Consider the following 56,382-nt stretch of genomic DNA (forward strand, 5'->3'; position numbering starts at 1 on the left):
CCTTGCCGCGATCCAGGACAACAACCGGCTGACAGCCGAGGCCCTGTCGCATATCGCCGGGCTTTCCCCCGATGCCTGCCGCAAGCGACTGACCCGGCTGCGCGCGCAGGGCTATGTCGATGCCGATATCACGATGCTCAATCCTGAAAAACTGGGCCGTGGGCTGATGCTGATCGTCGAGGTCACCCTACACAGCGAGCGCGCCGAGGATATCGATCGCTTCCGCCGCCGCATGGTCGAGGCGCCCGAGGTCATGCAGTGCTATTATGTGACCGGCAATGCCGATTTCATCGTCATCCTGACCGCCCGCGACATGCCCGATTTCGAAGCCTTCACCCGGCGGCATTTCTTTGACGAAGAAAATATCACCCGGTTCCGTACCTCCGTGGTGATGAACCGGGTGAAAACAGGCTTCTCGCTGCCGATCCTGCCGGACGCGGACACAGAGGGCGACGGCGCCTAACCCTCGTGGCCGCCGATCTGCCGCTCCATCAGCCGCTGGTAAAGGCGCGGCGCCAGGCTGTTCACCCACCAGGCCAGCCGCGCCACCCGTCCCACCGGGATCATCGGCTGCCGTCGGCCAAGCCCGCGCAGGATCTCCTCGGCCGCAGCCTCGGGCGTCATGTAATCCATCCCGTCTGTGGCTGAGCCGGGCCGCGCGATGCCGTCGATCTGGCGCTGGTCGTTGCCGATATTGGTGGCCACGAAAGACGGCGCCGCGATCAGCACATCGACACCATAGGGCCGCTCTTCCGAGCGCAGGGATTTGAAGAACCCCTCCAGCGCGTGTTTTGACGCCGCATAAGAGGTACGATGATAAAGCGGCGCAAACCCCGCCACCGAAGACACCGCGATATGCGTCCCCGATGCCCGCCGGACCGCCGCCAGAAAATGCCCGGCCATGGCGACGGCGGCAAAATAGTTGATGTCGAACACCCGCCGGTGACTGGCCTCGTCGATGGTATCAAAGCCCCCGATCTGGGTGATACCGGCGTTGTAGATGACCAAATCAATCACCGGATACTGCTGCTCGATTTGCTCGGCCTTGCTGCGCAACTGGGTCGCATCGGTCAGATCGCAGCGGATCGGGATCTGGGTCTCGCTACTGTCCAGCCCCGAGATATCCAGATCCAGCAGGATCACCCGCCAGCCCCGCGCCTGCAGCGCCGTGGACAAGGCCCGGCCAAGCCCACCGGCGCCGCCGGAAATGACTGCTGTTTTCTTCTTCGTCATAGGCCTGCCTGCTGCCTCCACAGATCGAACACCTCGGCGCTGGTCAGCTCGGGCGTATAGCCGAAGTCCCGTTTCAGGGCGCTGTTGTCCAGCACCGGCCGATATTGCAGGAACCGCACCTGTTCCGGCCCGTATTGGCTGAAACCAAGGGGTTTCGCGAGCGCCAGCGCCGCCTTCAGCGCCCAAGCAGGCAGGCGCAGAACCGGTTTACCCAGCGCCTGCGCCAGATCGGTGACGCCCATGGCCCCATCCCCGGCGACGTTGAAGACTCCCTCTGGCCCATCGGTTGCCGCGCGGGCCAGAATGCGGGCCAGATCGCGGGTCCAGATAAAGACAAAGGGGCTTTCGCTGCCCGTCACCGCCAGCAGGCGCGGACGGCGGAACAGGGCGGTGATCTGGTTTTCCGTGCCCGCCCCCAGCACCGTGCCGACGCGCAGGATCACCTGCTGCAGCTGCGGCGCCGAACGGCGGTATTCGGCCAGCATTTCCTCGACCTGACGCTTGTGGTCGGAATAGGCGAACTCCGGATTGCCGCGCAGGCTGTCGTTCTCGCGCAGCGGCTGCGGGTTGTCCGCGTGATAGCCATAGGCCGCGCCAGAGGAGGTCACGACGATACGTTCCACCCCATGCGCCACGGCGGCCTCCAACACCTTGCGCGTGCCCGCGACATCGACGGCATAAGCGAAATCGCGGCTGCTGCCCTTGGGCGGGGTCACGATGGAGGCCAGATGCACAATCACGTCGGGCTTATATTCGCCGATGACCCGGGCGGGATCATCGGTTGTGACATCCATGCGGCAGAACTCTCCGCCCCTGGGCAGATCCGCAGGCGGCGCCAGATCCGAGGCGATCACCCGGCAGGCGGGCAGTTCCCACAGCAGGGCACGGCCCACCATGCCAGCAGCGCCGGTGATCAGAACGGTTTTGGTCTTTGCATCCTCGGTCATTGCGCCGCCTCCGTCCGGGACATCAGAGCGGCCAGTGCCAACCCCGATATGGCATGCCAGATCCCCCAGAAGGCTGCCGCGACGGCCATGCCGCCCAAGCCCCCGAAGAAGGCAAAGATCAGCACCAGACCGAGACCCGAGTTCTGGATGCCGGTCTCTATCGTCACCGCGCGCCGGTCATAAGGCGACAGCCGCGCCAGCGTCGCGGTGATCCAGCCCCCGCCAAGCGCCACCGTATTGTGCAGGATCACCAGCCCGGCGACCGCGCCTGCGAATTGCAGGAAGAAGCCCCAGTTGGCCGCCAGCGCCAGCACGATAAAGGCAACGAAGATCCCCATCGACAGCCATTGCAGTGGCCGCCGGATGCGTGCCGTCAGATCGGGCGCCCGCATATTGAGCTGCACCCCCAACACAAGGGGCAGGATCAGCATCAGACCGACGGTGATGGCGATCTGCACCGGGTCGATCTCGGTCTGCTGCAGGATCGCCCGCGTCGGTGGGTAAAGCCCACCCCAGAGTCCAATATTGACCGGTGTCAACAGGATCGCCCCCACGGTGGCAAACCCCGTCATCGACACAGACAGGGCGGAATTGCCGCCCGCGCGATGGGTGATGAAGTTGGAGATATTACCGCCCGGGCAGGCCGCCACCAGAATGAGCCCGAGCGCAATCGAGGGACGCGGCGCGGTCAGCCAGACCAGCGCAAAGGTCAGCACCGGCAGCACGATGAACTGCGACAGCAGCCCAACGATCAGCGGTTTGGGCGCCCGTCGCAACTGGTGAAAATCAGAAGGTTTCAGATCGATGGCGATGGAGAACATCACCACCGCGAGGATCCCGTTCAGAAGCGTCAGTGAGGCGGGGCTGAAATTCAGCGTGATCTCGTCAATCCCGCTCATGCGCCCGCCCCGGAGAGCCGCTTGATCCAGCCCGTGACCGCCTTGCGATAGGTCGCCTTGTCCACGTAGTAGGCCATCCGCGCCAGTTTCAGATAGGCCATACCGCCGGTTGCGCGTTCAAACCCCGCGGCCTTTTCCGCCTTCAGGGCCTTGGCCCCGGCATTGCCGGTCTCAAGCCCCTTGATATAGCGCGCGACCATCTCGGCCTGCTCGTGCCGTCCCTGCCAGCCAAGACCGCTGGCCTCAACCATGCCGAGGACGAACAGATCGTCGCGACCAGGGTGCATCGCGTTGAGATACAGGTGCGGCGCATCGCCCTGCCAGTTCAACAATTCCTTGTCGATAAAGGGATAGTGCAGCTTGTAGCCCGTCGCAGCGAGAATCATGTCATAGTCGCTGCTGCTGCCATCGGTGAAATGCACCGTCTTGCCGTCTATCCGGTCAATATCGGGGCGGATCTTCAAATCGCCATGGCCCGCGTGATAGAGCACCAGCGAATTCACCACAGGATGGCTTTCGTAAAGCTGGTAATCGGGTTTCGGAAACCCGTACTTCTGCGGATCACCCACGAACCATTTCAGGATCAGGCCATCTATACGCCGCTTCAGCCACATCGGCAGCTGGATCAGCCCGCCCATGGTGTCTGCCGGTTTGCCAAAGACGTATTTCGGTACGAAGTAGTAGCCGCGCCGCATCGACAGATCGCAGCTGTTGCCATGGTGGATCGCATCCACCGCGATGTCGCAGCCCGAATTGCCCGCGCCCACCACCAGCACGCGCTTGCCGCCGAACTGCTCGGCCTTGCGGTATTGGCTGGAATGGATCAGCTCGCCCGTGAAGTCGCCTGGGAATGTCGGCATGTTCGGCTCGGACAGGGTGCCATTGGCGATCAGCACACCGGCAAATTCGGCGCTGTGCTCGCCCTCCTGATCGCGCCAGGTGACGCGCCAGCCCTCGCCCGGACCGCCCAATGGTTCGGTCTTCAGGACCTCGGCGTTGAAGCGATACCGCTCCCGCAGGCCGAAATGCTCTGCAAAATCGTGAAAATAGTTTTTCAGCTCCCGATGCGAGGGGTATTCGGCCACCTCGTCCTTCATCGGAAAATCCGCAAATTCCGTCATCCGCTTGGATGAGATCAAATGGGCGCTTTCGTACATCGTGGAGTTCGGTCCCTCGATGTCCCACAAACCGCCCACATCCGAATGCAATTCAAACCCCTGAAAGGGAATGCCCTGTTCGACCAATACCTTGGCCATGGCCAGCCCCATCGGCCCGGCGCCGATGAGGGCATACTGCCCGCGCGTTTCCGTCATAATTCCTCCCTGTCCTCCGAGATTAGATTGAACAAACGTTCAAAATAAGGCAAGATATTTTCACCAACGGGAGTTTTTCGTGGAAAAACAACGCAAACGCGCCCCTTCGGCGCGGTCACTGCAGACCAAGGCGCGGATCCTGGACGCCGCCGAAGCGCTTTTTGCCGAGCGCGGATTCGAAGGCGCCTCGCTGCGCGATATCGCAGCGCTGGCCGGAGTACAGGTCGGGCTGGTGCACCATCACGGTGGCGGCAAGGAAGAGCTGTTTCACCAGACCGTCACCCGCCGTGCCGATGAACTGGCCGACGTGCGTCTGGCAGGGCTGGAACGCCTCAGGGCCGAGGATGCCCTGTCGCTGCGCGGCCTGTTGGATGTCTTCATGCGGGCCTATGTGACGCTGGCACGCACCGGCGGCCCCCATTGGCAGCACTATGGCCGCTTGGTGGCGCATGTGTCCGCCGATCCGCGTTGGCGGCCGCTGGCGGCGCAGTGTTTCGACCCCACGGCCAACCGGTTCATCGAGGAGATTCTGGCGCTTTATCCGCAGGCTGAACGTCAGGCCGCCGCCACCGGTCAGGTTTATTCCGTGGCTGCGATGCTCGCCTTTCTCAACACCGGCTGGCGGATCGAGGCGCTGAGCCCCGGCGCCGCCGAAGCGCAGGTCGACCAGCTGATCGCCTTTTGCACCGCAGGAATGGAGGCGATCCTGACAGCGGACCCCGGCCAGTCCCAAGGCTGATAGGCAGAGCTAGAGCGACCGCCCCAGGCTGATGGTCGGGCTCAACTGCACGCAAACGGGCGGCGTTGGCTGATCCGCCTCCCGCGTCTCAAGCACGATGCGCGCAGCGCGCTCACCGATCTCGCGGCGGCAGGCATCAGTGGTGGCCAGTTCCTGCGGCAGCCCCTGCAGGATCTGCAGGTTATTGAACCCCGCCAGCGCCACGTCGCCGGGCACCGACAGCCCCTCGGCCTGGCAATGCATCAGACCGCCGACGCTCATCACGTCGCTGGAATAATAGATACACTCCAGTTCCGGCGTGCGCTCCAGCATCTGCGCGGTCAGCTGGCGCCCGGTCTGGATCGAGCTTTCGCCAGCATAATGTTCCCGGTCCATCAGCGTGACACCCTGCTCTGCCAATCCTTCGACAAAGCCGTCAAAACGTTTACGGGCGCGGAAATCCTGCGGCATCTTGGTGCCGATAAAACCGATCTGCCGATAACCCTGCGACAGGATCTGCGCCGCCATGTCGCGTCCCGCCTGCAGATGGGAAATGCCGACGCAGTGGCGCACCGGGGTGCCATCCACATCCATCACCTCCACCACCGGGCAATCCGCCTGCTCCAGCATGCGCCGGGTGGCTTCGGTATGTTCCAGCCCCGCCACGATCAGCCCCGAGGGCCGCCAGCTGAGCATCTCGCGAATCACGGCCTCTTCTTCATCGAGTTCATAGCCCGAGACGCCAACCACCGGTTTCAGCGGCGTTTCCTTCAGCACGTGGGAAATCCCCGACAGCACCTCGGGAAAGACGAAACTGTTCAGCGATGGCACCACCACCGCAACCAGATTGACCGATTGCGAGGACAGCGATCCCGCGATGCGATTGGGCACATAGCCGTGGGCGCGGGCGATTTCCTCGACCCGCGCGCGGGTTGCCTTGGACACATCCGTAGTCCCGCGCAACGCGCGGGAGGCGGTCATTTCACTGACCCCGGCCAGACGGGCGACGTCCTTGAGCAGCAGCTTCTTTGTCATGCGCGCATGGTCCAGCACTTCGCGCCCAGCCGCAAGAGGCAGCGGGCCGGGATTGGCCGATGTTTTCAGGCAGGGTTGATTTACTTGATCGTTATCGATAACGAATACACAAATGTTAGCGCCACCGCTATCGCTACCGCAACTAAAGGGCGATTCTGAACACGCCCACTGCACGGAGACAGATGCCATGACCCTCAAGATCGCAATCAACGGATTTGGCCGCATCGGCCGTGGCGTCCTGCGCGCCCTGCTGGAACGCGGCGACACCGACATCGACGTGGTGGCGATCAACGATCTGGCACCCGCCGAAACCCTGCTGCATCTGCTGAAATACGATTCCGTGCATGGTCGCCTGCGCGCACCTGTCTCTCTCGCGGACGGAGTCCTGCGAGTGGGTCGCCACACCATCCGGCTCAGCGCCGAGCGCAACCCGGCGGATCTGCCTTGGGAAGGCGTCGACATCGCCTATGAATGCACCGGCCTGTTCACCAGCCGCGATGCGGCGGCGGCGCATTTGGGCAATGGTTCGAAACGCGTCCTGATCTCCGCCCCCGGCAAGGAGGTCGACCGCACCGTAGTCTATGGCGTCAACCACATGGATCTGACCGCGGACGATCTGGTGGTCTCCAACGCCTCCTGCACCACCAACTGCCTGGCGCCGGTAGCGCAGGTGCTGGATCAGGCTTTTGGCATCAAGACCGGCTACATGACCACCATTCACGCCTATACCGGCGACCAGCCGACCCACGACAGCCCGCACAAGGACCCCTACCGTGCCCGCGCCGCGGCCCTGTCGATGATCCCGACCTCCACCGGCGCCGCCCGCGCCATCGCAGAGGTGCTGCCGCATCTGAAAGGACGGCTGGAAGGCTCCGCCATCCGGGTGCCGACGCCGAACGTCTCGGTTGTCGATCTCAGCTTTGTGCCCGAGCGCGCTGCCACGGTCGAAGAGGTCAATGACGCCCTGCGCGCAGCCTCGGAGAACGGGCTGGCGGGCATTCTGGCCTATGAAGAGGATCCGATGGTCTCGGTCGATTTCAACCACGACCCGCATTCCTCCTGTTTTGCCGCTGCGCAGACCGCTGTCACCAGCGAAGGGCTGGTGCGGGTGGTCAGCTGGTATGACAACGAATGGGGCTTTTCCAACCGCATGCTGGACACCGGCCGCCACATGGGCCGCCTGATGAAGCCAGAAGAGATGGCGCTCGCCAGCTGAGCGCATAAGACCAAGCAATCACTGACCCACGCGGCAGATCATGGCGGGTGGGATTGCACGGGGGCCGCACGCAGCGGCCCCTTTTTCGTGCCGTATAGACCGCAGATCACCCAGCCTTGCGGGCCTCGTCGGCGGCGCCTGTGATCGTGGCCAGCGCCGCCTCCACGCTGACCGCGTCATGGATCAGCGGGTGGCTCAGCCCATGGGTGGCAAAGACGCGCCGGATATCCAGCCCCGCCCCTGTCAGCCACAGGGCGACGCCTTGCTTTTCAGCCTTATGCGCCAGTCCTTCGATCATATTGGCGCCGGTTGAATCCAGAAACGGCACCGCCGAGAAATCAACGATCAGCGCCTTGTGGCTATCCTGAATGCGGTCCAGCACCGACCCGATCGAGGCGGTGGCACCAAAGAACAGTGCCCCGGTGATGCGGTAGACCACGACATCCGGGTTCGCCGCCTGCTCTTCGTGGTATTCGCCGCGCCCATCCGCGCTATCGGCCTCGTCCCGCCCGACCAATGGCGTATGCCGCGACACCGCCGTTGCCCGGCTCATCCGCTGGATGAACAGCACCGACCCCAGGGCAAGACCGACAACGATGGCCTCGGTCAGATCGCGGAAAATGGTCAGGAAGAAGGTCGCGACCAGAACCGTCGCCTCGCCCCAGCCCGAGCGCAGCAGGATGGCGATGGCGGGCCGCTCGATCATGTTCCACGCCACCACGGCCAACACCCCGGCCAGCCCCGCCAGCGGAATGTAGGAGGCCAGCGGCGCCGCGATCAGCATGAACAGCAGCAAAAACACCGCATGCAACATCCCAGCGATGGGACCGTGCGCCCCGGCGCGCACGTTGGTCGCAGTGCGGGCAATGGTGCCGGTGACGCAAAAGCCACCAAACAGAGAGGAACCTATATTGGCCGCCCCCTGCGCGACCAGCTCGCAATTGGAGCGGTGACGGCGCCCGGTCATGCCATCGGCCACCACTGCCGACAGCAGCGATTCAATGGCCCCCAGCAGGGTAAAGGACACCGCAGAGGGCAGCACTGCCAGAATGTGAGCTAGCGATAGATCCGGCAGGCGCGGCGCAGGCAACGAGGCGGGAATGCCGCCGAATTTGGTGCCGATGGTCTGCACCGGCAGTGCCAGAAATGCCGTGGCCGTCGCCGCCAGCGCCACTGCGATCAGCATGCCGGGCCAATGCGGCCGCCAGCTTTTGAGGCCAAGGATCACCGCAACGGTTACAATCGACAGGCCCAGCGCCGCCGGGGTGATGCTGCCCCTCACCTCCCAAAGCGCCGGGAGTTTTTCCAGCAGCTCTCCCGGTTCATGAGGCAAGGTCAGCCCGAACAGCTCTTTGATCTGGCTGGCAAAGATGATCACCGCGATCCCCGCCGTGAAGCCCACTGTGACCGGAAAGGGAATGAACTTGATAAAGGTGCCCAGCCGCAGGAACCCCACCGCCAGCAACATCAACCCCGACAGGAAGGTCGCCAGCACCAGCCCCTCGATCCCGTGCTGCGCCACCGTTGCGGCGACCAGAACGATAAAGGCGCCGGCCGGGCCGCCGATCTGGAACCGCGACCCTCCGAGCAGCGAGACCAGAAAGCCGCCGACAATCGCCGTATAAAGCCCCTGCGCCGGGGTCGCCCCGGAGGCGATGGCGATGGCCATCGACAGGGGCAGCGCCACGATGGCGACCGTCAGCCCGGCAATGGCATCGCCGCGCAGCCGCGCCAGACCGTAGCCTTCGCGCAGCACGGTAATCAGTTTCGGGGTAAACAGCTCTGCAAAGCTTGGCGCTTCATGCGCACTGCTGGTCTGGTCTTTCATCTGGGCCGCACCTTTGGTTGGTGTGCGGCGGGATCGTCGGCATAACGTCGGCGGTCGCCGTCGCGGATTTGGATCTTAAGGGGTCTGGGGTGGAGATTGCAGGCGCACACCGCGCCCGCCAGCCGTGCTGGGCACGCCTTCGGCGATCAGCTCGATACCCGCCTGCTCCAGCGCAGTGACCACCTTGGTCAGGCTGTCGACCACGCCCCGGACGTTGCCCGCGCTGGCCTCCATGCGCTGGATCGTCGGCACCGAAAGCCCGGCGCGTTCCGCGAGGGTTTTCTGATCAATACCAAGAAGGGCACGCGCCGCGCGCATCTGGGGGCCGGTAATCATGAAGCATACCTGAAATTACACTATGGGGATTCCATATGAGTATAGTGATATATGAAATATCAAAATCAAAGTCCAGAGGTGTACCTTCACAACAATATGCGTCGCCCTGACTGGTACACGCAAAAAGGGCCACGCGATGCGCGGCCCTTGCCTCAATCCGCCCAACCGAGCGGAGATATCTGATCTGCCCGTCTAGATCCGGAACACCGGTTGCAGCAGACGCGGGATGAAGGAACGGAACCGCAGCGCCGCGTCAGTGGCAGCCAGGCAGATACAGGCCGCGCCCTCTTCGGCCACCGGGGTATGCTCCAGATCGCTGTCGGCAATCTCTACATCGCCGACGCCAAAACGTCCGGTTTCATCGTGGAACGCGCCCTGCAGCACCAGCGTCAGCTCCAGCCCGTTGTGACCATGGTCCGGCACCGCCTGCCCCGAGGGGATATATAGCAATCGCACGCTGCCGCCCTTGCCATGAGACAAGATCGACTGGCGCACCCCCATGCCGAGCGGTTTCCACTTCGGGGGCAGCCCGCCCAGCGCCTCCATCACCGGTCCGGGAAACACACCCGAGCGGTGATAGGCCGGGGGCGCGGGCTCAACAGGGTCATCCAGCGCATCCAGAAGCCGCGCCTTCAGATCCGCCGACACAGCCACTCCGGCCTCGGTGCCACAGGCATTTTCAAGCATGGCGCCGCCAACCGCCTCATGCGCGCCCAGCCGGGCGCGGCACTCGTCGCACATGGAGATATGCGCCGCCAGCACCAGCGAGAAAGCCTGTTCCAGGCTCCCCGAGGCATAGGCGATCAGCAGCTCATCAGGGATATGATGGGTGATGCTGCTCATGAGGTTTCAGTTCCCTTCAATTCGTGCCGCAACCGTTCCAGTCCAAGCCGGATGCGGGATTTTATCGTGCCAAGCGGCAGCCCCGTTTCAGCGCGGATGTCCGAATGGCTCAGCTCCCCGAGGTAAGCCTTTTCCACCATCTCGCGTTGTGCGGGCTTCAGCCGCTTCAATGCCTCCCTCAGGCGCGACGTCTCTTGCTCCAGGGCAACGATCTGCGCCGCGTCTTCCTGCACCTCTTCGGGTTGCTTCAGCTCTTCAGGTACGGGGCGACGTTCCTTTCGGATCACATCGATCTGACGATTTCGCGCAATCTGGTAAATCCAGGACGACACCTGCGCCCGCTGCGGGTCGAACAGGTGTGCCTTGCGCCAGACCGTCAGCATCACGTCCTGCACGATATCCTCGGCCTGACCCTGCGAAATGCCCGAGCGGCAGATCACCCCTTTGAGCCGCGGCGCAAAGTGGTCGAACAGCAAGCCAAAGGCGGCCCGGTCCCGCTGGTCCCGCACCGCAAGCATCCAGAGGGTCTGCTCAGAAAAGCTGTTGGTATCCACTTGTTTCCTTTCCCGCGCATCGGCGGTCACCTCACCTACCGTAACCGGTAGCTCGGGCGCATCAAGAGCGGGATCTGCATCAAGTTCCAACATGCCAGTGTTACGTGGCGCCGCTGCGACTGGATCAAAAGCCACCAGAATTTTTTCTGCGCGAACGCATCGCTTCGATTTCATCCCAAGAAGGCGAAAACTTTTGATCCGGCCCGGGAATGGCGGCGTACTCCCTGAAAAGAAACGGAGAACACATGTCATTTGATGTCCCACCCCTACGTCGCCAGCGCATTGCTATTGTTGGCGGTGGCATTTCTGGTCTCGCCGCCGCCTATCGTTTGGCACCCGGCCATGACGTGACCCTGTTCGAAGCCGCGCCGCGCCTTGGCGGACACGCGCGCACCGTCCAGGCGGGGATGCATGGGACCCAGCCGGTCGATACCGGCTTTATCGTGTTCAACTTTGTCAACTATCCGCATCTGACCGCGATGTTCCGCGATCTGGATGTGCCCATCATCAAAAGCGATATGACCTTTGGCGCCAGCATTGACGACGGCGCCGTCGAATACGGGCTGAAAAGCCTCACATCCCTGTTCGGCCAGCGCCGTAACGTGGCCCGCCCGGCCTTTCACGGCATGGTGCGCGACATCCTGCGCTTTAACGCCCGCGCGGTCGAAACCGCCCGCAGTGACGATGTCACCATCGGTCAGCTGATGGACGAGCTTCGCCTTGGCGACTGGTTCCAGCGCTATTACCTGATGCCGATCTGCGGCGCGATCTGGTCCACCCCGATGGAGGAAATCCGTGGCTTTCCGGCCCGGTCGCTGGTGCAGTTCTTCCGCAATCATGCCTTGCTCAGCGCCACGGGGCAGCACCAGTGGTGGACGGTAAAGGGTGGCAGCATCGAATACGTCCGCAGGCTGGAGGCGCATCTAAAGGCCAATGGCTGCACCCTGCGCCCCGGCACGCCGGTGCAGGCGGTGGACCGCACCGAGGCAGGCGTCACCATCCGCTTGCCCTATGGCGAAACGCAGGAGTTCGATCAGGTCATCATGGCCTGCCATTCCGACGATGCGCTGCGGCTGCTGTCCTCTCCCACCGCGCAGGAAGAGATGATCCTCGGCAATATGCGGTATCAGGATAACGAGGTAATCCTGCACCGCGACGCCGGGCAAATGCCGAAACGGCGCGCCTGTTGGTCCTCCTGGGTCTACAAGGCGGCGGCGCAGGACAGCCGCCCGGCGATCGGCGTGACCTACTGGATGAACCGGCTACAGAACATTCCAGAGAGTGATCCGCTGTTCATCTCGCTGAACCCAGTCAGTCCGGTGCGTGACGAGACGATCTATGACACCAACACCTTCCGCCATCCGGTGTTCGATCAGGCCGCCATCCGCGCCCAGAAACAGATCCACGACATCCAGGGCGACAACAACACCTGGTTCGCGGGCGCATATCTGCGCCACGGGTTCCACGAGGACGGATTTGCCAGCGCGGTGCGCGTCGCCCGCGGCATCGACGCCCGCAGCCTGGCGCAGGTGCTGGCATGAGCGACAGCCCCGCTCCCCTCTGGCCCGACCATATCGCGGGCCACACCAGCCACGCGCGCCGCGGCGGCATCCGCAATGCCTTCCGCTATGGTGTCGATTACGTGCTGATCGACCCGCTGTCAGAGGCGCGGCCGGGGCTGTTCTCACGCAATGGCTTCAACCTGTCTTCGGTCAATGACCGCAACCATGGCGGCGCGCCGGGCGCCGGGCGCGGCCTGCCTTGGGCGCAAGAGGTCTTTGCCGGGGCCGGTCTGGAGCTGGACGGCCTTCAGATTCTGCTGCTGACGCAACCGGGATTCCTGTGGTACACTTTCAACCCAGTCAGCTTCTGGCTGGCGATGGAGGGTGACACGCTGCGGGCGGTGATTGCCGAGGTCTCCAACACCTTTGGCGACCGTCACAGCTACCTGTGCCATCTTGACGGGTTTGCGCCGATTGCGGCCGGTGACGAAATCACCGCCAGCAAGATCTTTCACGTCTCGCCCTTCCAGCAGATCGCGGGGGACTACCGGTTCCACTACGATATCCGCCCGGACCGGATCGCCATCCGCATTGCGCTGGAACATGGCGCTGAAGGCGTGATTGCCACCCTGACCGGGCGGCGGCGACAGCTCAGCAACGGCTCGATCCTTCGGGCGGCCCTACGGCGGCCCTTTGGCGCGTTCCGCACCATCGCCCTGATCCATTGGCAGGCCCTGAAACTGAAACTCAAAGGGGCGCCATACAGATCACGCCCCCTCCCCCCAAAGCAGGAGGTCAGCTGATGCTTTTCATTACCAACCGCGTAAAACGCGATTTTCTCGACAGCTGCGCCCAGATCCGCAAGGGCAGCCTGCGCCTGACCACCCCGGAAGGCGAAGTGCATGATTTCGGCAGCGGCGCTCCGGCGGCAGACATGGTGCTGTTCGACTGGGCCGCCGTCACCGCCATGGCCGCGCGCGGTGATATCGGGCTGGGCGAAACCTACATCGAAGGCATGTGGGAGACCTCCAGCATCGAAACCTTGATCCAGGTGGCGATCCTGAACCTCGATTATTTTGGCGATTTCGCCTACCCGAGCTTCTGGAGCGGGCTGAAGTTCCGCGCCGTCGACAAGATCCTGCGCGCCAATTCGATCCGTGGTTCGGCCCGCAACATCAAGGCGCATTACGACGTCGGGAACGAGTTCTACCAACTTTGGCTCGATAGCGGCATGACCTATTCCTCGGCGCTGTTTGCCCCCGGCGACAATGATCTGGAGCGTGCGCAGAACCGCAAATACGACCGGGTGCTGAACCGGCTGACACGGGGCGAGCGGGTGCTGGAAATAGGCTGCGGCTGGGGCGGTTTCGCCGAACGCGCCGCCGATGCCGGGCGCGATGTCACTGGGCTGACCATCTCGCCCAGTCAGCACGGCTATGCCGACGCGCGGCTGGACGGGCGCGCCTCGATCGAGCTGTGCGATTACCGCAAATCCACCGGCACCTACGACAATATCGTTTCGATCGAGATGATCGAGGCCGTGGGCGAGCGCTACTGGCCCAGCTATTTCCAGACCGTCAAGGCACGTCTGGCAGAGGGCGGCAAGGCGGTCATTCAGGCGATCACCGTGCAGGACAGCTATTTCGACATCTACCGCAACTCCTCGGATTATATCCGCCAGTACACCTTTCCGGGTGGCATGCTGCTGTCGGATGCGGTGATTGCCCATCAGGCGCGGCAGGCCGGGCTGCAGGTGACGAACTCCTTCGCCTTTGGGCAAGATTATGCCCGCACCTGCCGGACATGGGCCGAGCAGCTGGCGAAACGGGCGCCCCGGATCATGGAGCTGGGCTATGACGCGGCCTTCCTGCGCAACTGGCGCTATTATCTGGAGATCTGCGCCGGCTCCTTTGCCGTGGGCCAGACCGATGTAGTGCAGGTTGAGCTGACCCATGCCTGAGCAACGGTTCCCGCCTCTGGCCGCCGCGCTGTTGATCGCGGCGCTGCTGCTGCCCGGCGCGGCAGCGGCAAACCTGCGCGGCTTTGGCCTGTCGCAGCCGGTTGAGCTGGGCACCGTCATGGTCCGCTGGCTGGGTCTGCCGATCTACCGCGCCAGCCTGCACACAGAGGGGGAGTCCCGGTTTGGCTGGCGCCAGCCGCTGGCCCTGCAGATCGAATATTTCCGCAGCATCTCGCAGGACGATCTGACCAAGTCCACCCGCGTCGAGATCCAGCGGATCGAAGGGCCGCGCGCGGATCAGGCCGCGATGATGCAAAAACTTGCCAGCTGTTTCCGCGATGTGGCGCGCGGTGATGTATTCACGGCTGTATCAACCCAGCCAGACAGTCTGGTTCTGCATCTCAACGGGCAGCAGACCTGCGCCATCCGTCACCCAGACCTGCGCAAGCGCTTCCTTGGCATCTGGCTTTCGGACAACAGCCGCTCGGCGCGTCTGTCGGCGCGGCTGCGAGGCGATTGATGCACGCAGTCCGGATCAGTCTTTTTGCGCTCATGCTGGCGGCAGCGGGGTTGCCGCTCTATATCCATTTGCCGCGCTATGCCTCGGCAGAGCTGGGGATGAGCCTTGCCACCCTTGGCGCCATTCTGGCGGTGATCCGGGTGGTGGATTTCGTGCAGGATCCAGCGCTTGGTTGGCTGATTGACCGGTATGAGCATGCGCGCGGCGCCTTTGCCGCCCTCGCCTGCCTTGGCATGGCAGCGGGGTTCCTGATGCTCTACACCCTGATACCCGCCGCGGGTGGGCTGGTCTGGCTCATCGCCGCACTGGTGCTGCTGTTCAGCGCCTACAGCCTGGGGACCATCCTGTTTTATGGCCACAGCACCAGCCTGGCGGGATCGCCTGAGGCACTGATCCGGCTGGCAGGCTGGCGCGAAGGCGGCACGCTGGCCGGGATCATCCTCGCCGCGCTGGCGCCATCGCTTTTGCAGCAGGCCGGGGCCAATGGTGGCGGCTATGCCGCCTTTGGTATCCTGCTGGCCCTGATCTGCGTTGGCGTCTGGGCATTGACCCGCCCGCTGTGGCAGATTCCCAGCAGCCCCGAGGCGCCGGTCACTTGGGCCGCCCTGCGCCGCGCCGGGGGCCTGCGCCTTCTGGTGCTTGCCCTGGTCAACAGCCTGCCTGTGGCGATGACTTCGACCCTGTTTCTGTTCTTTGTCGATGAGAAACTTGCGCTGCCGGACCTCGCCGGACCGTTCCTGATCCTGTTCTTTCTGGCGGCGGGCCTATCGGTGCCAATCTGGACCCGGGCCAGCGCTGCCTATGGCGCCCGGCAGGTACTGGTTCCGGCCATGGCGCTGGCCATCCTGTCGTTCAGCGGGGCAGCACTCCTGCCCGCAGGCGCAGCTTGGGCTTTTGCCGCGATCTGCATCGGATCGGGGGCCGCCCTTGGCGCGGATATGGTGATCCTGCCGGTGTTGTTCTCGACGGCGCTGGCGCGGGCCGGGCTACGCGGCGGGCAGGCCTTTGGCCTTTGGACATTCGCCGCCAAACTGTCCCTAGCCGCCGCGGCGGTGATCCTGCTGCCCGCGCTGCAACTGAGCGGATTTGAACCCGGCGGCCCCAATGATACCAGCGCCCTGATGGCGCTGACCCTGGCCTATGCCGTTTTGCCCTGTCTTATCAAACTGCTGGCGATCGCCCTGGTGATGCGCCTGCCGCGAGAGGTCTCCTTGTCATGAAACTGGTTCTCCTGCTTCTTGTTGCCGTGCTTGTGCTCGCCCTCTGGCGGCCCGGATTTGGCTTTCGCGCCCAGCGGCTGGCGCATTACGCAGACACCGGCCCCGCCTTTGACATTCAGGAGCGCCTTTCCGGCACACTGATCTCCGAAGGCATGATCTACGGGCCGCGCGGACGCGTTGTGTCGCGCTTTGTTGCGCGGATGAACGGGGAATGGGACGGCGCCACCGGCACGCTGAGCGAGAATTTCGCCTATGCCAATGGCAGCACCCAGGCGCGCAAATGGTATCTGACCATTGGCGAGGACGGGCATTTCACCGCCACCGCCGACGATATCATCGGCGAGGGCAAGGGCCAGCAGATGGGCGCCACCGTGCGGCTCACCTATCGCATCCGTCTGCCCGAAGATGCCGGAGGCCACGTGCTGGACGTCACCGACTGGATGTACCTGATGGACAACGGCACCATTCTGAACCGCTCGGAAATGCGCAAGTTCGGCATCAAGGTCGCCGAGCTGATCGCCACCATGCGCCCGGCGGAGGGCTGAGATGTTCGAAGGGCAGACCTGGTGGATCGTCGGCGCCAGCGAAGGGCTCGGCCGGGCCTTGGCCAAGGAGATGGGCGGCGCGGGCGCCCGGCTGATCCTGTCCGCCCGCAATGCCGGGCGGCTGCAGCACCTTTGCGACGGCCTGTCCAATGCCCGGGCGCTGCCTATGGATGTGACGGACCCGGATGATGTGATCCGCGCCATTGCAGATCTGGGGCCTGTGGACGGTGTGGTCTACTGCGCCGGGGCCTATGATCCGCTCAGCGCGCAGGACTGGCAGCCGGAGGCAGTCGAGACCATGTGCGCGGTCAATTTCACCGGCGCGTTGCGGGTACTGGGGCAGATCGTGCCGCAGTTTTGCCGCCGGGACAGTGGCCATATCGTGCTGATCGGTTCGCTGGCCGGGTTCACCGGCCTGCCGGGTGCCATCGGATATGGCGCCTCCAAGGCGGCGCTGATGCATCTGGGGGAAAACCTGCAGGCTGATCTGCGCGGCAGCAATGTGCGGGTGCAGGTGATCAACCCCGGCTTTATCCGCACCCGGCTGACGCAGAAGAACCAATTCAAGATGCCGCAGATCCTTGAGCCGGAAGACGCCGCCCGACGCTGCCTGCGCGCCATGCAGGGGCGGCGCTTCAGCACCAGTTTTCCAGCGCCGTTTTCCTGGGTCTTCACCCTTGGCCGCCTGCTGCCGCGCCGCCTGTTCCTGAAACTGATGTAGCGAGGGATTGATGCCCACACACACGCCCCCGAAACAGGTTGTGATCCTCGGCGCCAGCGGCGGTATCGGCGCGGCGCTGGTGCAGCATTACGCCGCCCAGCCCCATGTCGAAACCGTGCACGCCGTATCCCGTCGAGGGGACACACCCGCCGCCGGTCCGGTGAAGCCCCATGCGGCCGATGTCACAAATGAGGCCAGTCTGATCGCGCTGGCTGACGCGCTGGAGGCGCCCGATCTGATCATCCTGGCCACTGGAATCCTGTCGGACGGAACCGCGCTAAAGCCCGAAAAATCCCTGAAACAGCAAAGCCTGTCTGCGTTTGAACAGGTCTTTGCCGTCAATACCTTTGGTCCGGCCATGGCAGCGCGTCACCTGATCCCACGGATGCCAAGGGACCGGCGCACCATCTTTGCGGCGCTGTCGGCGCGGGTCGGCTCGATCTCGGACAACGGGCTAGGCGGCTGGCACGCCTATCGCGCCTCCAAGGCGGCGCTGAACATGCTGCTGCGCAACTACGCCATCGAAATGGCTCGGCTCAATCCCGATTTCGTCTGTGCAGGCCTGCATCCCGGCACCGTAGACACTGATCTGTCCCGCCCCTTCAGCCGCGCCGTGCCCGAAGGCAAGCTGTTCACGCCCGCCTATGCTGCGGATTGTCTGGCCGGGGTGATCGCGGGGCTGTCACCCGAGAACAGCGGCATGGTTTTTGACTGGGCGGGAAAACCCGTTCCGGCGTAAGACACAAACCGAAGAACAGGGCAGATCACCGCACCGTGAGCCACGCCACGACCCGGGCACGCCCCCTTGCCCCACTGCCCCGTGAGGTGTCACAGTGATGCGGGCGTGATCCGGACACCAATCGCCCGGCATGGGAGGGGCACAACTTGAAATCCGTTCGGCTACGCCTGTTGCTGCTGGCGCTGTTACCGCTCAGCGTGCTGATGCCGCTGATGCTTATTCTGGCAATGACCCGCTGGAATGCCGATTATGATGCCGTCCTGATTGCCAAGGTCGACAGCGACCTGCGCATCGCCGAGCAATATCTGGGCCACCTGCAGACCGGCACCGCCAACAGCATGCTGAACCTGGCGCAATCCACCGCCTTTCAGGCCGCGCTGAACGATGGCTCCGAGGCGGTGAACCGACTTCTTGAAAGTCGCAGACAACAACTGCAGCTCGATTTCCTTGAATATCTGCCGCTTGCCGAACTGGAAGGGCCACAGCAGAAATGGCCAGTGATCCGCACGGCCGCCACCGGACAGCTGGCCTCGGAGATCGACATTTTCTCCTCTGATGATCTGTCCCTTCTCTCCCCTGCCCTGCAGGAACGCGCCAATATCACCCTGATCGAAACAGAAGCCGCCGCGCCGACCACCCGCAAGGTCGAGGATCGCGGCATGGTGGTGCACACCGCCGCCCCGGTGATCATGCCCGGCCATAACGGGGTGCTGCGCGGCGGGCTCCTGCTGAACCGCAACCTCGATTTCATCGATACGCTGAACGCGCTGGTCTATCTCAGCGACGAGGACGGCGGCAACCGGCAGGGCACCGCCACCCTGTTTCTTGAGGACACGCGGGTGTCGACCAATGTGCGCCTGTTCGAAGACGTGCGCGCCCTTGGCACAAGGGTCTCGGCGGTGGTGCGCCGCGTGGTTCTGGAGGAGGGCCGCACCTGGCTGAACCGCGCCTTTGTGGTCAACGACTGGTATATCTCGGGCTATCTGCCGCTGACCGACAGTTTCGGAGAACGGGTCGGGATGCTGTATGTCGGCTTCCTCGAAGCGCCCTATATGGCGGCCAAATCCGAGGCGTACTGGACCATTGTCGGCGCCTTCCTGATGGTTCTGGCCCTGTCGGCGCCGCTGTTCCTGTGGCTGGCCAAGGGCATCTTTTCACCGCTGGAGCGGATGACCGTGACCATGAAACGGGTGGAGCGTGGCGATCTCACTGCGCGCAATGGCGATGTGGGCAGCCGCGACGAGATCGGACAGGTGGCATCGCACCTTGATACCCTGCTGGACCAGTTGCAGGACCGCGATCAGAAGCTGCGCGAATGGGCCGGAGAGCTGAACGCCCGCGTCGATCAGCGCACCGCGGAACTGCGGGCCGCGAACCAGAAACTGGAAGACACCTACAAACAGCTGGTGATGAGCGAAAAGCTGGCCTCGATCGGGGAAATCACCGCCGGGGTCGCGCATGAAATCAACAACCCGGTCGCGGTGATCCAGGGCAATGTCGACGTGATGCGGATGACGCTGGGACCGGGTGCAGCGGAGGTGAAGACCGAGCTGGATCTCATCGACAATCAAGTCATGCGGATCGGCGCCATCGTCAGCAAGCTCTTGCAATTCGCCCGGCCTTCAGAATTCGGCACCTTCAAGGAAAGCGTCGATATCGCCAATGTGGTCACCGATTGCCTGGTGCTGGTGGATCACGTGCTCAGCAAGCATAACATCGTGGTCGATGGTCATTTCGATGTCGCCCCGGCGGTACGTATTGATCCCGGTGAGTTGCAGCAGGTGATCATCAATCTGGTGATCAATGCGGCGCAGGCGATGAAGGAAACCGGCACGCTGACCCTGACACTCAAGGCAGAAGAGCGCGATGGCACGCCGGGGGCTTGCCTGACAGTGGCCGATAGCGGCCCGGGCATCAGCGAGGATCACATTTCAGAGGTGTTCAACCCGTTTTACACCACCAAACCGGGCGAAGGCACCGGGCTGGGCCTGTCGATCAGCCAGACCCTGATCCAGCATGCAGGCGGGATCATCACGGTGCGAAACCGCGAGGAGGGCGGCGCCGCCTTTGCGATCTGGCTGCCGGAGCGCCGCGACTGAAACGGCGCTTCCGGCCAGTCCTTAAACCTCTTTACACCCCCCAGGAGGCGCATTTTCGGTCGATGGTCTTGCGCGATACGCCCAGGCGACGGGCGGCTTCGGCGCGGTTGCCATCGCAGGCGTCCAGCATGTGCATGATGTGGCGCTGGGTCACCAGATCCAGCGTTTCAATTGCTGCCGGGCCGGTGACCGATCCCTTGCCAGAGAATTCTTCCGGGAACTCCCCCAGAATGACCGAGCGTTCGATCAGGTTGCGCAGCTCACGCACGTTGCCGGGCCAGTCATAGCGGGAAAACTTCAGCAAGGTTTCCTCGTTCAGCTCGAGCGCGGGCATGCCAAGCGTCGCCGAGAATTGCTCCATGAACAGCGCTGCCAGTTCGATGATATCCTCGATCCGCTCGCGCAGCGGGGGCATCTCGATCTTCACCACATTGATGCGATGATACAGATCGGCGCGGAACCGGCCCTCGGCCACGGCCTCTTCGAGATCGGCATTGGTGGCAAAAAGGAATCGCAGGTTCAGCGGGATGTCCCGTTCGGCACCGACGGGGCGCACCCGCTGGTCCTCAAGCACCCGCAACAGCGCCGCCTGCACCTGATCGGGCATCTGCGCCACCTCATCGAGGAACAGCGTGCCGCCATCCGCGTGCAGGAACAACCCGTCTCGGCGCCGGTCCTGTTCGTCCAGAACGCCGAACAGCTCATGCGCGATCCGGTCCGGGGCGATGGCGGCGCAATTGACAGCTACAAACGGCTTCTGCGCCCGATCCGACAGCGAATGCATCGTGCGCGCTGCGATTTCCTTGCCGGTGCCGCTGGCGCCGGTGAACAGCACCGGCGTTGGCAGTGGCGCCAGCCGGGTCAGCATCTCGCGTGCCTGGGTGATGGCCGCCGATTTGCCCAGCAGCCGCCCCCGCGCCGCAGACCCTTCGGCCGACAACTCGTGTTTCAGCAGGTAGTTTTCCCGGCGCAGGTATTTGCGGTCCAGCGCCCGCGCCACCGAATTGAGGATCTGATTGGCCCGGAACGGCTTCAGCACGAAATCGGCCACCCCGGCACGAAGCGCCATGATCGCGGTTTCCAGATCCGCATAGGCGGTGACCAGAATGGTATCGGCAAACAGCCCCACCCGGCGCTGCTCCTGCACCCATTCAAGCCCGGTCTTGCCCGGCATGATATTGTCGAGGATCACCAGATCGAAATGCGACTGATCGAGGATTGCGGAGGCTTCCGCCGCCGATGCCGCCTGCTCGACCCGCTTGCAACGCGGGCTGAGGATCTTGGTCATGAAATTGCGCATACCCGGTTCGTCATCGATCACCAGGATCGAAGCACCGGCAAGGTTTTCGCCGTATTCATCGCGCGGGACGGCAGAGATGACGGGCTGGTTCAATCCAGGCGCACCGCTTGGCCTGCGAATTTCTCATCCGCGGCAAATCCTGCGCGATCCAGAGCCAGATCCGCTCCTACGGCGATCACGGCAATCGCCGCAAAGCCTGCAAACATCGCTTTCATCCTGTCACTTCTCCGGTTGCGTTGCGTGTTTCAGAAAACCCACCAGGTCCTTGCGGTCCTCGGCGGCGGTGATGCGCTGCATCGGCATTTTCGACCCCGGAATGTAGTGGTCCGGTCCCAGATCGAACAGCGCATCGATCGTGTCGTCGTTCCAGATGATATCAGATCCCTGCAGCACCGGCGAATACCGGTATCCCGGCAGCGTTCCGGCGCGGCGTCCGAACAGCCCGTGCAGGCTGGGTCCGGCCTTGCGGCTCTCCCCGCCGGTCAGCGCGTGGCAGATCGAACATTTGCGCATGAACTGCCGCTCGCCGTTGGGCATGCTGTCGGCCGGACGCAGGAATGTACGCTCTTGCCCCATCGCGGGGTCGAATTCATTCATCAGCGCCACCGGCCAGCCATAGACCACATCATCAAGTCCTCCGGCCCAAATGGTGTTGCCATCCGGCGAAAAGGCAAGGGCCCAGACCGGCCCCTGCCGCGTGGCACGGAAATCGCGGGCGATGCGCCAGCCGTTCCCATCACTGCCAGTGTCGATCATCATGATGTAGCCATGACCATCCCCCACCGCCAATTGGCCGGTGGATGCGTGATAGGCCATCGCCAGGATCGGGCGACGGTCGAGGGTGAAATCGGCAATCGGGGCGCCGCTCTCCATGTCGATGATGCGGGTCACCCCGTCCACCGCGCCATAGGCCAGCCAGCCTGCCCGAGCGTCGACGATCAGCCGGTTGACACCAAACCCCTGCTGCACCAGCGGGCGCGGCGCTGTGCCCGGCTCTGCATCGAACCGCAACACCCCGCCATCCATGGTGGCGGCAAAGAGGCTGCCCTCGGGGCCAAAGGCCACGTCATTCACGCCGCTGCCGAGCTTGAGGTTGCGCCCCGCACCGCCTGCCAGCGGCCAGATCCCGACGCTGCCGTCCCAGCTGGCCGAGGCAACCGATTGCCCGTCGGGCGAAATCGCCAGACCGCGCACCTTGCCCCTGTGCGTGCCTAACAGGCGCACACCGCCATCCGGGTCCCACAGGCGGACTGTGAAATCATCGCTGCCCGTCACCAGACGCCCTGCCCCGGCAAAGGCCACCGCCGTCACTGCCGCATCATGACCTTCGAGCCACAGAGGCTGCCGGTCCTGCCACAGGGCCGCGGAATTGTCGAAACTGACACTGGCCACCTGCCCCGAGGGCGCGGTCGCCAGCCCCATCACGGGGCCGCCGTGGCCTTTGAGCGTGGTGAAGCCCTGCGCCGAAACCGCTCCGGCGCAAAGACTTGCAACAAGGCTCAAGCTGGCAAGGAAACGCATGGTGCCGCAGGTCCCCAGAGGCTATTCCGCCGGTGTGGCGCCCTTGGCGCGTCCGGCATCCTTGGCCTTTTCTTCCTCCAGCACCTCGTCCAGCCAGATCGAATGGTGCTGATGGGCCCAGGCTTCATCCACCTCACCCGATCCCATGGCATCATAGGCGCCTTCCATCCCGACCGAGCCGATGTAGATATGCGCGATGATGATCGCCATCAGCACAAAGGCCATAATCGCGTGCCAGGCTTGGGCGAACTGCATTTCCTCTTGCGGAGACAACTGCTCCGGCAGGGTGCCAAGCCCGACCCACTGCGGCAGACCGATGTCGTTCAGCACCGCAAATGTCTTGGCAAAAAGCGGCAGCTCATAGGGGAACAGCAGCGACAGACCCGAGACCGAAATCGAGGCGCCGAACAGGATCACCGACCAGAAGATCACCTTTTGGCCTGCGTTGAATTTCTTCGCGGGCGGGTGCTTGTTGCCGATGATGCCGCCGAACTGACGGATCCATACCAGATCGGTGCGGTTGGGAATATTGTGCATCACCCACATCACGAAGACCAATACCAGAGCTACCATGAAGGCCCAAGCGACCGAGTTGTGCAGCCATTTGCCATAGATCAGCAGGAAGGAGTTCAGATCCTTGCCCAGATAGGGCGCGATGAAGGCGCGGCCAAACAGGGTCAGAAGGCCGGTGATCCCCAGCAGGATGAAGGATCCGGCCAATGTCCAATGCGCCATCCGTTCGATGAATTTGAATCGCGTGACGGTGCGGCCGGTCAGCTCTCCGTCGACGGGGATACGTCCGCGCAGCATGTAGAACACCACCAGCGCCCCAAGGGTGCCCAGCAGCAGCCAGCCGCCGTATTGGCGCAGCGGCCCCTCGCGGAAAGAAAGCCAGGTCATGCCGCCATCCTGCATCAGGACGCTGGCGACCTCGCCCCCGGCAGAGACGGTAACCTCGGCCGAACCATAGCGCACCTGGCGCCAGACCTCGGGGTCGGAGACACCTCCAAGGGTGCCAAGTTGTTGGGAAATCCCTGCCGCCGCATCCGGGTCTCCGGTTGCGTCGCGGCGGAAGGAGTCATCCAGTTTCTCGCCGCGTTGCCGGGCGAGGATATCTTCAAGCGTCTGCGCACCACCTGTGGCGCTGCGGTCCGCAGGCGCTGGTACAGCCGCCTCCTGGGCCTGCACCGCGCCAACCAGCAGCGTAAGTTGCAGAACAAATGCGAAAGCCATGCGCAGCATGTGCCACACTCCTTCGGGTTTGTCGTATGTATAACAGATAGGTCAGGATGGCCCGCGCACGGCAGGCCATCCCCAGCTTTACGCTGAAAAGACGGGTTTAGCCGCCCTTTTGCTCGTAAGCCGTGCCCCAGCCCCAAGCACCCGAGCCGAACCCACGCGCCACGACGCGTTCGCGGTAGACGGCAGACACCACATCGCCATCACCGGCGAGCAGCGCCTTGGTCGAGCACATTTCGGCGCAGATGGGCAGCTTGCCCTCGGCGATCCGGTTGCGACCGTATTTGGAGAACTCCGCGTTGGAGTGGTTCTCCTCAGGGCCACCGGCGCAGAAGGTGCATTTGTCCATCTTGCCACGGCTGCCAAAGTTGCCTGCCTGCGGGTACTGCGGCGCGCCAAAGGGGCACGCGTAGAAGCAGTAGCCACAACCGATGCAGAGGTCCTTGGAGTGCAGAACCACCCCTTCCTCGTTCTGGTAGAAGCAGTCCACCGGGCAAACGGCCATACAGGGCGCGTCCGAACAATGCATACAGGCGACCGAGATCGACCGTTCGCCGGGCTTGCCATCATTGATGGTCACAACGCGGCGGCGGTTGATACCCCAGGGCACCTCATGCTCGTTCTTACAGGCGGTGACACAGGCGTTACATTCGATGCAGCGTTCGGCATCGCAGAGAAACTTCGCTCTTGCCATTACTCTATCTCCTTACGCTGGCATGATTTTGCAGAGAGTACACTTGGTCTCCTGCATCTGGGTCACACTGTCATACCCGTAGGTCTGAGCCGTGTTGGTGCTTTCGCCCAGCACATATGGATCAGCGCCGTCCGGATATTTGTGCCGCTGGTCCTCGCCCTGGAAATGACCGCCAAAGTGGAACGGCATGAAGGCAACGCCCTCGCCGACCCGTTCGGTGACCATGGCCATGACCTTGACCTTGCCGCCCTCGGGACCTTCGACCCAGCACTGTTCGCCATCCCGCACGCCAAGGTTATTGGCATCGCGCGGGTTGATTTCCACGAACATGTCCTGCTGAAGCTCGGCCAGCCAGGGGTTGGAGCGGGTCTCGTCGCCGCCACCCTCGTATTCGACCAGACGGCCGGATGTGAGGATGATCGGGAAGTCCTGCGAGACATCCTTCTTCTGGATCGAGGCATACATCGTCGGCAGACGATAGAATTTGCGATCCTCGTAGGTTGGATAATCCGCAACCAGATCCCGGCGGTTGGTATAGAGCGGTTCGCGGTGAACCGGCACCGGATCTGGGAAGGTCCACACGACGGCACGGGCCTTGGCGTTGCCGAAAGGCGCGCATTCGTGCTTGATCGCGACCCGCTGGATGCCGCCGGAAAGGTCGGTTTTCCAGTTGGTCTTGGGACCCGCCACAGCATCGATCGCGGCGCGTTCCTCGTCGGTCAGGTCGCTGTCCCAGCCTAGATCCATCAGCATCTGCATGGTGAATTCAGGATAGCCGTCCTGGATTTCAGAGCCCACGGAATAGACGCCTTCGGCCAGCAGGTTGTCACCGTCCCGCTCCACGCCGAAACGGGCGCGGAAGGTGAGACCACCTTCGGAGACCGGTTTGGACATGTCATAAAGGTTCGGCGTGCCCGGGTGGTTCATCTCGGGCGTTCCCCAGCAAGGCCATGGCAGACCGTAGTAGTCGCCATCGGCCGGGCCACCCACCGCGCGCAGCGTGGTGCGGTCAAAGGTGTGCTGGTTGGCCATGTGCTTCTTCAGCCGTTCCGGGCTTTGACCGGTATAGCCGATGGTCCACAGACCCTTGTTGAACTCGCGGGTGATGCTCTCGATGTTCGGCGTTTCCGCGTCTTCCATCTCGATATTGCGGAACAGCCGATCCGCCCAGCCGAACTTGTTGGCGAATTTCGCCATGATCACGTGATCGGGCAGGCTTTCGAACAGCGGATCCACCACCTTGTCGCGCCACTGGAACGACCGGTTCGACGCGGTCACGGAACCGCGGGTTTCGAACTGGGTACAGGCCGGCAGTAGGTAGACACCGTCTTCGCGGTCATGCAGCACGGCGGAAACGGTGGGATACGGGTCGACAACGACCAGCATGTCCAGCTTTTCCATCGCCGTCTTCATTTCCGTCATCCGGGTCTGCGAGTTGGGCGCGTGGCCCCACAGAACCATGGCCCGAACGTTGTTCGGCTGATCCATGTTTTCCTTGTCTTCAAGGATACCATCGATCCAGCGGCTGACCGGAATACCCGTCAGGTTCTGCAGGCTCTTGTCTTTGCCGTCCGCGCCTTTCAGCGTGTCGAACTGGCCTGCCAGCCATTCGGGATCTTCTTCCCAGACCCGCGCCCAATGCGCCCAGGCGCCTTTGGACAGGCCATAGTAGCCCGGCAGCGTGTGCGACAGAACACCAAGGTCGGTTGCGCCCTGCACGTTGTCATGGCCGCGGAAGATGTTGGTGCCGCCACCCGACGCACCCATGTTGCCCAGCGCCAGCTGAAGCACGCAGTATGCGCGGGTGTTGTTGTTACCGGTGGTGTGCTGGGTGCCGCCCATACACCAGATCACGGTGCCGGGACGGTTGTTGGCCATGGTGCGCGCAACCCGGCGCAGCTGGCTGCCGGGCGTGCCGGTGACGCGCTCGACCTCTTCGGGGGTCCACTTGGCCACTTCTTCGCGGATCTGGTCCATGCCCCAGACACGGGTGCGGATGAACTCTTTGTCTTCCCAGCCGTTTTCGAAGATGTGCCACAGGATGCCCCAGACCAGCGCCACATCGGTGCCGGGACGGAAGCGCACATATTCGTCGGCATGGGCCGCGGTGCGGGTGAAACGCGGATCGCAGACGATCAGCGGCGCGTTGTTCTGCTCCTTGGCCTTCAGCACGTGCAACAGCGAGACGGGGTGCGCCTCGGCCGGGTTGCCGCCGATGATGAAGATCGCCTTGGAGTTATGGATATCGTTGTAGCTGTTGGTCATGGCGCCGTAGCCCCATGTGTTCGCAACACCCGCAACGGTGGTGGAGTGACAGATCCGTGCCTGGTGATCCACGTTGTTCGTGCCCCAATAGGCGGCGAACTTGCGGAACAGGTAGGCCTGTTCATTGTTATGCTTGGCCGAGCCGAGCCAGTAGACGCTGTCAGGTCCGCTTTCCTCGCGGATCTGCATCATGCCGTCGCCGATCTCGTTGATGGCCTGATCCCAGCTGATGCGTTTCCACTCGCCGTTCTCTTTCTTCATCGGGTACTTGAGACGACGCTCGCCATGGGCGTGCTCGCGCACCGATGCCCCCTTGGCGCAATGGGCGCCGAGGTTGAACGGGCTGTCCCAGCCGGGTTCCTGCCCGACCCAGACACCGTTCTGAACTTCTGCCACGACGGTACAGCCGACCGAGCAGTGGGTGCAGACGGATTTTACGGTTTCAACAGCGCCCGCCGCAGCGGTGGCCGCATTGGCCTGGGTCACCGACCCGCCGGTGGCGCTGATGGCAGCCAGGCCGCCGATGGCCAAGCCGGAGCCGCGCAAAAAGGCGCGGCGGTCGACGGATGTTTCCGCGACGTTGGACAGGATACTGGTCCGCTGGGGGCGTCTCGCAACCCCGTTGGTCTTTTTCCTAAGCATTTAGAACCTCCCTTGCTTGCTTCCTCCTCAGAAAGCGCGCTGGGTTAACGAAAAACCTCTGGCGGTCGGGCGTCACGCAACCAGTTGCCGTCGGTCATGGGATGCATGCGGCGCGTTAGAACCGGACGCTTTCGTAATAGGCGCGGGTATGCGCGGTATCCTGCATCGTCTCCTTTGCAAGATCAGGTGCGGCGGCCTCGGCCTCGCCCCCGGTCGTCGCAACCGCCACCGCTGCCAGCGGCGCCGTGGTTGCGGCGATCTTCAGAAAGTCGCGGCGGCTCGATGCTGCCTCTGCTTTCTTGGTCATGTGAGTCTCTCCTCCTTGGTGATCGCTCACGGTTGTGGGGCAGACCTTGCCGCCCCGGCTCATGCGGATTTCTCCGCGCTCATCCGGAACCCTTCGGCCTCGATCTCCATGAACACCCGGCCGACAGCGCCGACCGAGGCATAGAGAACCGAGTTCTTTGCCTTCTCGAGATCCGAAAAGAAGTGACCGGCCCAGGGGCCGATATGGGTGTTGAAGAAGGTCTTCTGATCGGCCAGCGAGGCAGGTTCGCCAAAGCGGCCCGCGATCAGCGCCCCCATCATTTCCATCAGCGAGGCGATATTGTCTTCGGGCTCATAGACGTTCTGCGCCCGGGTCATGCCCCGCGCCGCCATGTCCCGGCGCAGCTGCGCCAGCGGTTTTTCATTCAGGAACCCGGTCAGGTAGTAGCTGGCATAGGGCAGCAGCTCACCCCGGCCGAGGCCGATGAACAGCTTGTTGAACTCACGCTCCACCGCGGGCGGCTTTGACAGTTTGGCGATCTTGGCCAGCGCGTTGATCGCCACGCCCAGATCGGTGTCATCCCCCTGCAGACCAGCGGTCTGCCCCAGCAGGAACTCATCCGGCGGCGACGCCAGGATGAGACCCAGGAAATTATACAGATCCGCGCGCAGGCGGTCCTCTTCGCTTACCAACGGCGCTGCGGCATCAGCGGTGGCTGTCATGTCTTGCTCCTTGTTCATGCCGTGCCCCGGATCTGGCTCTGGCTTCCATCAAAGGAAAAGCGCATCCGGCGCGGCATCATGTTCCCGGGGGCAGTATCACCGGAATCCCCGCTCGGGTCAGCCTCGGTCTGCTGCTCTTGCCGAGTGGCGTTCCAGTCGTCGGCGGTCTGTGCAGGCCCGGCAGCGACGACCTCAGAGGTCTCCGCAGCGATGTCTGTGCCCTGCTCTTCGCTTTCTGCGCCCTCTTCGGGTGCGCCTTCGGCGGGTGCAGCGGCGACTGCCGCTTCGGCCTCGGCCTTTTCTGCTGCCTGACGGGCCAGTTCCTCGACGTGTTTGGTCATGCCCTTGCCCACCTGATAGGCGGTCTGCATGCCCTCCACGACCATGGCGCTGTCGGTGAAATCCTCACCGTAATCGACCAGCCCGTCGATATTTGCCAGCACCGGGTTCAGACGCCACAGGCGGCGCAGGGCGCGGATGCGAATGCGGGCCGGAACCACCTCACGCAGGAAGACCTTGAAATCGTCGCCTTCCTCCAGCGTGTCGGGATCGGGCAATTCCAGCTCGGCCAGGATCTCTGCGTCGCTCTTTTCCTCCAGCGCCGCGTCGCGTTCTGCTGCCTCAACAGCAGCCTCTGCGCGAGCTTCGGCTGCGGCTTCGGCCTCTACGGCGGCCTTGCGGCGGGACCAGAAATCGCGGCTCATTGCAGGCGCCCCTTCTTGACCAGGGCGGGCGAGCGGTACACGTCGGTCAGCTGCGCGATGCGCGGATCGCCAATGCCATCCTCGGCCTCCCCCACGGTGCGCTTGTCACGGCGGCGTTTCTTGAATTCCTCTTCCTTGAAATGCGCCAGCGCGAATTCCCGCACCCAGGCCACAAGACCAGAGGGCATCGGCACCTTCTCCACCAGTTCCTCGCCGCTGTCGGCATAGTCCTGCGCCTCGTAAGGAGAGGCGGTGACCAGCGTCATTTCCAGCGGGCGGTCGGCATCATCGCTTTCGCGCATCACAACGTAGACACAGGGCGGTTCTGCGGTCAGCCCGTGCATATAGGCTTCGGCATCGGCGCGGTGCAGTTCCAGCGGCAGTGTCGCGGCGTGGAACTCGCTGGCGCCGTCTTCCTCGCGCAGCAATTGCCAATCTGCGGACCGGGCTGCGGGCAAGACGCCTGCCACCTTCCAAGACCATCGTGCCCAGCGGGTCACCCCCGGGGTCCGGCGAAGTACGATGCCAAGCGGCATCACGTCGGTCTTGTCCAAACTACGGCTCACTGGTTGCGCACCCTACATCTCCCTGCGTCGGACAAGTGTGCCGCAAGGTCACGCCTTCGTGAAAGCCTGCTCTGCACCCGATCTGCAAATTTCCCGCAACCCGGACAAATTGGGGCAGACGCAGGGGGGTAGAGTTCCGCCTTGGTCGAATTGTCTATGTCGACAAAAACAATCGGAATACCGCTGTACACAAAACCGCGCGAATCACCCCGGTATTTTGCGCCCCATCCGGGGCCTACTGCGGGGTGCAAACCGGTTTACGTGGCTTCAGAATCATGCCTAATCTGTGGCCCGGATGGCGGTTATCCGCCCGTCACGCCAGCCCTGATGCAAGCGAGGAAAGAATGGCCAAGCAGTTGATTCTATGCGATTGTTCTGGATCTCAGGAGATCGATTCGGAGCGACTTTCCGACGTCACGGGATTGTCATGTTCAAAGATGCATTCGGCCCTTTGCACCAGCCAGACCGACAGCGCTGCCGCTGCAATCGGTGCCGGAGACGCGGTCATTTGCTGCACTCAGGAACAGCGCCTTTTCGAGGAGATCGCGGGCGAAATCGGTGCCCCCTCTCCGGCCTTCCTTGACCTCAGGGACAGGGCCGGATGGACCGCTGATGAGGGCGATTTGCTACCCAAAATGTCCGCCCTCGTGGCCGAGGCGGCGCTAGATACCTCGGCGGCCAAGACCGTCGATGTGGTGTCCGAGGGCCTGTGCCTGATCGTCGGTTCGGGCGATGTGGCGCTGGCCGCCGCCAAACGGTTGCAGGACAGTCTGGCCGTGACGGTGCTGCTGACAGGTGATGACGAACCGCCGATGAGCCGCGACTTCGACGTGGTGCGGGGACAGCTGCGGCAGGCCTCTGGCGCGCTTGGCCAGTTTCAGGTCATCATCGACGCCTTGCAGCAGCTCGACACCACCGGCCGCAGCTGGAGCTGGACAGCCCCCCGCGATGGTGGTCGCTCGGAATGCGATATCATTCTGGACCTGACCGGCGGCACGCCGCTGTTCCCGGCCCATGAAAAACGCGAAGGATACCTGCGTGCCGATCCCAAGGGCGTGCAGGCGGTGGCCGATGCAGTGCTGGAGGCCAGCCAACTGGTCGGCACCTTCGAAAAACCGCTCTACGTGCGCAGCGAACCGCTGCTCTGCGCCCATTCACGTGCCGGCCAGACCGGCTGCACCAATTGTCTTGATGTCTGCCCTACCGGCGCCATCAGCCCCAATGGCGATCACGTCAGCATCGACCCGATGATCTGCGCCGGCTGCGGCGCCTGTGCCTCGCTTTGTCCCTCTGGCTCGATCACCTATGACGCGCCGCCCACCGATACGCTGATGCGCCGCATTCAGGTGCTGGCAAAGGCCTATCTCGATGCCGGGGGCAGCGCCCCGCGCCTCTTGGTGGTGAACGAACACGGCGCCGAGATGATCCGCCTTGCGGCCCGGTTCGGACGCGGGCTGCCTGCCGATGTGCTGCCGCTGGAGCTGGAAGCGATGAATACCTTTGGTCATGCCGAGATCCTCGCGGCACTGGCCGCCGGATTTGCCCATGTGTCGCTGCTGATGTCGCCCAAGGTGGACCGCGCAGTGCAGGAGCGTGAGCTGACCCTGGCCCAGGCCATCGCGGGCGACAAGGCCACCCTGCTGGACCTGAACGACCCTGACGCGCTGAGCGATGCGCTATTTGGCGCCAAAGTGCCCGCGCCGATAAATGAGCCGTTGCGCCCCATGGGCACCCGCCGCCAGATCACCCGGCAGGCCGCCCGCGCGCTGGCGCCTGAGGCCGACATGCTGCCCCTGCCGGATGATGCGCCCTATGGCGCGGTGCTGGTCGATACCGACAGCTGCACCCTGTGCCTGTCCTGCGTCTCCCTTTGCCCCTCCGGCGCGCTGGGGGACAACCCGGATCTGCCGCAGCTGCGGTTCCAAGAGGACGCCTGCCTGCAATGCGGCCTATGCGCCAATGTCTGCCCTGAACAGGCGATCAGCTATGAACCGCGCCTGAACCTCCAGCCCGAAGCGCTAAGCCAGGTGGTGGTGCACGAAGAGGAACCCTTTGCCTGCGTCGAGTGCGGCACGCTGTTCGGGGTGAAATCCACCATCGAACGGATCACCGAAAAACTGGCCGGAAAACACGCGATGTTCGCCACCTCGGATGCGGCACGGATGATCCAGATGTGCGACGATTGCCGGGTCAACGCGCAGTTCCATCAGGAAAACAATCCCTTCGAAGGCAAGGAACGCCCGCGCGTGCGCACCACGGCCGATTACCTCAGCAAGCGCCGCGATCACTGATGTTGCAAGGGGGCTCCCAGATCTGCCGGGGTGAGGCTGGACACATAGGCCAGGATCGCCTCCAGCTCGTCCAGAGTCATGGCCACGGGCACGATAGGCGACGGGCGGTCCGCGGGGAAGGGCTCGGTCACATCGGCGACCTGGGTAAAGGAGGGGTGCGGGTTCAGCGCATAAAAGGCCTGGAACCTGTAATCCCAGTCCGGCAGCGCCCGCAGCACGAAAAAGGACGGCGTCGATCCGATATCGGTCATGCGCATGTCCTCGGCCACCGCGTGGCAACGCCCGCATTTGCTGCGCGACAGGTTCTGTCCTTTCATCGCGTCGCCTTCGAAGACGATTTCTTCCTCCACCTCGGCGGTGATCTGCGGCAGGGTGAACATCTGCACCCCATCCGGCGCATAGGCGGTGATCGTGCGCGCGCCCACGTCCGAGCCGAGCCAGTCGACAAACCGCGCCGTGCCCGGATGGGCGCCATCCAGCACCTGCATGTGCCAGAGCGCGGCCGCATCCTGAAACACCGGCGTTCCCTTGGGCACGTCGGAAAACGCGGCCTCGGCAGCCGCGCCGGGCGTGACGAGTTCGATGCGCACCTGCGTTTTCAGGGAAAACCGCGGCAGAAGATGTTTCAGAAATCCGGTTTCGACCAGCCCCTGCGGCACCGCCAGCCGGACCAACCGATCCTCGGCCTGAACGGGACTGCCGACCGTCAGCAGCCAGAGCACAAGCACCGGGATCAACGCAGCCCGGCCCGCCGCCACAGTCCTGATCCAGTGCAGCAATGCAGGCACTCCTGCAAAACTGAGCGCTGCACGCACCCCGGGAAAATTGAGCGCTGCACGCTCTGGCCGGATCGGATAGAGAAAAGACAAACGGACCATTCGAAATGCTAGGGATCAACCTACATTTCAGTCAAGTGTTCCGTACACAGACGCAAACGAACCCACCAAAGGAGTAGACCGGCGTGTCCCTCACCCGTGAAACTGTCCTCGAGGCACTGAAGACCATCACCGACCCCGTCAGCGGCAGCGACATCGTCGCCGCCGGCATCGTGCGGGCTCTGAATATCGAAGACGGCGCCGTGCGTTTCGTACTGGAAGTCGATCCGGCCCGCGCCGAGGCCTACGCCCCCGTGCGCGACGCGGCAGAGGCCAAGGTCACCGCCCTTGCCGGGGTCGAGAAGGTCTCGGCCCTGCTGACCGCCCATTCCACCAAGGCGCCGCCGCCGGATCTGAAACCGAAGAAAGCCGCCCAGCCCCAGGGACCGCAGAAGATCCCCGGCGTGGATCGCATCATCGCGGTCGCTTCGGGCAAGGGCGGCGTTGGCAAATCCACCGTCTCGGCGAACCTCGCCTGCGCGCTGGCTGCCGAAGGCCGCCGTGTCGGTCTGCTGGATGCGGATGTCTATGGCCCCTCGCAGCCGCGCATGCTGGGCGTGTCCGGCCGTCCCGCCAGCCCCGATGGCAAGACCATCCTGCCGATGCGCAACCACGGCGTCACCATGATGTCCATCGGCCTGATGACAAACGAGGATCAGGCAGTGGTCTGGCGCGGTCCGATGCTGATGGGCGCGCTGCAGCAGATGATGATGCAGGTGCAATGGGGCGCGCTGGATGTGCTGATCGTGGACCTGCCGCCGGGCACCGGCGATGTGCAGATGACCCTGGCGCAGAAGGCCCATGTGGATGGCGCCATCGTGGTCTCCACCCCGCAGGACGTTGCCCTGATCGACGCGCGCAAGGGCATCGACATGTTCAAACAGCTGCACGTGCCGATCGTCGGGCTGATCGAAAACATGTCCACCCATATCTGCTCCAACTGCGGCCATGAGGAACATATTTTTGGCCATGGGGGCGTCGCCGCCGAAGCCAAGAAGCTGAACGTGCCGCTTTTGGCCGAAATCCCGCTGCATCTGGACGTGCGCCTTGCCGCGGATGGCGGCGCGCCGGTGGTGGTCAGCAAACCCGACAGCCCGCAGGCCAAGGCATTCCAGGAGGTGGCACTCGGTCTTATCCAACGGGGCGCCGCATGAGCGAGGCCGCCCCTGCCCTGTCCTTTCCACCGCTGATGTCCGGCGAGGCGGTGACCGGCCCTGAGGACCCGTTCGAGACCGCCTGCAAACGGGCGGTCCTGGGCTGTGATGCCGGTCTGGTGGTCTATAATCTGGCGCATGACACCCTGCGTGCAGCACTGGTCTTTGCCCCCGAGGTACCTCTTTCGCACGCGATGGCGATGCTGCCCACCTGCGGCGTCGGTTTTCAAAACGCCTTGGGCGCGCTGGCCCCGCCCGAGGTCGCGGTGCATCTGGACTGGGGCGGCGCGATCCGCATCAACGGTGCCCGCTGCGGTCGCTTGCGCGCCGCCTCCAGCACCAGCGACCCGGCGGAAGAGCCCGACTGGCTGGTGATCGGGCTGGAGCTGCCGCTCTGGCCCAAAGACGAGGACGGCGGCGCCGCGCCCGAGGACACCGCGCTTTATGCCGAAGGCTGCGCCGATGTGGAGGCGCCTGCGCTCGTCGAAAGCTGGGCCCGCCACTGCCTGCACTGGATCACCCGCTGGGAAGAGGACGGCTCCAAACCGCTGCACGAAGAATGGCGCGGCCTCGCCCATGGTATCGGCGAAGAGACCCAGCAGAATGACCTCAGCGGCACCTTCCTTGGCATTGACGAGGATTTCGGCATGCTGCTGCGCGACGGCGACACCACCCATCTCATACCCCTGACAACGCTTCTGGAGACCCCGTGATGCAACTGGCCCGCGCCATCCATTTCGACGAGAGCGATCAAAACGTCTTTGCCAGCCCGGCCCGCACCGGCGAATGGTGCATCTCGGGCGGTTTCGAATTTTCCAACTGGGGCGAGGCGGATCTGACCGGCAAGCAGCGCCAGGCCTTCTCCAATGGCTGGATGGGGCTGGAAACCGGCGGGCGGGTGACCTTCGTCGCGGTGACCAAGATCGAAGAGGCCGAGTTGGAAACCCTGACCGACCTTCTGGCGCATCATTTTGTCAGCTACTACGGCGCGCCGGATGTGGCCGCCGCCCGCCCCGTGGCGGCCGAGGAGATCGCCCACATGGCCGACCTCTGCGCCGATCATGACCCGAACACCCTCCTGACGGTGATGCGCGAGCTGACCGATGCGGGCGTGCGCGAAAGCTACCGGATGATCGAGGCGCAATCGGCGGGCCTGGAACAATTCGCCATCCACGGCGATATCGAGGGCTGAGGCGAAGCACTCCCGCCCGTCGCCGGATCATGTGCATGATCCGCTCCCATTGGGCCGGGCGCCGCTGACGCGGCGCGGGTGAACGCGTGTACCTACGTGATCGCAACCCAGAGCACATGGCACGCCATGTAAATGACGATTAGGGACCCGACGGTGTAAAATGTCGCTCGGATTTCATGGGATTGCTTCGTCGTGTAGGCCCAGAAGTGCGCCAGCCGCGCCGCAACAAAACCATACATCAGGACATGCGCCAGCCAGACAGAAGGGCCGATTGCCACAAACAGAAGGCCTGCCGCCCAGAAGGCCGGTATGTTTTCCAGGTCATTCCGGTGCATCCGACGGGATCGGTCAACATATTCATTGACGTCCAGTTGCGACGGATCGGGAGCTGTATTGAGGAGCCCTTTTTGAAGGTCTTCGGGACTCGCCCAGCCCGCCCTGACTTTCATCATTCGGTAAACTGTCATCCACCCCTGGGACATGACCTTGAGCACCAGGAGCGCAGCGGCAATCACATAGGTGACGAAGACCGGATTTTCCAAAGTGAGTGCGGTCATCTTTCGGCTCCCTGTGTGGCGCCTTTGGTTGGCAAAGGTTCTCACCCTTCCTTACCATTGGTAAACAAAGTATCTTACCATTGGTAAGCAGTCAAGGATCGTGTCGATGCCGCACAAGAATACAAGTGATCAGATTTTGGAAACCGCTCGCGACCTGTTGGCATCCGAAGGTCTGGCAGCGGTATCGTTCGATGCGATAGCCCGTCGTCTGGGGTGCACGAAACAAGCGGTGCTCTACTGGTATCCAAGCAAGCATGACCTGCTCGCCGCGATGTTTCTTCCGTGGCTTGAGGCTGAAGCGGAGACCGCAATACAGTCGGTGTCCGGGACCACGAAGCGCGATGAGGCCGTCGATGCATTTGTCAGAGCCATCGCCGGATTTCATTTTGAGGACCTCGACCGATTTCGGATGATGTACCTGTTGCCGCAGACCATCAAGCAAAGCGTCAAAGCCTCTCACGATGCTGCGCTGCTAGACAGGATTCACCCTGTGACCGACAGGATGTATGGCGCCCTTGCGGATAGGCTGGACAGCGATGCAAAAGGCGTGCGTCAGGAAGCCCTGGCGATACACTCGGCGGTACTGGGATTGCTGCTCATGTTCGGACTTGCCGACAGTGTGAGAGATCCTTTGAAACACAACGCATCCGAGATGGTCAGCGCGTTGATCGCGTCTCTTCGGTCCACATGAAAAGCGGTGCCGTATGCATCGTGATCTACGCCGTGCTCAAACCCGCCCAACACACTTTGCAAACGTCTACAACGCCACCCTAATAGCCCCGGCGCCGCGCAAGCGGCGCCCGGCCCAACCGGGCCGGCCCTTCTCACAGAAGGGCCAGACACGGGCGGGAGCACCCCTGCCCATCTGAAATCAGGCGTATTTCTCAAGGAACTCTTCGGCCCGCAGTGCGCGGAAATCGGGCAAAGCGGCCCTCAGGGTGGTATTGTTCCAGTCCCACCAGGCAAGATCCATCATCGCTTCGGCCACTGGTTCAGGGTAGCGACGGCGGATCAGGCGGGCAGTGTTACCGCCGACGATGGTGTAGGGCGCAACATCCTTGGTTACGACCGAACCTGACGCCACAACTGCGCCGTGGCCGATGGTGACCTCGGGCTTGATCATCGCGCCGTGGCCGATCCAGGTGTCATGGCCGATATGGGCCATGCGGCTGGCGCGATGGGCAAACCAGTCCTCATCGACCCCGGCATCATCCCAATAGTCGGCAGACCGATACAGGAAGTGATGCAATGACGCCTTCTCCATCGGGTGATCCGTCGCCCCGATGCGGGTGAAGCTGGCGATATTGGCGAACTTCCCCACCTCAGCATTGGCGATGTCGCAGGTGCGGTCGCAATAGCTGTAATCCCCAAAGCGGCTGTTTGCGATGCGGCTGCCTGCGCCGATCTCCACATAGGCGCCAAAGGCACTGTCGGTGATCTGGCAATCGGGATGGATGAAGGGCTGATCTGGCTGAAGGCGGGCCATGGTCTGTTTTCCTGTTCCGGTCTCTTGCATGCTCAGGGCAGCACGAAGGGCATGTTCTTCTTCTCGCCCTTCTTCGCCTTGTCCCGGCGCGGCTTGCCGGGATCGCCCTGGATCAGGCGGCGGCGCAGCATGCCCGAGAACCAGTCCATCAGCATCACCATCACGATGATCAGCACGATGTAATAGGCCACCTCTTCCCAGTCCTTCTGGGTGATGATCGCCTGGGTCAGCAACAGACCGATACCGCCGCCGGTGATGGCGCCGATGATCGTGGCGCTGCGAGTGTTGGATTCAAGAAAGTAGAGAAGCTGCGACAGCAGAACCGGGGTCACCTGCGGGATCACCCCGAACCGATAGCGCTGCACCGGTTTGGCACCGGTCGAGGCCACGCCTTCGATCTGCTTTTCATCGACATTCTCCAGCGCCTCCGAGAAGATCTTGCCGAAGGTGCCGGTATCGGTCACCAGGATCGCCAGCGCACCGGTCAGCGGGCCAGGGCCAAAGGCACGGGCCAGGACCACGGTCCAGATCAGGCTGTCCACCCCGCGCACGAAATCGAACAGGCGGCGGGTGGCGAACCGCAGGGTGCGGATCGGCATAAAGTTGCGGGTTGCAAGGAAGGCAAGCGGCAACGCCACGATGCCAGCACCGATGGTGCCAAGGAAGGCCATAAGCAGCGTTTCCCCAATGGCCCAGGCCACATCCTGATGGCGCCACATCTTGTTGGTCCAGAAGTCGTTGAAGATCGCCCCGGCCTCTCCCGAGACGGCACGGCCCAGCAGCGCCGAAGCGCTCATCCCGTGATAGGGGCTGTCGAGGGTGAAGAAGAACAGCTCCCAGCCGGTGAAATAGCGGAACACTTCGGAGCGGTTGCGGGTCACTGTCAGGCGGCCTGCGTCGGTCTTGATCGCCAGACGGTTCTTCGAGGAGCTGATCCAGTCCGGTACATCGCCCGCGGGAAACTCGGCCTGCACCCCGGCGCTTCGGCTGGGGGTGGCGCGCACGGTGCCGTAGCCGGGAATGTCATATTCCACAGTGTCAGGTCCAAAGCGCACGGTATGGCCGTTTTCCAGATCGATCACCGTGGTTTCGCCAAGGCTCACCCATTCTGGCGCCTCGCCTTCGGGGTAGCTGCCCTTACGCTCACCTTCGATAGCGACCGAGACGGAGGCATCGCGGTTGTCGCGGGTCACATGTGTCTTGTAGCTGTAGCTGTCGCTGACCAGCGTGCGGGCGTTTTCAAGACTGGCACGCTCCCACAGGCCCGGCACGTCGAAGGCGAAAAAGACGTAGGCCATATAGACCAGCACCACCAGCGGCACCGCAAAGGCCATCAGTTTCTTGGTGCGGAACAGCCCCGCCATCTCCTGCTTCAGCGCGGCGGCATCGCGGCGCGCGCCTGCACCCGGGTTCACATCCAGAGTCGTCATTGTTTGGCTCCATTGATCAGCCGGTCACGCAGCTTGCCAGAGATCTGATCGACCACGACGATGGTGACGAACAGGAGGATAAAGATGGCTGCGGCCTCGTCGTAGCGGCCCTTGCCCCAGGACATGGCGTTCTTCAGCTCGTAGCCGATGCCGCCCGCGCCGACGAAGCCGAGGATGGCCGACGCGCGAATGTTGATTTCAAACCGCAGCAGCGCATAGCTGACGTAATTCGGCCCCACCTGCGGGATCACCCCCAGCCACATGCGCTGTGCCCAGGTGGCCCCGACCGAGGACAGGCCTTCGACCGGCTTCAGCGAGGCGTTTTCGTTCACCTCGGAAAACAGCTTGCCCAATGCCCCCGCCGTGTGGATGGCAATGGCGATCATGGCAGGCACCGGGCCACCGCCCAAAAGGAAGATCAGCACCAGCGCGATGACGATTTCCGGGATCGCCCGGCAGATATCCATCACCCGGCGAAAAACCGGGATCAGCGACGGCCAGAGCGCCATGCCGCGTGTCGCCAAAAGCGACAGAAGCGTGCCGAAGATGGCACCGATCAGGGTAGAGGCCGCCGCGATATTCAGCGTCTCTACCAGCGCCGGGAAAAAATGCACCACCTGGCCGGGCAGCTCTGTCACCTTCTCGGCAGCTTCGCTCAGCACCTCGGCCGGGTAGTCGAAAATTCGGGTAAACCCATCAGCAAAGGACCCGGCATTGCGGTCATCTGCGGTGCGGAACCCGGCCACCATCATGGCAACAAAGACGATCAGGAGGATCGTCCCGTAAAGACGCTTGCGCCGGGTGAGGTCGACATATTCGGCGCGGATGGCCTCGGTCGAGGAGGCACCGGAAGGCGGGGCCGCTGTCAGATCTGCCATGGGGTTTCCTGGGGATATATTGGTGTTCGGATGGGCCTCTGATCGCAGGGACGCCCCTGCAAGGGCGCGCGTCAGAGGAATACGGGGCCCGGCACAAAGACCGGACCCCGCCGCGTTGGTCCTAAAATCAGTTGGACTTCAATTTGCGTGCTTCGATGATCACTTCGTAGGCGTCGTGGGTGATCGGCATGAAGCCTTTGGCTTCACCCGCGGCCACACCGTAGAAGCAATCTGCATCCATGGATTTGAGGCTTGCCATCAGCCCGGTCATCTTGACCTTGACGTTTTCGGGCAGGTCCTTGCGCAGAACAACGGGGCCTTCCGGGATCGGCTTGGACTGCCAGATTTTGACCAGGTCGTTCATGTCGACGAGACCGGCATCAACCGCCTTGCGCAGGGCGCCGGAGTTGTAGCCGTCTTCCCAGTTGCCCAGGCCGTCGGCCCAGGTCACACCGGCGTCGATATCGCCGTTGTTGACCGCAACGATGGTCTGCTCGTGACCGCCGGTGAACTTCACTTCACCAAAGTAGTCGCCCGAGGTCATGCTGGCGCCGGTTGCCTGCGGGATCTCGATCGAGGGGATCAGGAAGCCGGAGGTGGAGTTCGGGTCACCAAAGCCGAAGACCTTGCCTTTGACGTCTTCCAGCGCGGTGATGCCGCTGTCCTTGCGGGCAAAACCAACCGAGTAGTAGCCGTAGCCACCGTCGTTGTTCACTTTCACCAGGATCGGCTCAACCGCTTCGGGGTCGGACAGGAAGGTCTTGGCATAGCCAGAGGCGCCCAGCCAGGCCATGTCGATGGTGCCGCCCAACAGACCCTGGATCACGCCGTTATAATCAGCGGGGGCGAACAGCTTGGTTTCGACGCCCAGCAGATCTTCGGTCTTGGCGCGCAGGCACTCGTTGTTGTTCATGCGGTCCTGGGCGTTTTCACCGCCAAGGATGCCGATGCGGAATTCCTGAATGTCCTCTGCCATGACCGGTGTGGTCAGGGCAGTTGTCATCAGGGCGGCAGCAATCAGTTTTTTCATCTCTAGGTCACTCCGGTTTGGTTTGGGCCCAAAGCCTCGTGCTTTGGGATGATGAAAGAGGGTCAAGATCAGAGCGCGGCGGCCTCGGCCTCGCGGATGGGGCCTTCGGTACGCGTCAGCGTTTCGATCTCGGTGGATGTCGCGGCTTCAGAAAAATCGGCGCCGGCGCCGTAGATCTCGCGGGCAACGCCGGTGGTCAGCTGCTCGGGTAGCCCGTCAAAGACGATGCGCCCGTCCCGCATCCCCACCACCCGGTCGCAATAGCGGCGCGCGGTATCGAGCGTGTGCAGATTGGCGATGACGGTGCGCCCGTCTTCTTCGTGGATGCGGCGCAGCGCCTCCATCACGGTCTGGGCATTCATCGGATCGAGTGAGGCAATGGGTTCATCCGCCAGGATGATCTTCGGGTCCTGCATCAGGGCGCGGGCGATGGCGACGCGCTGTTGCTGCCCGCCCGACAAGGCCTCGGCCCGCTTGGCCGCGTGTTCGGCAATGCCCAGACGGTCCAGAATGTCGATCGCCCGGTGGATGTCTTCCATCGGATATAGGTTGAACATGGTCGCCAGCGCCGAGCGGCGGTTGAGCGTGCCATGCAGCACGTTCGACACCACATCCATGCGCGGCACCAGGTTGAACTGCTGAAAGATCATCGCGCAGTCCGACTGCCAGGCGCGCTTCTCGCGCCCTTTCAGCCGGGTCACATCGCGCCCTTCGAACAGGATCTGCCCTTCACTGGCATCGCCCAGACGGTTGATCATGCGCAGCAGGGTCGATTTTCCCGCACCGGAGCGGCCAATGATGCCGATCATGCAGGGCTTGTCGATGTCGAGAGTCGCGGTATCCACCGCGGTCTTGTCGCCAAAGCGTTTGGTGAGTTTTTCTATGCGCAGCACAATCGGCCCCCGTTCGTTTCCGGGACTGCCTAACGGTGCTCCTCAAATCATTTGTGTAATCGCGGTGAATTATTTGTAACGCGGACTGCCCCGCGGTGCCAAAACCGTCATGTCCGCGTCACAGAGCGCACCAAGGGCCACGGGCCACAGGGCAACGGGGGTAAATAGCGGGCAAGGACAAACTGCCCCCTGTAAACCGCGCCCGCACCGGTCTATATGCGCAGAAGACCCTCCACCAGCGCCCCAGTATGCAGGAACCCCTCCCATGTCCTTTGACCGCAGTGTTAAAATCGCCCCCTCCATCCTCTCCGCCGATTTCGCCAACTTCGGCCAGGAAATTCGGGCCATCGAGGCCGAAGGCGCAGACTGGGTGCATGTGGATGTGATGGACGGGCATTTCGTGCCGAACCTCACCTTTGGCCCCGCAGCGGTCAAAGCCTTCCGCCCGCATGTGAAAACGGTGATGGATGTGCATCTGATGATCGCGCCGGTGGATCCCTATATCGACGCCTATGCCGATGCGGGAGCCGATGTTCTGACCGCCCATGTCGAGGCAGGCCCGCATATTCACCGCACCCTGCAAGCCATTCGCGCGGCAGGCATGAAGGCAGGCGTTGCACTCAATCCCGGCACCCCGGCCGAGGCTGTGGCGCATCTTCTCGACCTCACCGACCTCATCTGCGTGATGACGGTAAATCCGGGCTTTGGGGGGCAGAAATTCATCGACATGACCGGCAAGATCGCGACGCTGCGCCAGATGATCGGCGACCGTCCCGTGCATATTGAAATCGACGGCGGTGTTGATCCCAGCACCGCACCGCTGGTGACCAAGGCCGGCGCCGATGTGCTGGTGGCCGGCTCCGCGGTCTTCCGCGGCGGCTCGGTCGATAACTCAAGCGTCTACGGCGACAATATCCGCGCCATCCGCGCCGCCGCCGAAGGCACCTGGACCTGAGGGAACCTCCCCTCCCGCCGCCGTCTCCATCGGAGACGGCATCTGAGGGAGAGCGGCGGGTCAAGGGCTGCCTCTGCAGCCGCGCCACAGGCGCGGTTTACCCTTGAGGCGGCGCTCTCCCGGCCCAACACTGAACGTCGCGCTTTCAGGGCAGGCCTGCCCCTGAAACGCCTCTCAGCAGATCTTTCCCTGCGCCGCGCAGCGGCGCCACGCCCAACCCCGCACAAGGCCTGCCCTGCAGGCCGCCCGTCCGGGGACGGGAGCACCCCACTCATGCTTTTTCCAGACGGTCCGCAAAAGTCTCCAGCAATTTGTGCTTCAGGATCTTGCCCGTCGGCGCCGCAGGCAATGCTTCGACCGGGACGATCAGCGCCGGACATTTGTATCCGGCCAGCTGACCGCGCACGAAAGCCATCAGCTCTGCCGGATCCGGCGCATCCCCCGGCACCACCTGCACAAAGGCCAGAACCTCTTCATCGCTGCTGACCCTGCGCCCGACCACAGCGGATTGCACCACCTGCGGATGGGCATTCAGCGCCGCCTCCACCTCGGGCGGGAAGACATTGAAACCACCGTGGATGATCAACTCCTTCGAGCGCCCCTCGATATGCAGGAACCCGCGGGCGTCCAGACGGCCCATGTCACCGGTGTGCATCCAGCCTTCTGCGTCCAGCACCTTAGCGGTTTCCTCGGGGTTGCGATAATAGCCCAGCATGATGTTCGGGCCACGCGCCAGAACCTCTCCCAACCCATCGCCACCGCCCGGAACGCTCTCATCGATGCGCACCTCGACCCCGGGCATCGGCGGACCGGTGGAAATGTCGGGATCCCCCAGCTGGCTGTTCTTGGTGGCGCAGACGCCGGCGGTGGTCTCGGTCATGCCATAGCCATTCTGCAGGGCCACCCCGTAAAACCCTTCGGCCTTGCGCTTCCATTCAGGATCCAGCGGCGCCGCCCCGGACGAAACGTATTGCAGGACCTCGCTGCCAAGCCGCTCCAACCCCTGTTCCTTGGCGTATTGCATCACCAGCGCGTGCATCTGCGGCACCGCCGCCAGACGCGTTACGCCCCGGCGCAGCGCCTCATAGAGTTTCGCCGCCGAGAAACGCGCCTCCAGCCAGACCTCGGCCCCGGACAGGATCGCCGCCGTCATCACTGAAGCCAGGCCAAAGACATGGGTCATCGGCAGAACGCCATAGATCACATCGCCCGGCCCCATATCGCGCAGCTCGGCCGAGGATTTGCCGCCAAACAGAAGGTTCGCATGGGTCAGCATCACCCCCTTTGGCGCGCCGGTGGTGCCTGTGGTGTAAAGCAGAACCGCCACCTCTTCCGGCGCATCGGGGTTTGAGGCATAGGGGCAGGCCAGATGCAGAGTGCCAAAGGCGCCACGGATCTCGCGCGCCTCAATCCGCGCGGCATGGGCCGCAGCCTCGGGGGAAATCGCGGAGGTGCACAGCACCGCCGCCGGGCGCGCGTGGGACAGGATCCGGTCCACTTCCCCCGCGCTCATCCTTGCATTGACCGGCACCGCGATGGCCCCGATCCGCGAGGCGCCCAGCATCGCCGCCACCGCCGCGCAGCAGTTTTCCGACAAGACCATGACCCGGTCACGCGGCTGCACGCCAACCTTGCGCAGATTGTCTGCCACCGCCTCTACGGCTGTCGAAAGCTCGGCGTAGCTCCAGGCCGTACCGCCACTGTCGGAAAAGGCCGCAGCCGCCGGCCGCTCGGCCACCTGAGCGGCCAGTAAATCATGCCATCGTTCCATTGCCCTCTCCTCCCAAATCCGGCGCCGGTTATGTCGTGGGTGCAGGCCCTGTGCGGGCCGGACCCTAGCCGCTGAACTGCGGCGGGCGTTTTTCCAGGAAGGCCGCGATGCCCTCGCCTGCCTCCTCGCCGCCAGCCGCACGGGCCATGGCGGCGCATTCTGCATCAAGCTGTGCAGTTTCTGCCGCCTCATAGGCGCTGGAGACCAGATGCCGGATGGTGCCCTGCGCCGCGCGCGGGCCCTGGGCCAGCGCATCGGCAAGGCTGTGCGCCGCGCCAAGAACGCGCTGCGGCGCCACCACCTGATTGACCGCGCCGAGCGCAGCCATCTGTCCGGCTGTCACCGGCCGACCCAAAAGGCACATTTCCATCGCCAGCGGACGCGGCAGCATCCGCGCCAGCGAGGCGGTCAGCCCGCCATCGGGCACCAGCCCCGCCTTGACGTAGGCGGCGGTGAATTTCGCCCCATAAGAGGCCACGATCAGATCCGCTGCCAGCGCCAGCGACAGACCGGCCCCGGCCGCGCCGCCCTCGACGGCGGCGATCACCGGCACCGGGCAGTCCCGGATCCCGCGCATCAGATCATGCAGGTTGTTGACCTTGGCGCGGCGCTCGTCCTCGCTGAGGCCGCGACGTTCGATCAGCACGTTGAGATCGCCGCCCGCGCAGAAAAACCCACCTTCCGAGGTCAGCAGCACAGCACGGATGCGCGGCTCCTGCGCCAGATCCAGCGCCGCCTGAATGGCGTCGTAAAGATCCTGCGACAGGGCGCCCCGGCGGTCCGGGTTCATATTCACGACAACCGCGCGGTCGCCAAGATCGTCCATCCGTGCACGTCGGGTCATTTCCGTATCCTCTTGAAAATTCCGTTTGCCGTGGCCAGCAGGCGGCCGGTGTCATCAAACAGCTCGCCATAGATATAGGCGATGCTTTTGCCGCCCCCCGTAGGCCGGGCGCGGGCCGTAATGGCCCCGGTCCGCGTCGACCCCACATAGGAGAGGTTCAGCGAAACGGTAACCAGATCCGCGTTTCCATCCGGATCGAAGAACTGCATTGCAGTATTGCCGCAGACCACATCCAGAACCGTGGCCACCATGCCGCCATGGACGATGCCATGGCGGTTCATATGCCGGGGCTCCAGCTCCAGCGTCACGGTGCAGGAGCCATCCCGGGTATCGACCTCGGTCCGGTAGCCAACCATCTGCTGGCAACCGGGTTCCTCGATCAGGCGGACCTCGCCGGTATCACGCGGCGCTGAGGTCAAGAAAACGCTCCAGCTGCGTGTCCGCATCACCAAAGCGGTGCTCCGCCATGACGATCCGTTTGGCGATATGGGCCAGTTCGTATTCCTGTGTCATGGCGATACCGCCGTGCAGCTGGATTGAATCCTCGGCCACCAGACGACCTGCACGGCCAATCAGGTTGCGCGCCGCCGCCACGTTGAGATCGCGCATCCGCGCGTCGCCTTCCAGATGGCCGGCCGCGTTGATCACCGCCGAGCGCGCCTGCTCGATCTCGATCAGCAGATCCGCCACCCGGTGCTGCAGCGCCTGGAAGGTGCCGATCGGGCGGCCAAATTGGCTGCGGGTCAGCAGGTACTGACGGGTAAGCTCGGTCGCGGTTTCCATCGCGCCCAGGGTTTCGGCAGCCAGCGCCACCTCGGCGCGGGCAAAGACCCCGGCCATGGCAGACCATGCGGCGCCAGCATCGCCCAGACGGGCAGAGGTAGGCAGGCGCAGGTTATCCAGCTCGACCTCGGCAGCGCGACCGCCAGCCAGCAGCGCATAGCCGCGCAGCGACAGGCCCTCGGCATCGCGGGGCACCAGGAACAACGAGATCCCATCGGTCGCATCCGCTGCGCCGCTTTCGCGCGCAGAGATCACCAGGTGATCGGCAGCCTCGGCGTTGACGACAACAGCCTTGCGCCCGTTCAGAACGATCTGATCACCCTCGGCCTGAGCCGTGGTTTCCACGCGCGACAGCTCATAGCGGCTGTTCGGCTCGCCGTGCGCAAAGGCCAGCTGCACGGCGCCGCCGATCACCTCTTCCACGAGAGCCTTCTGATCGTCATTGCCCAGTGCCGCGATCAGACCGCCCCCCAGCAGTGCGGTGTCCAGCAGCGGCTCAACGACGCCGGCGCGGCCCAGTTCCTCGAACACGGTGGAGATATCGAAACCGGCGCCGCCAAACCCGCCGTCCTCCTCGGAAAACAGCGCACCGATGACACCCAGTTCGGCCAGCTGGCCCCAGATGTCAGCGGAAAACCCGGTCTCGCTTTCCAGGATGTCGTTGCGCACGGATGTCGTGTAGCGGTCCGACAGGAAGCGACGCAGGCTGTCCTGCAGCATCTGCCGCTCTTCGGTCAGGTCGAAGTTCATGCCCGGCCTCCCATTTTCACTTTTGCGATGATGTTCTTCTGGATTTCGTTGGAACCGCCAAAGATCGACAGTTTGCGGTTGTTGAAATACTGCGCGGCAACGGCAGCCGTGCCTTCGGGGCCGACCGGCGGTTCATTGCCGCCTTCCACCGCTTCGGAGGCAAAGGGCATCGCGTAAACGCCCGCGGCGCGGCGCGCCATATCGTTGATTTCCTGACGGATTTCGGTGCCTTTCACCTTCAGCATCGAGCTTTCGACACCCGGCGCCTGACCGGAGGCCGCCGCCGAGATGATGCGCAGGTTGGTGGTAGACATGGCCATCAGATCGATCTCCGCCTGCGCCATACGGGCCGCGAAATAGGGGTTTTCGATCAGCGGGCGGCCCTTGTGCATCTGCACCCGCGCCAGACGTTTCACCGCATCCAGACCGGCCTGGCTGAATCCGACACCCGCGATATTGGTACGTTCATGGGTCAGGAGGTACTTGGCGTAGGTCCAGCCCTTGTTTTCCTCGCCCACCAGGTTTTCGACCGGCACTTTCACATCGGTGAACCAGACTTCGTTCACCTCGTGGGTGCCGTCCAGCAGGATGATCGGGCGCACTTCGATGCCCGGCGTGTCCATATCGATCAGAAGGAAGGAAATGCCTTCCTGCTGCTTGGCATCGGGGTCAGTGCGTACTAGGCAGAAGATCCAGTTGGCGTGCTGGCCCAGCGTGGTCCAGGTCTTCTGGCCGTTGACGATATAGTGGTCGCCCTCGCGCACCGCCTTGGTTTTCAGGCTGGCAAGGTCAGACCCCGCGCCCGGCTCGGAATAGCCCTGGCACCACCAGTGTTCGCCACTCAGGATCTTGGGCAGGTAATAGTCCTGCTGTTCCTTGGATCCGAATTTCTGCAACACCGGCGCCAGCATGGTCAGGCCAAAGGGCACGATGCGCGGTGCATGAGCGCGGCAGCATTCCTCTTCGAAGATATGGCGCTGCACGGCATTCCACTCACAGCCGCCAAATTCGCGCGGCCAATTCGGCGCCAGCCAGCCCTGTTCGTTCAGGATGGCATGCCAGCGTTCGTGGCCTTCCTTGCCGAGGCTGCGTCCCTCGCGGACCGCATCCGACATTTCCTTGGGCAGTTTCTCGTCCAGAAAACGCTGCACCTCCTCGCGGAAGGCCTGTTCTTCGGGGGTGTAACTCAGATCCATTTCATTCTCCTCATGGCCCTTTGGCACGATCCAATCGGGCCGGGCGACATCCGGCGGGCGATGACTGCCCGCCGGGTGCCGCGTGGTCTTTGATTGCGGTTCAGTAGATTTCGAACAGGCCCGCTGCGCCCATGCCGCCGCCGACACACATGGTGACGACGCCCAGCTTGGCGCCGCGGCGCTTGCCTTCGCGCAGGATGTGGCCGGTCATACGGGCGCCGGTCATGCCAAAGGGGTGACCGATGGCGATTGAGCCGCCGTTGACGTTGCATTTCTCGTCATCGATACCCAAACGGTCGCGGCAGTAGAGCGCCTGGCTCGCGAAGGCTTCGTTCAGCTCCCAGATATCGATGTCATCCACCGTCAGCCCGTGGCGTTCCAGCAGCCGCGGCACGGCAAAGACCGGGCCGATGCCCATCTCGTCCGGCTCGCAGCCTGCAACGCAGAAGCCTTTGAAGGCGCCCATAGCCTCAAGCCCACGCTTCTCGGCCTCCTTGGCTTCCATCAGCACCACGGCAGCGGCGCCATCGGACAATTGGCTGGCGTTGCCTGCGGTGATGAAGTTGCCGTCGCCGCGCACCGGCGCCAGACCAGCGAGACCGTCGAGCGTGGTCGAGGGACGGTTGCATTCGTCGCGGTCCACGACAACGTCCTTCATCGAGATCTCACCGGTTTCCTTGTCCTTCACCGCCATGGTGGTGGAGACGGGAATGATCTCATCCTTGAACAGACCGGCTTCCTGCGCCGCAGCGATACGCTGCTGGCTGCGCAGACCATAGGCGTCCTGATCTTCGCGGCTGATGCCATAGCGATCGGCAACGATATCGGCGGTTTCGATCATGGTCATATAGACGGCGGGCTTGTGCTCTTTCAGCCAGGCTTCCTGCACGGGGCGCAGTTTCGGCTGCACCATCGAGATGCTTTCCACCCCGCCTGCCACCATCGGGCCTGCGCCTTCGCAGATGATCTGCTGCGCCGCCAAGGCGATGGTCTGCAGACCGGAGGAGCAGAAGCGGTTCACGGTCATGCCCGATGCGGTGACCGGCAGCCCGGCGCGCAGAGCAATCTGGCGGGCGATATTGGCGCCGGTTTCCCCTTCGGGAGCGCCGCAGCCCATGATGCAATCCTCGATCTCGGCGCCTTCGATCCCGGCGCGGGCCATCGCGGCCTCGACCGCGGCACCGCCCATGGTGGCGCCGTGGGTCATGTTAAAGGATCCCCTAAAGGATTTGGCCAGCCCGGTACGGGCGGCAGAGACGATAACGACTTCTTTCATATCAGCTGTTTTCCTTGTTCAGATCGTCGAATGTGCGCCCCTCGGCAACCAACTGCTCCAGCAGCGGCGCGGGCTGCCAGAAATAATCGTCTTCTTCGGCGTAGGATTTGATGTTCGCCAGAAGCGTATCCAGCCCCTGCATGTCGGCCCATTTCAGCGGCCCGCCACGATAGCGCGGGAAGCCGTAGCCGAAGAGCAGCGTCATATCGACGTCCAGCGGACGGCGCGCGATACCTTCGCCCACCACCTTGGCGGCCTCATTGACCATGGCCGCCATGTAGCGGGTCACGATCTCCTCATCGGTGAACTCTTTCGGGGTGATGCCCTTCTCGGCGCGTTCTGCCTCGATCAACTCGGTCACCTCGGGGTTCGGGGTGCCGCCGCGTTTGCCTGCCTCGTAGACGTAATAGCCCTTGCCAGTCTTCTGGCCAAAGTTGCCCGCCTCACAGATCTTGTCCATGTAGCTGCTGTCACGCTCGCGCGGGTCCATGCCCTCGGCGCGCTTGCGCTTGCGCACGGCCCAGCCGATGTCGAGCCCCGCCAGATCCGCCACCGCGAAGGGTCCCATCGCGAAACCGAAATCGGTCAGCGCCTTGTCGATCTGATAGGGAGAGGCACCGTCCAGCACCATGTGATCGGCCGCCTTGCGATAGGTCGCCAGGATCCGGTTGCCGATGAAACCATCGCAGACCCCGGCGCGGACCGAGATTTTCTTGAGCCGCTTGCCCAGTTCGAAACCCGTGGCAACCACATCCAGCGCCGTCTTGTCGGCAACGACGATCTCCAAGAGTTTCATCACATGCGCCGGAGAGAAGAAGTGCAACCCGATGACATCCTCGGGGCGCGAGGTGCTGGCGGCGATTTCGTTCACATCCAGGTAGGAGGTGTTGGAGGCCAGGATCGCGCCCTTCTTGCAGACGGCATCCAGCTTGCCAAAGACCTCTTTCTTGACGCCCATTTCTTCGAAGACGGCCTCGATCACCAGATCGACATCGCTCAGCGCGTCATAATCGGTGGCGAGTGTCAGCGCCTCACCCGTCAGATGGTCGAACTTCTCCTGGCTGATCTTGCCGCGCTTCAGCGCGCCCTGTAGGTTGCCCGAAATGCGGCCCTTGGCGGCTTCGGCGGCCTCGGCGGTCATCTCCAGCATTACGACAGGCAGACCGGCCAGCAGCGCCGCCGTGGCGATACCTGCCCCCATGGTGCCGCCACCGATAACGCCGAGGCTGTTCAGCGCGCGCGGTTCAACGCCTTTTAGTTCCGGCAGCTTGCTGACTGCGCGTTCCGAGAAGAAGGCGTGGATCATGCCCTGCCGCTGATCGGTGCTCATCAGCTCCATGAAGAGTTCCCGCTCACGCTTCATGCCCTCGTCAAAGGGCAGCTCGCAGCAGGCCTGAATGCCGCGGATCGCAACCGCAGGCGCCAGAAGGCCGCGGCCTTTTTTCAGCACAGAGTCATAAAGCGCATCGAAATCGACGGATTCGGGCGCGGGCATTTCGCTGATGGCGCGGCGCGGGGCGCCCTGATCCAGCAGCTCCTGCGCATAGGCAAGGCCGATCTCGCGTGGCTCGCCTTCTTCGACGCGGTCCAGAATGCCGAGGCTCAAAGCTTCCTTGGCGCCGACCTGACGGCCCGAGGTGATCACGTCAACCGAGGCGTCAATACCGATGAGGCGCGGCAGACGCTGGGTGCCGCCGGCGCCCGGCATCACGCCGATCAGCACTTCCGGCAGACCGATACGCGCGGAAGGCACGGCAATGCGATAGTGCGAGCCAAGCGCGATTTCCAGACCGCCGCCCAGTGCGGTGCCATGCAGCGCCGAAATCACCAAGAGCGGCGACGATTCGATGCGGGTGCAGACATCGGGCAGAAACGGCCCCTGCGGCGGCTTGCCGAATTCGCGGATATCGGCGCCGGCGAAATAGGTGCGACCGTCACCGTAGATCAGCACCGCCTTGGCGCCTTCCGATTCGGCCCGCTCGATCCCGTCCACCAGGCCCTGGCGCACGTCCAGGCCCAGCGCATTTACCGGCGGGTTCTGCGCCTTGAGGACCGCAATATCCCCAACGCGTTCATATCCAATGGCATCCGTCATCCGTATTTTCCTCTCCTTGGCGGGGCTGCGGGCCTCTGGCCTTTTGCACACGCCCCCTGTTCCTGTCGGGATCTAGCCACGCCCTCCTCCGCGCGCCAAGGCCGGTCTTTGCCGCCCTTGCCAGAACCCGGCGTCATCTGCGGAGCCGCAGAATTCAGGCCAGCGGTCTGACTGTCAACCCATATTCCACTATGTGGAACATTGTTCCATTAATTTGACAGCACCCTAGGCCGCGTCCCTTCGCCTGGCAAGTAATATCATTGCGCGCAGGAAGTATTTTCGGCAGCAAAACACCGAACACCTATTCTATTCACCCTAACGCGCAACAAGGGCGCCCACTGTCGCGGGCGCCCTTGTTGCACTTTCAAGATTTGGTGATCCGGCAGGCGCGCAGACGTCTATCCTTGCGGAATCAGTCCCTCAGCCACCCAACCGTCGAAGATCTCAAGCGCCTTCTCAGCGAAGGCTGCGTCGTTGATATGGCAGTCCAGCGCGTGCAGCGTCGCATTGCCCGGGCAGGCCGCGCGCATTTCATCGCAAAAGGCCGACAACCCCTCGGCATCGTGCAGATCGCCGCCGGGGCGGTCCCATTCGTTGCAGCCCTGCTCGGGCAGCAGCACCGCGACCGGGGCGGTGGCACCTTGCAGCTTGTCATTGATGGTGCGGGCGACAAGGCGGCGCTCGTCGGCGTCCAGAACCGCCGAGGTCAGCAGCCGGTTGTGGGCATGGCTGGGCCGCCCCTGCAGCTGCGGCGGGGTCTCTTGCCAGCCGACAAAATCCACCAGATCATAACAGCCCGGCGCCACCAGCTGCGGGGTGCCCGAAGCGCCTGCATTGGTCATCCGGTCCGCGCCTGCCGACAGACCGCCGAACAGGTGGTTGGTCACCTCCTGCGGGGCGAAATCCATCACCGCGGCAAAGGCGCCTTCGCTGGCGAGGCTTTCAAACGCCCGCCCGCCCATGCCAGTGGCGTGGAAGACGGCCACCTCATAGCCGCGGTCCTCCAGCGCCGGTTTCAGCGTCACCATATAGCGCAGCACCGTCTTGCCAAAGGAGGTCATGCCGATCAGTGGCCGCTCCCGCTTTGGCGGCTCCACCGCACGGGCCGCGCCCAGAACCGCGCCGGCCGCCTGGCTCAGCGAAGCTTTGCAGACCGAGTTCAGACCATAAAGCCCCCCGGCCCAGAGGATCATCTGGACATCGGCCGGGATACGCTCCGGCGGCATCAGCGGTGAAAAGGACACGGTGGAAACGATATATTTCGGCACCCCCAGCGGCAGCGCCGCGCAAAGGTCCAGCGCCAGATCGGTGCCCATGGTGCCGCCCAGCACGATCACCCCGTCGATGGAACCGGCACGATAGAGCTCCAGCGCCTTGGCTGCGGAGCCTCTCGCCATGATCTGCATGGCGGTGTTTTCATCGCCGCTGTCGATGGCGGCCTGGATGGAGCTGCCGCCTGCCTCGGCCACCTGATGCTTGCTGATGTCGGTGGGCTGGCTCGGATCGCCCAAGACGCTCACATCCATGGTCAGGACACCGCCGCCCTGCACCCGGATCACATCCGCCAGGTAGGCCAGCTCGGCATCCTTGGTGTCATAGGTCCCGGCGATCAGAATGGTTTTATCGGGCATCTTGTCATTGCCTCCGGTTAAAGCTGGATCCAGGCGGTTTTCAGATCGACGTATTTGTCGAGCGCATGCAGCGATTTGTCGTGGCCATTGCCGGACTGCCCGACCCCGCCCAACGGCACCGTATTATCTGCGCCGCCATAGGTGTTCACATGGACCACCCCCGCGCGGATGCCCGCGACCATGCGATGGGCACGGGACAGGTTTGCGGTCCAGACCCCGGCGGCAAGGCCGAAATCGGTGCCATTGGCCAGCGCCAGCGCCTGTTCCTCGGTTTCGAACCTGGTTACTGACAGCACCGGGCCAAAGACCTCGCGCTGGAACAGGGCATGGTCCCGTGCAACGTGGGTCACGATGGTGGGCGCCATATAGGTGCCGCCGCTCTCCTGCAGAATCCGGTTGCCGCCGGTCACCACCTGACCGCCCTCGGCGCGGGCCATATCCATGAAAGACAGATTTCGCCGCAGCTGGTCCTCGGAATTGACCGCACCGATGTGATTGCCCAGATCCAGCGGGTCTCCCACCCGCAGCGCCTCGGCCTCGTTGATCAGCATGGCAACGAATTCATCATGCACCGAGGCTTCGACCAGAAGGCGCGACCCAGCCACGCAGACCTGACCCGAATTGCGAAAGATCCCCGCCGCCGAAACCTTGGCCGCGTGGCGCAGATCGGGGGCATCGGCAAAGACGATATTGGGGGATTTGCCGCCCAGCTCCAGATAGCAGCGTTTGAGGTTGGAGCGCGCCGAGGCCTCCAGCAGTTTGCGTCCGGTGCCGCCCGATCCGGTAAAGGCCAGCACATCGACGCCCATGGATTCGGCCAGCGCCGCGCCGGTTTCCGCGCCCGCGCCGGTGACCACGTTCAGCACCCCATCCGGCAGGCCGCATTCGGTGCAGATCTCGGCCAGACGCAACAGCGACAGCGAGGCGGTCTCGGCGGGTTTCAAGACCACCGAATTGCCCATTGCCAGTGCAGGCGCCAGTTTCCAGGCGCCAATCATCAGCGGGAAATTCCACGGCACGATGGCGCCGACAACGCCCACTGGCGCGCGCTGCACCAGCCCCAGCACATCGGGGGCGGTGGGAGCGACCTCTCCCGCGACCTTGTCCAGCGCCTCCGCATAATAACGGAAGGTGCCCGCCGCCGATCCCGGCTCGGCCTTCAGCGCCATGCCCATTTCGGTGCCATTGTCGCGCACACCCAGAACGGCAAGGGGTAGCGCCTCCGCCTCGATCCGGTCAGCGATCTTATGCAGCACCTTCTTGCGGGTAGCAGGCGCCAGACGTGACCAGCGGCCATCCTCAAACGCGGCGCGGGCAGCAGCCACCGCACGCTCCACATCCGCCGCTGACGCGCCTTCAAGCGTGGTCAGAACAGATCCGTCAATCGGCGAAGTAACTTCGCATGGCGTGCCCGAACCTGCTTGCCACGATCCTTCAAGAAAGAGTTTTTGCGGCGCCACATCAGCCCGCCGAAGTTCGTTGATGAGGTTTTGGTCTGCCATTCGGCCTCCTTCAGCTCCTTGCGGTCGCGCAGAATGCGGACGGTATGCATCACAAGGACCAGTATGATGATGGAAAACAGGATGAACGCCACCGGGCGGTCGATGAAATCAAAGGGGGTTTTGACCCGCGCCATGGCCGCGCGCAGCTTCACCTCCATGATGCCGCCCAGAACCATGCCAAGGATGATCGGCACCGCAGGCAGCGACAGGCGCTTCAACACATAGCCCACCAGACCAAATGCCGCCGCCATCACACAGTCGGTGGCAGAGTTGCGCAGGGAATAGACCCCGACAAAGCTGAGCGTCAGGATACAGACGCCAAGGAAGCGATTGGGGATCCTGACCACCTGGATCAGGCTGCGGGTCGCAAACAGCAGGAAGATCAGCACCAAGACGTTGAGGATCAAGAGTGCGAGATAGAGCGCCACCACGAAATCCATGTCGTTTTGGAACAGCCCCGGCCCCGGCACCACGTTATGGACGTAAAAGACGCTCAGCATCATCGCCGTTAGCGCCTCGCCCGGAATGCCCAGCGCCAGAAGCGGCACCATGGCGGCGGCGGGCACGGCGTTATTGGCGGTCTCGGCAGCGATCAGCCCTTCCGACGACCCGCGCCCGAAATCCTGCGGCCGTTTCGAGGTCTTCTGCGCATAGGTGTAGGACATGAATTGCGCAGTGAATTCGCCGACGCCAGGGATCATCCCCATGAGAACACCAAACCCGGCAGAAACAGACGCGACACGGGGATGGCGCCACAGCTCTCGCAGGCCCTGGAACATGCCGCCGCGCAGGCGTGTCAGACGGATCTTCTCGTCCTCATCCGTCAGCAGCACAAAAGCCTGAGAGATCGCAAACAGCCCAAGAACCACGACGATCAGGTTGATGCCACCGCCCAGGAAATCCTGCTCGAAGGTGTATCGCTGGGTGTATTTCACCGGCTCCATGCCGATGGTGTTGAGGAAAATGCCAAAGCAAGCGAGCGCCCCTGCGATCAGCGCCTGCCCGCGATGGGCCACCACCACCAGCAAGAGGCCCAGCAGCGCGGCGAGGAAGATCTCGCGACTGCCGAACATCGGCGCGACCTTGGCCAGCACCGGCGCGAACAGGATCAGACAGATGACCGAGAAGACACCGCCAAAGAAACTTGCAGAATAGGCAAGGCTGAGCGCACGGCGGGGCTCGCCCCGCGCGGTCATCGGGTAGCCGTCATAGGTGGTCAGCGCATTGACCGCCGTGCCGGGCGTGTTGATCAGGATCGCCGGAATGGCACCACCGTACATGGAGGAGCCGTAGATGCCGAGCAGCACGGTCAGCCCCACGATGGGATCCATCGAGAATGTCGCGGGCAGCAGGATGGCAATCGCCACCGCCGGACCGACGCCGGGGATGGCACCGATCAGCACGCCGCCCACCGACCCGGCCAGCAGCGCCAGCGCCACGTCCCAGCGCATCAGGATCTCGATTGCAGAAAGAATAAGGTCCATCGGGGATCCCGTTAAACTGAAGGCCTAGAGGTAGAGGATGGCAAAACTGCGCAGGGACCCCGGCAGATATTCATAGAGCAGCGCGCCGGGGATCTTCACCGATAACAGCCCCTTGAACACCAGCACCACGGCAAGGGCGAAACCAGCGCTGGTCCACAGC

The 56,382-nt window shown here is 63.4% G+C and carries 55 protein-coding genes (2 of these 55 running past the window's edge); 18 read left to right on the plus strand and 37 right to left on the minus strand.

The window, feature by feature from the left end; all coding sequences use genetic code 11:
• Positions 1-463, plus strand: the 3' portion of a protein-coding gene (locus SM766_RS05990) for an Lrp/AsnC family transcriptional regulator (RefSeq protein WP_368947224.1). It extends 23 nt beyond the left edge of the window; the window shows 463 of its 486 coding nt (coding positions 24-486); the start codon falls outside the window, past its left edge; it ends in the stop codon at positions 461-463.
• On the opposite strand, the gene SM766_RS05995 is transcribed toward SM766_RS05990, so the two are convergent.
• Genes SM766_RS05995 through SM766_RS06010 form a run of 4 tightly spaced genes read right to left on the minus strand, consistent with a single transcriptional unit; the run spans position 460 to position 4,392 of the window.
• A complete protein-coding gene (locus SM766_RS05995; RefSeq protein WP_368947225.1) occupies positions 460-1,233 on the minus strand; it encodes an SDR family NAD(P)-dependent oxidoreductase in 774 nt (257 codons plus the stop codon). The two genes, SM766_RS05990 and SM766_RS05995, sit on opposite strands and share 4 nt — an antisense overlap.
• Positions 1,230-2,180, minus strand: coding sequence for an SDR family oxidoreductase (locus SM766_RS06000; RefSeq protein WP_368947226.1), 951 nt, complete (start codon positions 2,178-2,180; stop codon positions 1,230-1,232). Before SM766_RS06000 ends, SM766_RS05995 begins: the two co-directional genes overlap by 4 nt.
• Positions 2,177-3,079: a bile acid:sodium symporter family protein gene (locus SM766_RS06005; RefSeq protein ID WP_368947227.1), complete on the minus strand. Its 903-nt coding sequence runs from the start codon at positions 3,077-3,079 to the stop codon at positions 2,177-2,179. Before SM766_RS06005 ends, SM766_RS06000 begins: the two co-directional genes overlap by 4 nt.
• The gene (locus SM766_RS06010; protein WP_368947228.1) at positions 3,076-4,392 is read right to left on the minus strand and encodes a flavin-containing monooxygenase; all 1,317 of its coding nucleotides are present in this window, start codon (positions 4,390-4,392) and stop codon (positions 3,076-3,078) included. Before SM766_RS06010 ends, SM766_RS06005 begins: the two co-directional genes overlap by 4 nt.
• Positions 4,393-4,471: 79 nt before the next feature.
• Here SM766_RS06010 and SM766_RS06015 point away from each other — a divergent pair, with 79 nt between their 5' ends.
• Entirely contained in the window at positions 4,472-5,131 is a 660-nt protein-coding gene (locus tag SM766_RS06015) for a TetR/AcrR family transcriptional regulator (RefSeq protein ID WP_368947229.1), read from the plus strand.
• Between the two features lie 9 nt (positions 5,132-5,140).
• Here SM766_RS06015 and SM766_RS06020 read toward each other — a convergent pair whose 3' ends face one another.
• Positions 5,141-6,145 (minus strand): LacI family DNA-binding transcriptional regulator, encoded by a 1,005-nt coding sequence (locus tag SM766_RS06020; protein ID WP_368947230.1) that lies wholly within the window; start codon positions 6,143-6,145, stop codon positions 5,141-5,143.
• A gap of 187 nt (positions 6,146-6,332) precedes the next feature.
• Here SM766_RS06020 and gap point away from each other — a divergent pair, with 187 nt between their 5' ends.
• Positions 6,333-7,361 (plus strand): type I glyceraldehyde-3-phosphate dehydrogenase, encoded by a 1,029-nt coding sequence (gene gap / locus SM766_RS06025; RefSeq protein WP_274831363.1) that lies wholly within the window; start codon positions 6,333-6,335, stop codon positions 7,359-7,361.
• Between the two features lie 106 nt (positions 7,362-7,467).
• Here gap and SM766_RS06030 read toward each other — a convergent pair whose 3' ends face one another.
• From SM766_RS06030 to SM766_RS06045, 4 genes are all read right to left on the minus strand, one after another.
• A complete protein-coding gene (locus tag SM766_RS06030) occupies positions 7,468-9,189 on the minus strand; it encodes a SulP family inorganic anion transporter (protein ID WP_368947231.1) in 1,722 nt (573 codons plus the stop codon).
• 75 nt (positions 9,190-9,264) lie between these two features.
• On the minus strand, positions 9,265-9,525 hold the full coding sequence (locus tag SM766_RS06035; RefSeq protein WP_368947232.1) for a helix-turn-helix domain-containing protein: 261 nt from the start codon (positions 9,523-9,525) through the stop codon (positions 9,265-9,267).
• A 192-nt stretch (positions 9,526-9,717) separates the two neighbouring features.
• Positions 9,718-10,368: a ChrR family anti-sigma-E factor gene (locus tag SM766_RS06040; RefSeq protein ID WP_274827672.1), complete on the minus strand. Its 651-nt coding sequence runs from the start codon at positions 10,366-10,368 to the stop codon at positions 9,718-9,720.
• Entirely contained in the window at positions 10,365-11,015 is a 651-nt protein-coding gene (locus SM766_RS06045; RefSeq protein WP_065272605.1) for a sigma-70 family RNA polymerase sigma factor, read from the minus strand. The genes SM766_RS06040 and SM766_RS06045 overlap by 4 nt, the downstream gene beginning before the upstream one ends.
• Positions 11,016-11,167: 152 nt before the next feature.
• Between SM766_RS06045 and SM766_RS06050 the strand changes: the two genes are divergently transcribed.
• The 9 genes from SM766_RS06050 to SM766_RS06090 all read left to right on the plus strand — a co-directional run bounded on the left by SM766_RS06050 (position 11,168) and on the right by SM766_RS06090 (position 20,228).
• The gene (locus SM766_RS06050) at positions 11,168-12,463 is read left to right on the plus strand and encodes an NAD(P)/FAD-dependent oxidoreductase (RefSeq protein ID WP_368947233.1); all 1,296 of its coding nucleotides are present in this window, start codon (positions 11,168-11,170) and stop codon (positions 12,461-12,463) included.
• Entirely contained in the window at positions 12,460-13,227 is a 768-nt protein-coding gene (locus tag SM766_RS06055) for a DUF1365 domain-containing protein (RefSeq protein WP_368947234.1), read from the plus strand. Before SM766_RS06050 ends, SM766_RS06055 begins: the two co-directional genes overlap by 4 nt.
• The gene (locus SM766_RS06060; protein WP_065272603.1) at positions 13,227-14,384 is read left to right on the plus strand and encodes an SAM-dependent methyltransferase; all 1,158 of its coding nucleotides are present in this window, start codon (positions 13,227-13,229) and stop codon (positions 14,382-14,384) included. Before SM766_RS06055 ends, SM766_RS06060 begins: the two co-directional genes overlap by 1 nt.
• Complete coding sequence (locus SM766_RS06065; RefSeq protein WP_274827667.1) at positions 14,377-14,904, plus strand: chalcone isomerase family protein; 528 nt, start codon at positions 14,377-14,379, stop codon at positions 14,902-14,904. The genes SM766_RS06060 and SM766_RS06065 overlap by 8 nt, the downstream gene beginning before the upstream one ends.
• On the plus strand, positions 14,904-16,124 hold the full coding sequence (locus SM766_RS06070; RefSeq protein WP_368947235.1) for an MFS transporter: 1,221 nt from the start codon (positions 14,904-14,906) through the stop codon (positions 16,122-16,124). The genes SM766_RS06065 and SM766_RS06070 overlap by 1 nt, the downstream gene beginning before the upstream one ends.
• Positions 16,121-16,669, plus strand: coding sequence for a DUF3833 domain-containing protein (locus tag SM766_RS06075; protein WP_368947236.1), 549 nt, complete (start codon positions 16,121-16,123; stop codon positions 16,667-16,669). Before SM766_RS06070 ends, SM766_RS06075 begins: the two co-directional genes overlap by 4 nt.
• A gap of 1 nt (position 16,670) precedes the next feature.
• Positions 16,671-17,390, plus strand: coding sequence for an SDR family NAD(P)-dependent oxidoreductase (locus SM766_RS06080; RefSeq protein WP_368947237.1), 720 nt, complete (start codon positions 16,671-16,673; stop codon positions 17,388-17,390).
• A gap of 10 nt (positions 17,391-17,400) precedes the next feature.
• A complete protein-coding gene (locus SM766_RS06085; protein WP_368947238.1) occupies positions 17,401-18,129 on the plus strand; it encodes an SDR family NAD(P)-dependent oxidoreductase in 729 nt (242 codons plus the stop codon).
• Between the two features lie 146 nt (positions 18,130-18,275).
• Positions 18,276-20,228, plus strand: a complete 1,953-nt coding sequence (locus tag SM766_RS06090) for a sensor histidine kinase (RefSeq protein WP_065272597.1) — start codon at positions 18,276-18,278, stop codon at positions 20,226-20,228.
• Between the two features lie 31 nt (positions 20,229-20,259).
• Here the strand turns inward: SM766_RS06090 and SM766_RS06095 are convergent, their stop codons facing one another.
• The 10 genes from SM766_RS06095 to SM766_RS06140 form a co-directional block, all read right to left on the minus strand.
• On the minus strand, positions 20,260-21,621 hold the full coding sequence (locus SM766_RS06095; RefSeq protein ID WP_274827663.1) for a sigma-54-dependent transcriptional regulator: 1,362 nt from the start codon (positions 21,619-21,621) through the stop codon (positions 20,260-20,262).
• Positions 21,618-21,743, minus strand: coding sequence for a hypothetical protein (locus tag SM766_RS06100; RefSeq protein WP_257784210.1), 126 nt, complete (start codon positions 21,741-21,743; stop codon positions 21,618-21,620). Before SM766_RS06100 ends, SM766_RS06095 begins: the two co-directional genes overlap by 4 nt.
• 4 nt (positions 21,744-21,747) lie before the next feature.
• Positions 21,748-23,049 (minus strand): c-type cytochrome, encoded by a 1,302-nt coding sequence (locus tag SM766_RS06105; protein WP_368947239.1) that lies wholly within the window; start codon positions 23,047-23,049, stop codon positions 21,748-21,750.
• 21 nt (positions 23,050-23,070) lie between these two features.
• Positions 23,071-24,291, minus strand: coding sequence for a formate dehydrogenase subunit gamma (locus tag SM766_RS06110; protein WP_368947240.1), 1,221 nt, complete (start codon positions 24,289-24,291; stop codon positions 23,071-23,073).
• A gap of 97 nt (positions 24,292-24,388) precedes the next feature.
• On the minus strand, positions 24,389-24,982 hold the full coding sequence (gene fdh3B, locus SM766_RS06115) for a formate dehydrogenase FDH3 subunit beta (RefSeq protein WP_065272593.1): 594 nt from the start codon (positions 24,980-24,982) through the stop codon (positions 24,389-24,391).
• A 12-nt stretch (positions 24,983-24,994) separates the two neighbouring features.
• A complete protein-coding gene (locus tag SM766_RS06120; protein ID WP_065272592.1) occupies positions 24,995-27,889 on the minus strand; it encodes a formate dehydrogenase subunit alpha in 2,895 nt (964 codons plus the stop codon).
• A 115-nt stretch (positions 27,890-28,004) separates the two neighbouring features.
• Complete coding sequence (locus SM766_RS06125) at positions 28,005-28,196, minus strand: twin-arginine translocation pathway signal protein (RefSeq protein WP_065273715.1); 192 nt, start codon at positions 28,194-28,196, stop codon at positions 28,005-28,007.
• 59 nt (positions 28,197-28,255) lie between these two features.
• Positions 28,256-28,897 carry a TorD/DmsD family molecular chaperone gene (locus SM766_RS06130; protein ID WP_065272591.1) on the minus strand — a complete coding sequence of 214 codons (642 nt, stop codon included), beginning with the start codon at positions 28,895-28,897 and terminating at the stop codon, positions 28,256-28,258.
• Positions 28,894-29,583, minus strand: a complete 690-nt coding sequence (locus SM766_RS06135; RefSeq protein ID WP_368947241.1) for a DUF3306 domain-containing protein — start codon at positions 29,581-29,583, stop codon at positions 28,894-28,896. The genes SM766_RS06130 and SM766_RS06135 overlap by 4 nt, the downstream gene beginning before the upstream one ends.
• Positions 29,580-30,119, minus strand: a complete 540-nt coding sequence (locus SM766_RS06140) for a DUF3305 domain-containing protein (protein WP_065273714.1) — start codon at positions 30,117-30,119, stop codon at positions 29,580-29,582. Before SM766_RS06140 ends, SM766_RS06135 begins: the two co-directional genes overlap by 4 nt.
• Before the next feature lie 374 nt (positions 30,120-30,493).
• Between SM766_RS06140 and SM766_RS06145 the strand changes: the two genes are divergently transcribed.
• Positions 30,494-32,440, plus strand: a complete 1,947-nt coding sequence (locus tag SM766_RS06145; protein WP_368947242.1) for a 4Fe-4S binding protein — start codon at positions 30,494-30,496, stop codon at positions 32,438-32,440.
• Here the strand turns inward: SM766_RS06145 and SM766_RS06150 are convergent.
• Positions 32,434-33,219, minus strand: coding sequence for a hypothetical protein (locus SM766_RS06150; RefSeq protein ID WP_368947243.1), 786 nt, complete (start codon positions 33,217-33,219; stop codon positions 32,434-32,436). The genes SM766_RS06145 and SM766_RS06150 overlap by 7 nt on opposite strands.
• 182 nt (positions 33,220-33,401) lie before the next feature.
• Here SM766_RS06150 and apbC point away from each other — a divergent pair, with 182 nt between their 5' ends.
• Genes apbC through SM766_RS06165 form a run of 3 tightly spaced genes read left to right on the plus strand, consistent with a single transcriptional unit; the run spans position 33,402 to position 35,661 of the window.
• A complete protein-coding gene (gene apbC, locus SM766_RS06155) occupies positions 33,402-34,469 on the plus strand; it encodes an iron-sulfur cluster carrier protein ApbC (protein ID WP_065272588.1) in 1,068 nt (355 codons plus the stop codon).
• Positions 34,466-35,182, plus strand: coding sequence for a biotin/lipoate--protein ligase family protein (locus tag SM766_RS06160; protein ID WP_368947244.1), 717 nt, complete (start codon positions 34,466-34,468; stop codon positions 35,180-35,182). The genes apbC and SM766_RS06160 overlap by 4 nt, the downstream gene beginning before the upstream one ends.
• On the plus strand, positions 35,182-35,661 hold the full coding sequence (locus tag SM766_RS06165; protein ID WP_274827653.1) for a DUF6505 family protein: 480 nt from the start codon (positions 35,182-35,184) through the stop codon (positions 35,659-35,661). The genes SM766_RS06160 and SM766_RS06165 overlap by 1 nt, the downstream gene beginning before the upstream one ends.
• A 92-nt stretch (positions 35,662-35,753) precedes the next feature.
• Here SM766_RS06165 and SM766_RS06170 read toward each other — a convergent pair whose 3' ends face one another.
• Entirely contained in the window at positions 35,754-36,218 is a 465-nt protein-coding gene (locus SM766_RS06170) for an MAPEG family protein (protein ID WP_368947245.1), read from the minus strand.
• Between the two features lie 106 nt (positions 36,219-36,324).
• Here SM766_RS06170 and SM766_RS06175 point away from each other — a divergent pair, with 106 nt between their 5' ends.
• Positions 36,325-36,909: a TetR/AcrR family transcriptional regulator gene (locus SM766_RS06175; RefSeq protein ID WP_274827651.1), complete on the plus strand. Its 585-nt coding sequence runs from the start codon at positions 36,325-36,327 to the stop codon at positions 36,907-36,909.
• 180 nt (positions 36,910-37,089) lie between these two features.
• On the opposite strand, the gene SM766_RS06180 is transcribed toward SM766_RS06175, so the two are convergent.
• The 5 genes from SM766_RS06180 to phnC form a co-directional block, all read right to left on the minus strand.
• Entirely contained in the window at positions 37,090-37,704 is a 615-nt protein-coding gene (locus tag SM766_RS06180; RefSeq protein WP_368947246.1) for an LbetaH domain-containing protein, read from the minus strand.
• 32 nt (positions 37,705-37,736) lie between these two features.
• Complete coding sequence (phnE, locus tag SM766_RS06185; RefSeq protein WP_368947247.1) at positions 37,737-39,134, minus strand: phosphonate ABC transporter, permease protein PhnE; 1,398 nt, start codon at positions 39,132-39,134, stop codon at positions 37,737-37,739.
• A complete protein-coding gene (phnE, locus tag SM766_RS06190) occupies positions 39,131-40,012 on the minus strand; it encodes a phosphonate ABC transporter, permease protein PhnE (protein WP_274827648.1) in 882 nt (293 codons plus the stop codon). Before phnE (SM766_RS06190) ends, phnE (SM766_RS06185) begins: the two co-directional genes overlap by 4 nt.
• Before the next feature lie 127 nt (positions 40,013-40,139).
• Entirely contained in the window at positions 40,140-41,042 is a 903-nt protein-coding gene (gene phnD / locus SM766_RS06195; RefSeq protein WP_065272583.1) for a phosphonate ABC transporter substrate-binding protein, read from the minus strand.
• 68 nt (positions 41,043-41,110) lie between these two features.
• Complete coding sequence (gene phnC, locus SM766_RS06200) at positions 41,111-41,935, minus strand: phosphonate ABC transporter ATP-binding protein (protein WP_274827646.1); 825 nt, start codon at positions 41,933-41,935, stop codon at positions 41,111-41,113.
• 265 nt (positions 41,936-42,200) lie between these two features.
• Between phnC and rpe the strand changes: the two genes are divergently transcribed.
• Positions 42,201-42,890: a ribulose-phosphate 3-epimerase gene (rpe, locus tag SM766_RS06205; protein ID WP_368947248.1), complete on the plus strand. Its 690-nt coding sequence runs from the start codon at positions 42,201-42,203 to the stop codon at positions 42,888-42,890.
• 271 nt (positions 42,891-43,161) lie between these two features.
• Here rpe and SM766_RS06210 read toward each other — a convergent pair whose 3' ends face one another.
• The 11 genes from SM766_RS06210 to SM766_RS06260 form a co-directional block, all read right to left on the minus strand.
• Positions 43,162-44,661 (minus strand): class I adenylate-forming enzyme family protein, encoded by a 1,500-nt coding sequence (locus SM766_RS06210; protein ID WP_368947249.1) that lies wholly within the window; start codon positions 44,659-44,661, stop codon positions 43,162-43,164.
• A gap of 64 nt (positions 44,662-44,725) precedes the next feature.
• Positions 44,726-45,505 carry an oxepin-CoA hydrolase, alternative type gene (locus SM766_RS06215; protein ID WP_368947250.1) on the minus strand — a complete coding sequence of 260 codons (780 nt, stop codon included), beginning with the start codon at positions 45,503-45,505 and terminating at the stop codon, positions 44,726-44,728.
• Positions 45,502-45,924 (minus strand): PaaI family thioesterase, encoded by a 423-nt coding sequence (locus tag SM766_RS06220; RefSeq protein WP_347508654.1) that lies wholly within the window; start codon positions 45,922-45,924, stop codon positions 45,502-45,504. The genes SM766_RS06215 and SM766_RS06220 overlap by 4 nt, the downstream gene beginning before the upstream one ends.
• Positions 45,905-47,038, minus strand: a complete 1,134-nt coding sequence (locus SM766_RS06225) for an acyl-CoA dehydrogenase family protein (protein WP_368947251.1) — start codon at positions 47,036-47,038, stop codon at positions 45,905-45,907. Before SM766_RS06225 ends, SM766_RS06220 begins: the two co-directional genes overlap by 20 nt.
• The gene (locus tag SM766_RS06230; RefSeq protein ID WP_065272576.1) at positions 47,035-48,234 is read right to left on the minus strand and encodes an acyl-CoA dehydrogenase family protein; all 1,200 of its coding nucleotides are present in this window, start codon (positions 48,232-48,234) and stop codon (positions 47,035-47,037) included. The genes SM766_RS06225 and SM766_RS06230 overlap by 4 nt, the downstream gene beginning before the upstream one ends.
• Positions 48,235-48,334: 100 nt before the next feature.
• Positions 48,335-49,510, minus strand: a complete 1,176-nt coding sequence (locus SM766_RS06235) for an acetyl-CoA C-acyltransferase (RefSeq protein WP_274834584.1) — start codon at positions 49,508-49,510, stop codon at positions 48,335-48,337.
• 1 nt (position 49,511) lies between these two features.
• The gene (locus SM766_RS06240; protein ID WP_368947252.1) at positions 49,512-51,605 is read right to left on the minus strand and encodes a 3-hydroxyacyl-CoA dehydrogenase NAD-binding domain-containing protein; all 2,094 of its coding nucleotides are present in this window, start codon (positions 51,603-51,605) and stop codon (positions 49,512-49,514) included.
• A 398-nt stretch (positions 51,606-52,003) separates the two neighbouring features.
• Positions 52,004-53,236 carry a Tm-1-like ATP-binding domain-containing protein gene (locus SM766_RS06245; RefSeq protein ID WP_368947253.1) on the minus strand — a complete coding sequence of 411 codons (1,233 nt, stop codon included), beginning with the start codon at positions 53,234-53,236 and terminating at the stop codon, positions 52,004-52,006.
• Positions 53,237-53,253: 17 nt separating this feature from the next.
• Positions 53,254-54,696 carry an aldehyde dehydrogenase family protein gene (locus tag SM766_RS06250; protein ID WP_368947356.1) on the minus strand — a complete coding sequence of 481 codons (1,443 nt, stop codon included), beginning with the start codon at positions 54,694-54,696 and terminating at the stop codon, positions 53,254-53,256.
• Complete coding sequence (locus SM766_RS06255) at positions 54,603-56,222, minus strand: tripartite tricarboxylate transporter permease (RefSeq protein ID WP_368947254.1); 1,620 nt, start codon at positions 56,220-56,222, stop codon at positions 54,603-54,605. The genes SM766_RS06250 and SM766_RS06255 overlap by 94 nt, the downstream gene beginning before the upstream one ends.
• Positions 56,223-56,246: 24 nt before the next feature.
• Positions 56,247-56,382: the 3' end of a tripartite tricarboxylate transporter TctB family protein gene (locus SM766_RS06260; protein WP_274831390.1), read on the minus strand. 395 nt of this gene lie beyond the right edge of the window; only the last 136 of its 531 coding nucleotides appear in the window; its start codon lies beyond the right edge, outside the window — the gene reads right to left on this strand; it ends in the stop codon at positions 56,247-56,249.

Source organism: Pseudophaeobacter sp. A-200-2 (assembly GCF_041008815.1).
Lineage (GTDB): Bacteria > Pseudomonadota > Alphaproteobacteria > Rhodobacterales > Rhodobacteraceae > Phycobacter > Phycobacter gallaeciensis_A.

Excerpts from the sequence above, each read along its gene's own strand:
- SM766_RS06140 (WP_065273714.1), bottom strand. The coding sequence starts at position 30,119 with ATGCCGCTTGGCATCGTACTTCGCCGGACCCCGGGGGTGACCCGCTGG.
- SM766_RS06160 (WP_368947244.1), top strand. The coding sequence starts at position 34,466 with ATGAGCGAGGCCGCCCCTGCCCTGTCCTTTCCACCGCTGATGTCCGGC.
- SM766_RS06125 (WP_065273715.1), bottom strand. The coding sequence starts at position 28,196 with ATGACCAAGAAAGCAGAGGCAGCATCGAGCCGCCGCGACTTTCTGAAG.
- SM766_RS06175 (WP_274827651.1), top strand. The coding sequence starts at position 36,325 with ATGCCGCACAAGAATACAAGTGATCAGATTTTGGAAACCGCTCGCGAC.
- SM766_RS06010 (WP_368947228.1), bottom strand. The coding sequence starts at position 4,392 with ATGACGGAAACGCGCGGGCAGTATGCCCTCATCGGCGCCGGGCCGATG.
- SM766_RS06075 (WP_368947236.1), top strand. The coding sequence starts at position 16,121 with ATGAAACTGGTTCTCCTGCTTCTTGTTGCCGTGCTTGTGCTCGCCCTC.
- SM766_RS06130 (WP_065272591.1), bottom strand. The coding sequence starts at position 28,897 with ATGAACAAGGAGCAAGACATGACAGCCACCGCTGATGCCGCAGCGCCG.
- SM766_RS06210 (WP_368947249.1), bottom strand. The coding sequence starts at position 44,661 with ATGGAACGATGGCATGATTTACTGGCCGCTCAGGTGGCCGAGCGGCCG.
- SM766_RS06165 (WP_274827653.1), top strand. The coding sequence starts at position 35,182 with ATGCAACTGGCCCGCGCCATCCATTTCGACGAGAGCGATCAAAACGTC.
- SM766_RS06170 (WP_368947245.1), bottom strand. The coding sequence starts at position 36,218 with ATGACCGCACTCACTTTGGAAAATCCGGTCTTCGTCACCTATGTGATT.
- SM766_RS06245 (WP_368947253.1), bottom strand. The coding sequence starts at position 53,236 with ATGCCCGATAAAACCATTCTGATCGCCGGGACCTATGACACCAAGGAT.
- SM766_RS06055 (WP_368947234.1), top strand. The coding sequence starts at position 12,460 with ATGAGCGACAGCCCCGCTCCCCTCTGGCCCGACCATATCGCGGGCCAC.
- SM766_RS06020 (WP_368947230.1), bottom strand. The coding sequence starts at position 6,145 with ATGACAAAGAAGCTGCTGCTCAAGGACGTCGCCCGTCTGGCCGGGGTC.
- SM766_RS06030 (WP_368947231.1), bottom strand. The coding sequence starts at position 9,189 with ATGAAAGACCAGACCAGCAGTGCGCATGAAGCGCCAAGCTTTGCAGAG.
- SM766_RS06145 (WP_368947242.1), top strand. The coding sequence starts at position 30,494 with ATGGCCAAGCAGTTGATTCTATGCGATTGTTCTGGATCTCAGGAGATC.
- rpe (WP_368947248.1), top strand. The coding sequence starts at position 42,201 with ATGTCCTTTGACCGCAGTGTTAAAATCGCCCCCTCCATCCTCTCCGCC.
- SM766_RS06000 (WP_368947226.1), bottom strand. The coding sequence starts at position 2,180 with ATGACCGAGGATGCAAAGACCAAAACCGTTCTGATCACCGGCGCTGCT.
- phnE (WP_274827648.1), bottom strand. The coding sequence starts at position 40,012 with ATGGCAGATCTGACAGCGGCCCCGCCTTCCGGTGCCTCCTCGACCGAG.
- SM766_RS05995 (WP_368947225.1), bottom strand. The coding sequence starts at position 1,233 with ATGACGAAGAAGAAAACAGCAGTCATTTCCGGCGGCGCCGGTGGGCTT.
- SM766_RS06065 (WP_274827667.1), top strand. The coding sequence starts at position 14,377 with ATGCCTGAGCAACGGTTCCCGCCTCTGGCCGCCGCGCTGTTGATCGCG.
- SM766_RS06045 (WP_065272605.1), bottom strand. The coding sequence starts at position 11,015 with ATGTTGGAACTTGATGCAGATCCCGCTCTTGATGCGCCCGAGCTACCG.
- SM766_RS06005 (WP_368947227.1), bottom strand. The coding sequence starts at position 3,079 with ATGAGCGGGATTGACGAGATCACGCTGAATTTCAGCCCCGCCTCACTG.
- phnE (WP_368947247.1), bottom strand. The coding sequence starts at position 39,134 with ATGACGACTCTGGATGTGAACCCGGGTGCAGGCGCGCGCCGCGATGCC.
- SM766_RS06050 (WP_368947233.1), top strand. The coding sequence starts at position 11,168 with ATGTCATTTGATGTCCCACCCCTACGTCGCCAGCGCATTGCTATTGTT.
- gap (WP_274831363.1), top strand. The coding sequence starts at position 6,333 with ATGACCCTCAAGATCGCAATCAACGGATTTGGCCGCATCGGCCGTGGC.
- SM766_RS06080 (WP_368947237.1), top strand. The coding sequence starts at position 16,671 with ATGTTCGAAGGGCAGACCTGGTGGATCGTCGGCGCCAGCGAAGGGCTC.
- SM766_RS06060 (WP_065272603.1), top strand. The coding sequence starts at position 13,227 with ATGCTTTTCATTACCAACCGCGTAAAACGCGATTTTCTCGACAGCTGC.
- SM766_RS06255 (WP_368947254.1), bottom strand. The coding sequence starts at position 56,222 with ATGGACCTTATTCTTTCTGCAATCGAGATCCTGATGCGCTGGGACGTG.
- SM766_RS06105 (WP_368947239.1), bottom strand. The coding sequence starts at position 23,049 with ATGCGTTTCCTTGCCAGCTTGAGCCTTGTTGCAAGTCTTTGCGCCGGA.
- SM766_RS06180 (WP_368947246.1), bottom strand. The coding sequence starts at position 37,704 with ATGGCCCGCCTTCAGCCAGATCAGCCCTTCATCCATCCCGATTGCCAG.
- SM766_RS06085 (WP_368947238.1), top strand. The coding sequence starts at position 17,401 with ATGCCCACACACACGCCCCCGAAACAGGTTGTGATCCTCGGCGCCAGC.
- SM766_RS06120 (WP_065272592.1), bottom strand. The coding sequence starts at position 27,889 with ATGCTTAGGAAAAAGACCAACGGGGTTGCGAGACGCCCCCAGCGGACC.
- SM766_RS06100 (WP_257784210.1), bottom strand. The coding sequence starts at position 21,743 with ATGAAAGCGATGTTTGCAGGCTTTGCGGCGATTGCCGTGATCGCCGTA.
- SM766_RS06225 (WP_368947251.1), bottom strand. The coding sequence starts at position 47,038 with ATGAACTTCGACCTGACCGAAGAGCGGCAGATGCTGCAGGACAGCCTG.
- fdh3B (WP_065272593.1), bottom strand. The coding sequence starts at position 24,982 with ATGGCAAGAGCGAAGTTTCTCTGCGATGCCGAACGCTGCATCGAATGT.
- phnD (WP_065272583.1), bottom strand. The coding sequence starts at position 41,042 with ATGAAAAAACTGATTGCTGCCGCCCTGATGACAACTGCCCTGACCACA.
- SM766_RS06240 (WP_368947252.1), bottom strand. The coding sequence starts at position 51,605 with ATGACGGATGCCATTGGATATGAACGCGTTGGGGATATTGCGGTCCTC.
- SM766_RS06070 (WP_368947235.1), top strand. The coding sequence starts at position 14,904 with ATGCACGCAGTCCGGATCAGTCTTTTTGCGCTCATGCTGGCGGCAGCG.
- SM766_RS06230 (WP_065272576.1), bottom strand. The coding sequence starts at position 48,234 with ATGGATCTGAGTTACACCCCCGAAGAACAGGCCTTCCGCGAGGAGGTG.
- SM766_RS06110 (WP_368947240.1), bottom strand. The coding sequence starts at position 24,291 with ATGCTGCGCATGGCTTTCGCATTTGTTCTGCAACTTACGCTGCTGGTT.
- SM766_RS06235 (WP_274834584.1), bottom strand. The coding sequence starts at position 49,510 with ATGAAAGAAGTCGTTATCGTCTCTGCCGCCCGTACCGGGCTGGCCAAA.
- SM766_RS06135 (WP_368947241.1), bottom strand. The coding sequence starts at position 29,583 with ATGAGCCGCGATTTCTGGTCCCGCCGCAAGGCCGCCGTAGAGGCCGAA.
- SM766_RS06215 (WP_368947250.1), bottom strand. The coding sequence starts at position 45,505 with ATGACCCGACGTGCACGGATGGACGATCTTGGCGACCGCGCGGTTGTC.
- SM766_RS06040 (WP_274827672.1), bottom strand. The coding sequence starts at position 10,368 with ATGAGCAGCATCACCCATCATATCCCTGATGAGCTGCTGATCGCCTAT.
- SM766_RS06035 (WP_368947232.1), bottom strand. The coding sequence starts at position 9,525 with ATGATTACCGGCCCCCAGATGCGCGCGGCGCGTGCCCTTCTTGGTATT.